Genomic DNA, 53236 nt, shown 5'->3' with positions numbered 1-53236 from the left:
TCGGCCGCCTCGGTCACCTTGTCTCTACGTCCCAGTCCGAACATCAGCCCTGCCCCTTCCCGCCGTCACCGGCGTTGTTCCGGTCGTCGTTGTCGTTGTTGTTGCCGTGTTCGCGGTCGAAGGCGGCGCGGCGGTCGGCCTCGGTCCGGTCGTCGAACCAGGACCCGTCGTAGCCCTCGCCGTACATGCGGCCGGGGTCGTCATCGGGCACGACCCGCAGCACCGGCCGTTCAGCGGCCCGCGCGGTCTCGGCTGCCTCGGTGGTGGCCTCCCACAGCTCGGTCACCTGACGGACCAGCCGGGCGGCTTCCACTTCCGAACCGAGCAGACCCGCCACCCCGAGCGCGTCGCGCGCCTGGCCGAGCGTCCCGGCCGCGTTGCCCAGCAGCCCGGCCGCCACCCCGAGCGTGTCCGCGCGCGTCACCCTGCTGCTCCCACCAGGTCACCGGCCGTGGCCGACCAGCCGCGCGGGCGAGCCCGGGGCAGTGCACCCGGGCGCAGTGCGCTGCAGACCTCCACGACGACCCCGCGTACGTTCCCCCGCCACGCGGAGTGAGCGCCCGCGCCGGTGTCCTCGCAGGTCGGCAAAGCCGGGTAGTCCGCAGGACCCGCCAGCCCCAGCAGGTGAGCCACCGTCTCGGCGTGGAACGGGTCGGGCACCTCCACGACCACCGAGCCCGACGAGAACCGGGTCACGGTGCCGATCCGGCAATCCCCGACCAGGTCCACCACGTACGCGGCAACCCGAAGCCCTGCCCCCACCGAGGGGGCGGCAGCGTCAGCCACCGCCACCCCGGCAGCCCGGGAGCTGTGCGCGCCCGGCATCAGGCCGCAGCCTTCGCAGCCGAGCCGCCCGCCGTCGCGTCGACCTGCTTGCCATCGATCGACGCGATGCCCTCGGCCTCCCACGAGACCGACAGGCCGTTGTTTCGCCGGTCCACCCGCGCGTTCGCCGTCAGGCCCTCGAACACGATCGGCCGGAACATCCCCGGCGCGGGCTCGGTCATCGCCGGGACCGCGACCTTCACCGTCTCCGTGGAGACCCGCCCCCAGGACTCGGTCTGGTACAGCACCTCCACACCCCACAGGGGCAGCCCCGTGGCCTCGTGCCGCGCCTGGTTCTCACCCGGCCGACGCTTCCCGTCCGCCGTCTCCACCCACTCCGGCATGGCCTCCACCACGCCCGTCGCCGCCATCTGCTGCCTGCTGCTGTCCACCGCAAACGTCGCCATCGCGATCACTCCTTGACTGTCCGTGTTGTTCACTGGCTTGAACCAGTGATTCCACTCTGACAGGCTCGAACCAGTTCCGTCAAGAGGTGGCTTGAACCAGTTCGCAAGGTGGTTTGAACCAGGGCCACTACAGTCGAGCTATGACCACGCAGAACCGCAAGGATCACGCCGATTACGCGGCGGCTAAGGAGATCGCCGCCCAGCTCCGCAGCGAGATCACCCAGGGCCGATATGGGCCGGGGGACCGACTCCCCTCACAGCGCAAGCTGGCCGAGCAGCACAACGCCGTGCGAGGCACGGTCGACCGCGCCATCCGCATCCTCGTCGAGGAAGGTCTCGCCATCACGGAGTGGGGGCGGGGGACGTTCGTCCGGCAACAGCCGCGATGGATGCGATTCGGCCGACGGCGCTACTCCCGCGCGATGCGCACGTTCAACGACCTCGGGCCGTTCGGCGCGGAGGCCGCAGCTCAGGGCAAGGAGCCGTTCGTCGACACCGCCGCCATCGACCGCATTCTCCCTCCGTCCGACGTCGCCGAACGCCTGGAGATCTCGCCGGACACGGAAGTCGTCCGCCGCGAAAACTGGTACTACGCGGACGCCGAGGCGCTGCAGCTCGGCGTGACCTTCTCCCCCTGGTCGATCGTCGAGGGAACCCCGGTCAGCCACTCCGCCGACATGGGCCCGGAGGGCATCTACGGCCAGTTCGAGCGCCAGGGCTATCCGATCACCTTCATCCGCGAGGAGATCACCGCACGGATGCCCAACCCCGATGAGTCGATCCGCCTTCAGATCCCGCCGGGCGTCCCCGTCATCGACCTGTGGCACACCGGGTACGACGACCAGCGCCGCCCGTTCGAGACAACCCACTTCGTGATGCGAGCCGACTACTCCGCGCTCGACTACGACATGCCTGTGGAGGATTGACCATGCCCGTCACCATCAGGCCCCGTCACGATGCCGACATCCCGGCTCTCGCCGCCGCACTCGTACGCGTGCACGCGCTGGACGGCTATCCCGTCGAAGGCGTAGCCGACCCCGAAGCATGGCTACGTCACCCCAACGAAATGCAGAGCTGGACCGCAGTCGACGACGGGACACCGATCGGGCAGATCACTCTTTCCCGCGCAGTTCCCGACGACGACGCCGCCCGCATCTGGCACGAGCAGACTGGCGGCGACGTTGAGCGCCTGGCGATCCCCGTCCGGCTCTTCGTCGACCCCGAACACCGAGGCAGCGGCGCGGGCCGACTTCTCATGGAAGCCGTAACCGACTTCGCCCGGATCCGAGGACTGGCCATCGCATTCGACGTGATGACCAAGGACCGTGCCGCAATCCGGCTCTACGAACGGCTCGGAGCTGAACGACTCGCGGACATCACGCACCACTTCGGCGATGGGCTCACCGAACCGGCGGCCGTCTACGTCATCGGCTAGCACTGCCGAATTGACCTCTAAGGAATCAAGGCGCGCCTGACGGCGCGCGGGCCGTCCGGCCGGCAGGGGCCCCGCGCTCCGGGGGCCCCGCGCTCCGGGCCGCGGGCGGCCCTGCGCGCACCCCACCGCGCACCCCTGACGGCCTACCGGCCCCGCACACGACGAAGGCGACCCCGACAGTCGAGGTCGCCTTTCGTTATGCCTCCGGCGGGCACCTGCTGGAGTCAAGAGGATCGAGGGACGGCGCCCCTGCCCTCCGTCGTCCGTTGACCCGGCGCACGACGCTGACAGCGAACCCCGCACGGCCGCAAGGCCCGGCCCACCGACCCGGCATCACCGCCGTCAGGCCGCTAGGGCCGGGCCTTGCACCCGCACGAGAACCGCCGTCCACGACGAGCCCCGCGCCAACGGACGACGGAGGACAGGGACACCGAGGCCGGACACATGGCAGGGTCACAGACCCGCGAGGCGAGTTGTGTAACAGAATCGCGGGACGTTACACGGAGGTTCCACACGAGGCCGCAAGACGCCGAAAAATGCTGCGGAACGTCGAGCGTCCCCGGAACGGCCTCAGCCCCGGTTTCCCGCGCTATTCCGCCGTTCGAGCCTTCGCCGGAAGACCGATCTCCCAGAATTCAATCGTCTGCAGCACCCAGAACACCGCGAACAGGAGCAGCAGCAGCGCCTCGACCGTGAACAGGGTCTGCGGCGGAAGCGCCCAGCCCGACGCCCGGAACCCGAAGTGCACCCCGAGGCCGACGATCAGCACCGCCAGCATCGCGACCGCGACGACCCGGTAGGTCCGGCGGTACCGATCCGGGCTCAGCCCGCGCGTTCGCTCGTCCGGTCCGCTCGTCACCGCGACGTCCCTGCCGTTCACCCAGGCGACGGCGATCAGGCACAGGAACAGCAGCACCGCCGCGACGTAGTGGGCCCAGCCCAGGAACGACGTCGGCCACGCCAGGTGCCAGCCCGCGACGACCGCCCAGACGGCCCAGGTCGCCCACAGGTCCCAGCCGTCGCGGCGCACCAGGTGGCGGCGGCGCGGCCAGGTGGCGAGCACGAGCACGGCGAGCCCGGCGATCAACAACGCCCCGACGTTGTTCGCCACGCGCTCGGGCACCTCGAGGCAGTACGGCTCGCCCGCGCACGCGTCGGGCCGGAGCGGAGTGGGTACCACCCCCGCCAGGAAGGCCATCATGCCGGCGAAGTTCAGCAGCACGTCCTCGCCGTCGCGGCCCTTGATGGCGATGAGGCAGAGGCCCACGACGACGGTCACCCCCACGAGGATGTTCTGTACCGGCGTGTAGAAGTAGGTACTGATCGAGGCGAGCCACCATTCCTCGCCGGGCCCGGCGGAGGCCCGGTCCGCCGAGATCTGCAAGGCCAGCGCCGCGAACAACGCCAGCACCATCGAAACGATCCCCACCCGCAGATAGCGGTACGTGAGGCTGACCCCCTGCGTCTGCGCCATGGGCCCAAGATGCCACATGTCGTAAAGAACCGACATTGGGAGGGCGGTCCGCGGCGGAACTTTCCTCCCCAAGCCAGGTTGCCCACGGACTGCCTGGCGAGAACGCGAAGCATCTCCCTGCCTCGGCCCGCCCGCGGCACCCGCGACGCGCTACTCGTTCGCCGGTGCCGTGAACCTCTCCTCGACGTCGCGCGTCAGGGCCCGGTGGTTCCGCAGCACGGCGCCCGTCCAGAGCACGGCGACCGCGCCGAACGTGAAGTCGCCCGCCAGCAGCAGGATCGCCGCCCCGAGTACGACCAGCGAAAGCCCTCCCAGCGTGACGCGCCACCTCGCGAACAGGTAGTAGGCGGCGAGCCGCGCGACGTCCTGGACACGAAAACTGAAGAGCGCCGAGATGACCATGGCGTTCATCGTCCAGAGCGCCAGGACCGCCCCGACCACGATCAGCATCCCCAGATACACCTCGGGCACGGCCGCGAGGATGCTCACGCCGTCGCCGGCCAGCGCGCCTCCGTCGCCGACGACACCGGCACCCAGCCCGCCGATGGCCACGAAGATCAGCCCCGGGATCGCCATGCGGAGTGCGTCCGCCCAGTTCAGGCGGTAGCCGCGGAGGAACGAGCGCGCCGGCGTCAGCGCGTCGGCGCGCTTCCGGTCACGCAGCGCGAACAGGCCGGCCGCGAACGCCGGCGCGAGCGGCGCCAGGCACAGCGCGAGAACGGGGGCGTTGCCCGGCGAACTCTCCAGGAACTGGATCGGCAACGCACCCGGCAGCGCCGCCACGATCATGAGCACGCCCGTGACGAGATACCAGTAGATGGCATTTGTCACGCGCGCGAGCGGCCCGGTGCCGAAATTCATCTCCGACGCCGGCCGCCGGTCCCCTTCCCCGGTCATGTCCCCCTGGTCCCATCCCCTCAGTCGCAACGTTCGTGCACGATAGCCCGATATGCCGACGGGAGACTCGGCGTTCGGGGGCACGTTATCGAGATGGAATCGCGCGTGACCGAACTGTCATCAATCCCGGCGACGACGCCGCCGCGACGGACGCGGATCACCTGTCCCGGGCGTCCGATCACCCGTCCCCGGCGTCCGGTCACGGCCCCGATCCCGTTCCGCGGACCCCGTCCTCCCGCAGGACGACGACCTCGGTCGGCGCGAGGACGAGCGCCTCACCCCGGACGATCCGCCGTCCCGTGAGGAGGTCGGTGCCCGACGCGTGCGCCGGGACGCGGACCTCGTCCGTCCCGTGGTTGAGCACGAACGACGAGCGCTCGCCGTCCCGTTCCCGGACCGCGAGCTCGACGTCCGGCCAGGCCGCGTACGGGCCCACGAGCTCATGCCGCTCGAGCACGTGGCGCACGACCCGGCCGACGCCGTCGTCGTCCAGTGCCGTCCCGACGTACCAGGCCTCACCGCCGGCGACACCGTCCGGGCGATGCCGGGTCACGGCGGGTGCGCCGGCGTAGAAGTCGGCCCCGTAGGTGCCGACGGTCTCGGCGCCGTCGGGCACGATCACCTCGAAGACGAGCGAACCGTCGACGACGACGGCATTCAGCTGACCCCCGCCCCCGGAACCGTCGGCCGGTCCTGTCCGGACGCTTCCCGGGCCGCCGGTCGCGACACGCTCGGACTCGTCGGCCCCGGGCAGACGCAGCGTGATCGGATTGACCACCCCCGGCTCGCCGGAGTCCGTCTCCTCCACGCGTATCCCGAAGACCCCGGCCAGCGGGCCGGGGACGTCCATGAGGAAGGCGTTGTCGTCCTCGTCGACCCGCCCGCTCCAGAACGTCGCCAGGACCGAACCCCCGCGCGACACCACCGCCTGGAGACGCGCGGCCACGTCCCCCTTCAGCAGGTGCAGCAGCGGCGCGACCACGACGTCGTACCCGGTCAGGTCCGCGGACTGCGGGACGACGTCGACCTGGGCGCCCGCCTGCCACAGCGCGCGGTAGTACGCGAGCACGACGGCCGGGTACTTCACGTGCCGGTTGAGCCCGTCGGTGATCTCGGCGGCCCACCACGAGTCCCAGTCGAACAGCAACGCGACGCGGGCGGGCGTACGCGCGCCGAGCACCGCGCCGCCGAGCTCCTCGAACTCCCGCCCCAGTTCGGCGACCTCGCGGAAGGCCCGGGTGTCGGTGCGGCCGGCGTGGTCGAGGACGGCGCCGTGGTATTTCTCGCACGCACCGCGCGACTGCCGCAGCTGGAAGTACAGGACGGCGTCGGCGCCGTGCGCCACCGCCTGCCAGGACCACAACCGCAGCACACCCGGCCGCTTGACCGGGTTCACGTCGCGGGAGGCCGTGATGGTCGGCGTCTGCTCCATGACCCAGAACGGCGCACCGTCCTTGAGACCCCGCATGAGGTCGTGCGCGAGCGCCATCCGGGCGTGCTCGCGTGGCCCGGGCGGGTAGTTGTCCCAGGACGCGAAGTCGAGGTCCGCCGCCCAGCGCTGGTAGTCGATGGGCCGGAACATCCCCATGAAGTTCGTGGTGACGGGCGTGCCCGGGTCGTGACGGCGGATCGCGGCCTTCTCGTCGCGGAAGTTACGGAGCATGGCATCGGACATGAACCGCAGGTAGTCGAGGGTGATGCCCTGGAACGCCGTGTGGTCCGGCCCGCGCCAGTGCTCCGACAGCGCGCTCGGCGGGACGATCTGCTCCCAGTCGCTGAACAGGTGCGACCAGAACATCGTGTTCCACGCCTCGTTCAGCCGGTCCAGCGTGCCGTACCGTTCGCGCAGCCAGCCGCGGAAACCGGCCGCACAGTTCTCGCAGTAGCAGGCGCCGCCGTACTCGTTGCCGACGTGCCAGGCCACCAGGCCGGGCGTGCCCGCGTACCGCTCGGCGATCCGGTCCGCCAGCGCCGCCGACATCCGCTGGAACACCGGCGACGACGGGCAGGCGTTGTGCCGCTGCCCGTACACGTGCCGCCGGCCCTCGAAGTCGGTGCGGTTCACCTCGGGGAACCGGTGGGAGAGCCACGGCGGCAGGGCGCCGGTGGCCGTCGCCAGGACGATGCGGGCGCCGGCCTCGATCGCGCGCCCGACGATCGCGTCGAGCCAGGAGAAGTCGTATGTGTCCTCGTCCGGCTGCAGGTGCGACCACGCGAACACGTTCAGCGTCACCGTGTCGATCGCGGCCTTGCCGAACGCGGCGTAGTCCTCCTCCCACACCTCGCGCGGCCACTGCTCGGGGTTGTAGTCGCCGCCGTACAGGATCTTGCCGGTGGCGGGGATGGTGGTGGCTGTGAGGGCGGTGGCTGCGATCCGGGCCGTCATGCGGGCGTCCTCCCGAGGATGCGGGCGTCGTCGAGCCAGGACGGCGTCTCGTCACGCACCACGTCGATCTCGACGAGGGTCACGCCGTGCCGCCCGAGCGTCAGGTCGAGGTCGACGCGCCCGGCGCCGTCGTGCCCGGACACGATGGGGGCCGACGCCGCGGTCCGCCGCGGCTCCGCGGTCTCGCGCAGCAGGTCGAGCTGCCGGGACGACGGCGAGGCCGGGCGTCCCATCTCACCCCAGGCGTGCCAGACGTTGCCGTGTTCGACGTCGACGTCGTGGCGCAGGAGGAAGGCGCGGGCGGGCGTCGTGGCGAGGCCGGCTGCCGATCCGGCGGCGGAGCCGGACGGCACGTCCGATGTGGCCGAGCCCGAGCCCGCCGTCGGACCCGAGTCCGCGCCCGTCGTCGTCGTCGGCGACGAGACCGACAGGACCGGGACACTGAGCCGCACCTCGTGACGGTCCGGCTCGTCCGGTGCGTCCGAGCCGCCCACCGGCTGCCACGCGAGGACGGTCACCCTGCCCGACGCCGGATCGCGGGTGACCAGGTGGTCCGCGCCGCGGGCCAGCACCTCGCCGCCCATGCGTGCCATGAAGGCGTACAGGTGATAGGTCGGCTTCTTGAGCTGGCGGTGGGTGAGCATGCCGAACCCGCCGTGGAGGATCGAGGTCGGGATGCCGACCTCCTCGAAGACGTCGCTGAACGTCCAGTAGGCGAACGAGTCGACGAGGTCGCCGCCGCCGGCGAGCACGGGTGCGAGGTAGGCGGCGTTGTAGGCGGTGTCGTGGACGGGGTTGTCGGGCCGGTAGGACGAGTTGAACTCCGAGACGTGCGCCGGCAGGTCCGCCAGCGGGGTGCCGGCGAGCAGTTCCTTGGGGCGGGCGAACTGGTCGAGCAGATTCCGCGGGGGCTTGAGCGTCTGGTAGACGCCGAACGGCACGTGCTCGGCAGGGCCGGTGGTGTAGGCGTGGAAGGACGTGAAGTCGATGGGCACGTCCCGGGACGTGACGAACTCGGCGAACGGCTCCCACCAGTCGTCGGCGCCGGGGGAGAGGACCGGTCCGCCGACCGGCAGGGACGCGTCCACGTCCTTGATCGCGCGTGCGGTCACCTCGTAGAGGCGGAAGTAGGCGTCCTGGTCCGCGTCCTTCCAGAACACGTCGAGGTTGGGCTCGTTCCACACCTCGATCGGCCAGGTGCGGACCTCGTCGAGGCCGTAGCGGTCGACGAGGTGCCGCAGTACCGCCCGCACCAGCCGGGCCCATTCGGCGTGGTCGCGGGGCGGGGTGATGTTGCCTCGCCACCAGAACACGGTGTCCGGGCCGGAGGCCAGCGCCTCGGGCATGAAGCCGAGCTCCAGGAACGGCTTGATGCCGAGGCTCAGATAGGCGTCGACCACCTGGTCGACATAGGTGAACGCATAGCGCGTGCCCCGGTGGCCCGCCACGTCGAAGGGGCGGTGGACGCCGGCGTCGTCGGACAGGAGGCCGTGCCCGCGGATGTACCGGAACCCGATCTCCCGTTGCACCAGGGCGAGGGAGTCCTGGTAGTCCTGGCGCAGCGCGAGATTGAAGCGTCCGGTCCCGACGCACGCCCGCCAGGCGTCACCGAGGGTGCCGATGGATCCGGCGGGCACGACAGTGCGGTTCATGGGTCTCCTTGATCGGTGCAGATGAGTTGTGGCGGCCTGTGCTCGTGCGGTCGGTCCGATGTCGTGTGATCGGTTCCCCGGGGAACCGACCTCGCGACATCGGACCGACCACACACCCGACCGCCCCGGCTGGGGATGGGTTACTCCGTCACGCCGGCCGCCGCGTTCGCGCGGTCGACGTACTCCTGCATCCCCGCGCCCTCGAGCTCCGAGACCCAGGTGTCCCAGTCGTCCATCGAGCGGTCACCGAGGATGAACTGCGCGGTGGCCTGGAACGTCATGTCCTGCAGCGTGGTCTGCTGCAGGCCCGCCTGCTCCTGCTCGATCTCGTCGTAGGCGACGGCGGGCGGGATCTCCAGCTCCTCCTTGACGGCGTTCATGTTGTCGATGTACTCGACCGCCTCGTCGCTGCGCATCGACATGTCGAGGTCCTCGGTCGAGCCGTGGGCCAGCGACCAGACGCCGTTGTAGTAGCCGAAGTCGCTGTTGAGCAGCTTCGGCGCGCCCGCGTTGAGCGCGCCCCAGGTGACGTCGTCGACGAGGACGCGCTTGTCGCCGTCCCGCTCGAACGTCTCGCCCTCGACTCCCCACTTGGCGAACTCCAGGCCCTCGTCCGAGTAGTACAGCCAGTCGACGAACTGCAGCATCGCGAGGAAGTGGTCGGACTCGGCGGCCTGCGCGGAGAACATCAGGCCGGACTCGCGGCGCGTGCCGCCGGCGATGTAGTCGCCGGCCGGGCCGCCCGGGACGGTGAGCAGAGCGATCTCGGCCGTGTCGTCGCCGATCTCCGCGAAGGCGTCGCGGTACTCCAGGATGACCTGGTCGTTGGAGCCGATCGCGGCGGCCTGACCGGACGCGAACTTCTGCTCGGCCTGGTCGTCCTCCTGCGTGAGTGCCTCGGGGTCGAGGAGGCCGTCGGCGACGAGACCGGCGAAGTAGCCCACCAGGTCTCGGTACTCGTCGGAGCCGCCCGCGTACTCGTACACGCCCTCGTCCTGGTTCCACTGCAGGCCCAGGCCGTAGCCCCAGCCCGCGACCGTGCCGAAGTTCGGGGCCGCGGCGGAGAGCGTCGCCTCGATCGGCCCGTTGATGGACCAGCGGTCCGTCATCGGGTAGTCGAGCTCGGGGTTCTCCTCCTGGATGATCTCCAGCTGCTCGGCGAACTCGTCCCAGGTGGCCGGGTGCTCGAGCCCGGCGTCGTCCCACAGGTCCTGCCGGATCGCGATCGTGTACGCGCCCGGGATCGTGACCTCGTGGATCCCCGGGATCATGTAGTACTTGCCGTCTTCCTGCTTCTGGGCGTCGATCTCCGCCTGCAGGCCCCACTCCTCGACCTTCTGCTGGAAGTTCGGCATGTACTGCACGTAGTCGGAGATCGGCAGGAGCGCCCCGCCGCTGACGAACTGCGACTCGTCGCCCGGGTACGTCACGGGCATGATCTCCGGGGCCTCGCCCGACGAGATCAGGACGGAGCGGCGCTGCTGCATGTCCTCCAGCGGCACGTTCTCGAAGTCGAACGTGACGTTCTGGTTCTCCTCCAGGTGCTGGAGGATCGGCCAGTCCTCCTGGAAGGGGTAGTTCGGGTGGTCGCGGTACAGCAGGCCGAACTGCAGCGGCTCGGTCGCCGTGAACGTCGTCCCGGCCTCGAAGTCCTCCATGTAGCCGATCTGCGACTCCATGTCGATCTCGCCGGCGGCGGCGCCGTCGTCGTCCGTGCCGCCCCCGCCGCACGCTGCGAGCGTGACGGTCAGGGCGGTCGCGGCGGACGCCGCGACGGCCTTGTTCCGTGTGATTCTCATTGTTCTCCTCCGGTGTTCTGAACCACGTCGTTCGTGACGCACCCGGTGGGTGACGCCGTCTGATGAATCGTTTTCGGTCGGGGAATCCGTGGTGTGCCGTGTCATGCTCGGGCGTTGGGTGTGGTGATCGATGCCCGACGACGGCGCCGGGCGGGCGGAGCCGCCCGGCGCGGCTCAGCCCTTGACCGAGCCGAGCATCACGCCGGTGACGAAGTACTTCTGGACGAACGGGTAGACCGCGATGATCGGGATGACGGTCAGCAGCATCGTCACGGCTTTGAGGTTCGATCCGATCTGGACCTCCTCCATGCCGGCTTCCCGCCCGGCGCCCGAGGCCCCGGCCAGGAGGTTGCGCAGGTACAACGTGACCGGCTGCAGCTCCGCGTCGCTCAGGTAGAGCATCGCGGGGAACCAGGAGTTCCAGAAGAAGACCGCGTAGAAGAGGATCATCGTCGCGATGACCGCCTTCGACAGCGGCAGCACGATCCGGAAGAAGATCCCGTAGGTCGTCATCCCGTCGATGGCCGCCGCTTCCTCGAGCTCGCTGGGGAAGTTCTCGAAGAACGCCTTCATCACCAGGAGGTTGAACGCGCTGATGGCGTTCGGGACGATGATCGCCCAGATCGTGTTCTTGAACCCGAGGTTCGTGATCAGCAGGTAGTTCGGGATCAGGCCGCCGTTGAAGAACATGGTGACCACGACCATCGCGATCACGATGCCGCGGCCCTTGAGGTGCTTCTTGGCCAGGGCGTAGGCCATCGTGGTGGTCAGCACCATCGCGATCGTCGTCCCGCCGACCGTCTGGATGATCGTGTTGCCGTACCCGGTCCAGAAGCGCTCCTGCTGCGCCAGCCACTCGAGGGTCGTCAGGTTGAAGCCGCGCGGCCAGAGGTTCACCTGCCCGGCCATGATGTAGCCCTGCGAGCTGAACGCCTTTGCCGCCAGGTTGATGAACGGGTACAGGGTGACCGCGCAGATGATCACGAGCACGCAGGCGTTCACGACGCGGAACACGGTATAGCTCGCCGTGTCCTTGACGGTCCGGGGAACCTCCCGGACGCGGGCGATGTCGGGGACGGTGTTGTCGGCGGTCACCACAGGGAAGCTCCAACCGTGCGCTTCGCGATCACGTTCGCGGAAAGGACCAGGGTCAGGCCGATGAGGGCCTCGAACAGGCCGATGGCGGCCGCGTAGGAGAACGACCCGCTGTTGATGCCCACGCGGTACAGGTAGGTCGCGATGACGTCCGCCGTCGGATAGGTCAGCGGGTTGTACAGCAGCAGGACCTTCTCGAAGCCGACGGCCATGAACGTGCCGATGTTCAGGATGAGCAGCACGACGATCGTCGGGCGGATGCCGGGCAGTGTGATGTGCCAGGTCTGCTGCCAGCGGTTGGCGCCGTCGATCCGGGCGGCCTCGTAGAGCTGGTCGTCGATCGTGGTGAGCGCGGCGAGATACAGGATGGTGCCGAAGCCGACCGTCTGCCAGATCTCCGAGGACACGTAGATCTGCCGGAACCACGCCGCTTCCTGCATGAAGGAGATCGGGTCGCCACCGAACCCCGAGATGATCTGGTTGACCGTGCCGTTGATCGCGGTGAGCTCGAAGACGAAGCCCGCCACGATGACCATCGACATGAAGTGCGGCAGGTAGGTGATGGTCTGCGTGATCTTCTTGAAGCGTCGCGACCGGAGCTCGTTGAGCATCAGCGCCAGCGCGATCGGCAGCGGGAACACGACGATCAGGGTCAGCGCGCCCAGGATCACCGTGTTGAAGAAGACCTCCCAGAACTTCGGGTCCTGGATGAACGCCTGGAAGTAGTAGAGCCCGACCCACTCGTCGCCGAACATCGAGCCGCCCGGCCGAAACCGCCGGAACGCCACGACGTTCCCCGCCATGGGCGTGTACCGGAAGATGAGCAGGTAGATGATCGGCAGGATCAGGAAGGTGTAGAGCCGCCAGTCCCTGCGCAGCGCGCGTGCCCACGTGTCCTTGTTCCGCAGTTGTTGCGGCGGGCGTGTGTCACCGCCGCGGACCGCGACCGGGGCGCCGGCCGGCGGGCCCTCTCCGCGGGCCGGCGGCGCGGCCTCGACCGTCCCCGTCTCTGGTGCCATCGATCCCTCCGGTCACCACGGTGTGACTCGCGCCCCTGGGAGGGCCGCAGCACCACGCCGTCGTGGATAACGTTTTTCGAAACTATCGGCATCTGCGCCGATAGCCAAGGCATTGGTCGGGACAGTAGGCGGACAGCGGTTGCCGAGTCAAGGGCCGGTGCGGCCTCTCCGGGTCACGATCCCGTATCGTTCCGCTAAGTTTCCGTCAGGAGTTGGTGTACGGTCGTCTCGAAAGTTGCGTGAGTTGATTTCGAGAGAGGTGCCGCCCGAGATGGCGCGAGCAGAGGCCGGGGCCGCCGCGAGGCCCGGGGCGGGTGGTCCCACGATCGCCACCATCGCCCGCGAGGTCGGGGTGTCCGTGCCGACCGTCTCCAAGGTGCTGAACGGGCGGGCCGACGTCGCCGCGGCCACCCGCGCCCGGGTCGAGGCGGCGCTCGAGAAGCACCAGTACCGGCGCCGCCGCGCGGTCTCCGCGCCGACGGCGGCGGGCCTGATCGATCTGGTCTTTCACCGGCTCGGGTCGGCCTGGTCGATGGAGATCATCCGCGGCGTCGAGGTCGCCGCCGCGGCACACCGCGTCAGCGTGATCCTGTCCGAGCTCGGCGGCGAGCACCGCCCCCCGCAGGACTGGCTCGACACGACCATGTCGCGCCCGCCCCTCGGCGTGCTGCTGGTCGCGGCCAACCTGACGGACGCGCAGCACCAGCAGCTCGACCGGCGCTCGATCCCCTACGTCGTGATCGACACCGACGGCGAACCGCCGCCGGACGTCCCGTCCGTGGGCTCCGACAACTGGAACGGCGGGCTGGTCGCCACGAGACACCTGCTGGGCCTGGGGCACCGCCGGATCGCGTGCATCTCCGGGCCGGGCGACATGCTGTGCAGCCGGGCGCGGATCGACGGGTTCCGGTCCGCGCACGAGGAGGCCGGCGTCGCCCACGACCCCTCGCTCGTGGTGAACGGGAACTTCTACGTGGAGGCGGGGTACGAGTACGGCCTGCGGATGCTCTCGGCGCCGGACCGTCCGACGGCGATCTTCGCCGGCTCCGACATGCAGGCGATCGGCGTGCTCCGGGCCGCGCACGAGCTGGGTCTGAGCGTGCCGCGCGACCTGTCCGTGGTGGGGTACGACGACCTCCCGCTCGCCTCATGGGTGTGGCCGCCCCTGACGACAGTGCGCCAGCCCCTCACGGAGATGGGCGCGGCGGCGACGCGGATGCTCTTCGAGATGACCGCGGGCCGTGCCCCGGCGGTCCCCCGCCTCAACCTCTCGACGGACCTGATCCTCAGGGAGTCGACGGCGCCGCCGCCGAGCGGGTGAAGTATGGTCACGTTCAGGTAACGGCTTTTCACCCGGCGCTCTGGTGGCCGCGAGTCCGATCTTCTGGGAAAGCGCTCTCGACGAGCTGATCGCATCGTTCCGATCACCGTATGTGGCGTCTTCTCAGTTGTTCCCGAAGTTGCCCAGCTGTCGATTTCTTGGTCTAGCATCCCGATTTGCGTGCCTCGAGCATGGGGTGTGCTGGATGACTTCTTGATCGAGGCGGGAGCCGACTTCATGCAGGTGCGTCGACAGCTCACGGGTGCGTGGGAGCGCACCCGCCATCGTGTTCGTCCGCAGGGGCTTACGCATCGGCCGGTGACGCACTAGTCGGGCTGGCGACGGCTGGCGTCAGTAAGGGGGCGACGAGCCTCGCCGAACGCGCTGGAGGTTCACTCGGGGCTTCCGATGCGATCATTCAGATCGGGTCATTCGCTATCGGACAGGCAACAGGAGAGTCGTAGGCATCAATGGTTGAAGGGCTGCAAGATTACCGTGACCCGATTTCGGCGCGCCGGTACCCGAGTTTTACATTCTGGGTATTCCGGGTTGCGGCCATGTTCGCATTCGCGATCCTCCTCGCAGGATTGACCGTCGTTCTGGTTCTGTCGGGGGTGATTGAGGATTCTTCTGCTGCAGGGTTCCTAGTCGCGTCGCTGATGACGGGATCTTCTCCTCTAGGCTTGTCTACAGCGATCTGGCTGATCAACCGATCCGGGATGTGGGCGAAGATCCCCCAGCGAATCCGGGGGCGATCATGGAGGATTGCAACTATATCTGTCCTCGTTTTGGTGTGTGGCTTGTCATTCTTCTTAGCCTTTAATTCCGGGGTCGCTGCAGCAGCCATTGGAGCCGTGGCGGTTATTTCGGCAGAACTGTTTGCGGGTGCGGCATTCTCTGGCATAGGACAGGTGTCTAAACCATCAGATCAATAAGCTGTTGGTGGCCGGTGTGATGGGTATACAGATCGCCGAGTCTTCCAATTGCTGGTAAGGGGCGGGGCGTGCTCGCCGATGAGAAGGGTTGATCGGCGGGCACAGGTGCGGCGGGAGGGGCTCGGATGACGGGAAGTGGAGTGCCGTTCATCGTCCTCGTGCTTGCGATATGGATTCCGATGTCCGCGCTCTTTGCATGGCTCGTTGTGGATGCTATAAGGCGGTGGAGGGACCCGTCGAAGTTTGTTGCCATCGATCGAACCCAGGTCGGTGAAGGTAGGGATAGATTGCGCCTTGGCGGCAGAATCGTGCTGCCTGTGTGTGCTACTGCATGGGGTGTTCTTGTCGCCGTCTGGGCCTTTATGATCGACAGGATCGCCCAGGGGTGGGTGAGCCCGACTTCTGGGCCGCCGTACGAGGAGGTGACAGTCGGAATCGCGTCAGTGTCGTTTGCGCTGTCGCTGATGGGCGCTCTACTAGCTTTCTCGATGGGAGCTCTTTCGCGTCCAAGGCTCCTCATTCCCCCCTTATCTGAGAAATGGCCCTAGTTACATGCGTGCGTCACGCGATCGGTCCAAGGGTGAGGATGTGGATGCAATGTATGCGGCAGCGATGGAGGCGTGGCGCCAATCGCGATGATTTTGCACCCTAATCCGCTGTGGCAGATCGCTGATCTTTCGATCCTCCGAATTTGAGAATGGCTCATCCATGAGGCTCCTCGATAGCCCTGGATTCCTGGTTGGCACATTTGTCTCTGGTCTATTTCTCGTTGCCGTGGGGTCTTACGTCCTGTTTCGGCTGACGATACGCCTTGCTGGGCGGGGCGAGGCGTACGATCTTGAGGAGCGGTCGACCCGCTACCGGGATGAGGTTGCTGAGGCTGCGGCACCACTCAGGACCGTGTTTCAGCTGGGGTTCGGCTCCGCTCTGGCCGGTGGATTCATGATCTGGGTTTCGGTCCTCGGTAGGCGGGCACTCGACAATGACCTCGGGAGCTGGTGGATTGCTGCAGTTGCATTTATGTGGCTGTGGGCTGTGATAGAACGCTGGTTCGCCTGGCCAGCGCTATTGTGCCTGAAGCGCGTGACGTGAAGGGCATATTTTTTTGCGCGTCGAGCGAAAAAGCGAGCGATCGGGAAGGGTGGCGACAATGAGCCCGACGACGAAACCAAGCCAGTTTCGTGTTCCTGGGATGTTTGTCTTTGCAATCCGTTGGATTGCATGCTGGACTCGTCTTATTCGGCGTAATTGAAGACTCTCCGACGGCAGGTTATGGCATGGCCATGGTTACTGCTGGAGCCTCTCCAATGGGGGTGTCAACCGCAGTTTGGCTGACGAATCGCTCCGGGCTCTGGCCCAAGGTCCCCGGGAGCCTCCGGAAGTGGGGTTGGCGGACGGCTTCGGCGACCGCCCTTGTGGTGTCCTGCGCACTGGTATTTCTCGTCGTGTCTCACGGAGGTGTCGCGTCAGTCGGGGGTCTCGTGCCAGTCGTTCTTGCTCTCGAGTTTTGCGTGGGAATGGCATTCTCTGGAATAGGTCAGCACTCGAAGACTGCCCAGGACGCAGGGGATGGCCAAACGCCGAGGGTCCCGTGAGTCGTATCTTCATCGACGGGGCCTCGGCCAGATCATGTCTGTAGGGATGTGGTGGTGGCCCTAACCGTCGACTATGCCCGGGCCCTGGCTCAGCTGCCGAGGGCGATGTCGGTGATGGTGTTCCATTGGTACATCTGGTTGTCGCGGTTGAGGCGGATGAGTTGGACCGAGTGGATGGGGATGGTGACGGGTTCGAGGTTGCGTAGTTCGGTGAGGCGTTCGCGCAGGGGTGGGGTGGGGGCGTCGGTGTTGGAGTAGGCGATGGAGACGTGTGGGCGGAACTCGGGGGTCTCGGGGATGGTGTTCCAGACGGTGCCGATCGCGTCGCGGATCGTGTCGCGCACGGCGTGGACTGCTGCCCAGGGCCGTACCAGCAGGCCGGTTGCTTCGTCGTCGCCTTCGATGGGGCCGAGGGTCATGTCGAAGGCCGGGACGTGGGAGAGTCGGCCGGTCGCTTCCTGGACGATGGCGTGGACGTCGGTGTCGGCGACTTCGTCGGTGAACCCGAGGCCCTGCATGGTCAGGTGGAGCCAGCGTTGCGGGATCGGGTCGAGGGCAGCGATGCCGTCGAGCCGGTCGTGCAGGTGGGCGACGAGGTCGTGCAGCGGCTTTGAGCTCTGGTTGTCGAAGGTGATGTGCCAGGTGTAGAAGGAACGTCCCTGGCGCCAGCCCGGCCGCCACCACCAGTGGTTCACCAGCCGTTCAAGCCGGCTGAACTCGGCCCACCGCTCCTGGAAGCTCGCCAGTTCCTGCGACGCCATTCATGCCCTCCGTCTGGTTGCGGGAACGGTCCGTGACCAGCTCACGGACGTCTCGGACCTCGGGTAGAGCCTGCCACGGCTGCGCGGCCTGGAGGAACTGCGCGGCGCGTTGTTGGGCCGGGAACGGCAGCACACCGGCGACTTCCACAGCTTCGCGGACCAGACTTGTTGCTCGGTCGATGTCCCGGAAGCCTGGCTGCAGAAATCCCGTGGCCAGGTCGAGCCGAGTCATGGCCCACGGCCCCGGCGTTTCGGTTCGGTCGAACATCGGCAACGCGATGTTGGCGTAGTGTTCCACCCTTGCCACGTCACCGACTGTCAGGAACGCCGTCGCCGCATTTCCTGCCGTGCGGGCACGGCAGTACATGCCCGTGGTGAGGCTTGGGGTGAGTGGCTCGGCTGCGCCGGGCTGGTCCTCGACGACCGTCCAGGCATGATCGACGGCTCGCTCGACGCCGTCGGTATCGCCCATCCGGGCGAGCGCACGCGCGACTCCGTTGACCGTCAGTCGGACCGTATGCACTCCGTCGGGAGCGCGATCCAGGCCGTCCTGCGCATAGGCCAGGGCATCGAAGATCCTGTCGTCGTAGTACTCCACGAGGCTCTGCGTGGCCCGAGCCCAGGAGACCACCTCCGGGTCTCCCACCGCCTCGGCCAGATCGAACGCCTCGGCGGCGTATGCCCGCGCGACGGGGACGCGTCCTTGGTCCAGCGCGATCGCGGCCTGGGCGCCGGAAAGCTGGGTAGCGACGGTGAACAAGCGAGTCCCAGTCGCCGGTTTGTGCGCACGCGTCAAGAGCGGATGAACGTAGCGTCGCAAGTCGTTCGCATGCGACGCGAGAACGTGCGTCGGACTCTTCTCGTCCTGATCGATGATCCAGCGCACCATGTCGGACAGGAACGCGAGTTTCGCCTGGTCAACGCTGGTCGAGGCCAGCCACCGGCGACGTTCCGCGATCTCCGCCAACTCGTCCCCTTCCAGAACAACCCCGGACGGCACAGGAGCACGTTGCGGGGGTTCCGGCGCGGAACGTCCCCTTGGCGTAGGGTAAAAGCCCAGGTCCGCGTCCTGCTGCACGCCGAGGACGGCGCGGAGTGCGTCGCGGTACTCGCGGCCTGGCCAGCGCGCGATACCGCGTTCGTACTTCGCGTACGTGCTCACCGTGAAACCTGAATGTGTGCCGGTGGTTTCCCACAGGTGCAGGTTCACCGCCTCCACGACCTCGGCTCGGCTCATCGGTTTTCCTGGCCTCGTCCGCGAGGGCGTGTGCAGCCGCGCCTGGCGCAACAACGTGTTCGGTGTCGGTTCCATGCCACCCCCCTCACCGGCTACGGCCAATTATTTCGCAGCCGAACCCGAACCCACCATCAATTCGGGCCTGACCGCCTAGATCGACACCCCGGCTTCCAGATCGACACACAGACCGACGTTCCCTACCGCCGCGCCCCACGGCGATGTTGGAACGCATGAACCACGCACAACCCGAACCCCGGAAACCGGCAGCCTCCCGCCGCCCAGTGAAGATCGTCTTCCTGGACATCGACGGCACGCTCTTGCCGGACGGCGGCGATCACGTGTCTGAGCCGACCCGCCGCGCGGTGGCGGCGGCGATCGGGCGGGGGATCCGGGTGGTGCCGTGCACCGGCCGGTCGACGCTGGGCGTGCTGCCGACCGCCGAACAGCTCGGACTCGGTACGGGCTCGATGTTCATCGCCTCCAACGGCGCGGTCACCGCCGAACTGACCAGTAAGCGGTCTCGTCCATTCCAGGTGGTGCGGCAGTGGCTGTTCGACCCGTGGCCCGCGCTCACCGTGGCCATGGCGGTAGAACCGCAGGTGGCCATGGCGGTCGAGCGGGTCGGGGTGGGCTGGCGGGTGAACAAGCCGTTCCCCGCGAGCCGCTTGCGCGGGCTGCAACACATCGTCGATGAGCGGGTGCTGTGGTCGCAGCACACCACCCGCGCCGTCGTGCACGCCCCCGGCATCGCCGCATACGCGCCGCAGATTGAAGGAACGGGATGTACGGCGACCCCGCACGGCTCGAACTGGATCGACCTCACCAAGCCAGGACTGTCCAAGGCGAGTGAGGCGGACGCGCTGCGGCGCCGGTGGGGCATCCACCCCGACGACACGGCCGCGATCGGCGACGGCATCAACGACCGCGCCCTGCTGGCCCAGGTGCGCCACGGGTTCGCCATGGGCGGCGCCCCGCAGGTCGTCAAGGACGCCGCGAACTACATCACCGGTACCCTCGACCACCACGGCGCAGCGGCCGCGCTGGACACCCTGACCCTGTCCACACGGCAGCCCGGGTCACAGGCGAGCGAGTCGACGCCGACCGAGGGGATGCCGACCGAGGGGATGCCAGCCGAGTCGACGCCGGCCGTGACGCGAGTGGTAGTGGCGGGTATGAGGGCGGCTGCCACGGAGACGGTGGCGCGATGAGCGTGTTCGACGGTGAAGAAGACCTCGCAGCCGAAGAGGCTGGCCGCCTCCACGACCCGGCCACACGTGAGCAGCCCCCGCGTCCGTGGCAGGTGGGCGACCGGGTCCGGGTGGTCGACGGTCCCCGGCTGCTGCTCGGCGCGACCGGGATGGTTCTGGAGGTCGATCTGCCGGGCGCCTGGAGTGTGCGGGTGCACATCGATCGGCGCGGGTTCGACCGGGCACGTCTGGCACCCCACGAACTCCGACCCGCAGACCAACCCACCGACCCGCCCGCAGACCAGGTGACGCCATGACGTGGATCCTGATCGGCTACGTCGTCCTGCTCATGGCTTTCCTGGCCGCGCGGTACGCATCGCGAGCACGGCGATAGGCGATCTCATCCCGCCCCCGTCGCGGGACGCCGAATCACCACCTGATCGCCGCCACCTTCACGCCGAACACCGCCACGACCGCCGTCGTACACCTCGAACAGATCGAACGGCTCGGGTACGGCACTGCCGAGGAGACCTGGAGGCCACAGAGACATGCCCCGCACCGCCGTCGCGGTCGGCTACGCCCGCGACGCGACGCAACACCGCCACGTGCAGGGTTACGCCGAAGCGCACGGCTACACGCTGACGCACGTGGTCCACGACCACCGCGACACCGCCACCATCAGCCAGATCGCCCAGCACGCCGCCGAGGCCCGCGCCGAAGTCGTCATCCTGCCCGGCGATGCACTCCTGTCGGCCGCGCGCAGTCGGCTGGAGAAGGAACTCGCCCAGGTGAGCGCTTCGTGCATCGTGCTCGGTGCCCCGAGCTCCCCGGCCCGCGGAGTGTTCGAACGCGTCATCTCACGCCGCGAACTCGACGCCGCCACCCGAAGCAAGCAAGTACAGCCGTTTCCTTAAACGCTTCGGTTCCCCGGGCCGGGTAGTTCGCCGCACCCCACCCCGCTAGGGTGTGGAAGTTCGTGGAAGCGCTCTCATCGAGGAGTCAGCGTGAAGACCAGACAGCAACGTGGCCGCCCAGCAGCCGCGGCCGTGGCGGCACTCGCCCTCACCGGCGTCGTGCTCTCGCCGGCCGCGGCGCAGGCCGAGGACGGTACCGAACTTCTGACCAACCCCTCCTTCGACGGCACCATGGATCCCTGGTGGGTCGCCGGCGGCGTCGAGTTCGCCGCGTCGGCGGACGGGACCATGTGCGGCGTCGTGCCCGGCGGCGGCAACCAGTGGGACGTCATCGTCGGGCAGAGCGGAGTCCCGGTCACCGCGGGGGACACCTTCACCATCAGCGTGACGGCCACCGCCTCCCCGGAGGCCACGGCCCGCGTGATGGTGCCGGACCCGGAGACCGAGTGGCCGCCGCTCTACTACGCGGACATCACCCTCCGCGCCGACGGCCAGACGTTCACCGAGGCCTTCGACATCGCGGCCGACGCCGAGAGCGAGGTGCAGCTCCAGCTCGGCGGTAACGCCGAGGACTTCGAGCTGTGCCTGGACGAGGTCTCCCTGCTCACCGGCGGCGAGGTCGAGGAGTACGAGCCCGACACCGGCCCGCGCGTGCGCGTGAACCAGGTCGGCTACCTGCCGGACGGCCCGAAGAACGCCACGCTCGTGACGGACGCGACGACCGCCGTCGGCTGGGAGCTGCGGGATGACGCCGGGACCGCCGTCGCCTCGGGCGAGACGACGCCGGAGGGCACCGACCCGTCGGCGGGACTGAACGTGCACACGATCGACTTCTCCGACGTCGACGCCACCGGCACGGGCTTCGTGCTCGCCGCCGACGGCGAGGAGTCGTACCCGTTCGAGATCGGCTCCGCGATTTACGACCAGCTGCGCGCCGATTCCCTCGGCATCTACTACACCCAGCGCTCCGGGTACGAGATCGTGCCGGTGGAGGTCGACGGCGAGCAGCTCAAGACCGAGTACGCGCGTCCCGCCGGGCACGTCTCCGAGTTCGGCGGCGACGACGTCAACCAGGGCGACATGGACGTCCCCTGCCTGCCGCCGGAGGGCGCCGTCGACCACAACGGCAACGCACAGTACGGCGCGAACGACCACTACGGCGAGAACGGCTGGATCTGCCCCGACGGCTACACCGTCGACGGCACCGGGGGTTGGTACGACGCCGGCGACCACGGCAAGTACGTCGTGAACTCCGGCATCTCCGTGTACCAGCTGCTGTCCACCTACGAGCGCACCCTGCACGCGGACGTCGTCTCCGACGGCGCGCTCGGCGACTCCACGCTCGTCATCCCCGAGCGGGACAACGGCGTGCCGGACGTCCTCGACGAGGTGCGGCACAACCTCGACTGGATGCTCAACATGCAGGTTCCTGACGGCGTCCGCATGACCATCGACGGCGAGGAGTACGACGCCGGCGGCCTGGCGCACCACAAGCTGCACGACATCGCCTGGACCGGCCTGAACCTCCTCCCCGACGAGGACCCGATGCCGCGGTACGTGCACCGGCCCTCGACGGCGGCGACCCTCAACCTGGCCGCCGCCGCGGCCCAGGGCGCCCGCCTGTACGCCGACTACGACCCGGCGTACGCGGACGAGCTGCTCGACGCCGCGCGCCGGGCCTGGGACGCGGCCTCCGCGCACCCGGACATCATCGCGCCGGACACGAACAGCGTCGATCCCAACCCCGGTGGTGGCCCCTACAACGACGGCAGCGTGGGCGACGAGTTCTACTGGGCCGCCGCGCAGCTCTTCCTCACCACGGGGGAGACCGAGTTCGCCGACGCCGTCCTGTCCTCGCCGTACCACGTGGGCGGCGCCGAGGGGGACATCTGGCGAGCCACCGGCTTCGACTGGGGCTTCACCGCGGCGGCCGCCCGGCTCGACCTGGCGACCGTGCCGAACGACCTGCCCGGCCGGGACGCCGTCGTCGACTCCGTGATCGAGGGGGCGGACCGGCACGTCGCCACGCAGCAGGCCGAGCCGTTCGGCCACGCCTACCACCCGGGCGACTACGACTGGGGCTCGAACCACCAGGTCATCAACAACGCGGTGATCATCGCGACCGCGTACGACCTGACGGGCGAGGAGCAGTACCGGGACGCGGCGCTCGAGACGCTCGACTACATCCTGGGGCGCAACGCGCTGAACAACTCCTACGTCAAGGGTTACGGGACCTACTTCAGCCAGAACATGCACAACCGGTGGATGGCGTCGGCCGACCGGCTGCCGCCGCATCCGGACGGCATGCTGTCGGGCGGCCCGAACTCGGCCATCCAGGACCCGGTCGCGCAGGAGAACCTGCAGGGCTGCGCCCCGCAGTTCTGCTACATCGACCACATCGACTCGTGGGCGACCAACGAGATGACGATCAACTGGAACGCGCCGCTCAGCTGGCTCTCCTCGTGGGCCGACGACATGGCCGACGCCGGCGATGACCCGGTGCCCGAGTGCCTGGCGGACATCGACGTCGTGCACTCGTGGGACGGCGGGTTCCTCGTCAACGTCACCGTCACCGCCGGTACGGAGGCCATCGATGGCTGGGCGGTGGACATGCGGCTGGAACCGGCCGCCGTGGCGCACGGCTGGAACGCGAAGTTCAGCACGTCCGGCTCCGTCACCACCGCGGCCGACGCGGGCTGGAACGGAAGCCTGGCCGCGGGCGGCAGCACGACGTTCGGCTTCATCGGAAGCGGCACGCCGCCGGAGTGGATCGCGCGCGGATGTTCGGTCGCGTGAGGTCGGTCGTGTGAGGTCGGCCGCCTGAGAGCTGCCGCCTGGGATCGACGGAGAGGGCCCGCCTGCCGCTGGGCAGGCGGGCCCTCTCCGTGGGCACTATCTCGGGGCACTATCTCGGCAAGATTCAGCCAAGAGGTCGCCAAGATGTCTTGACGGCATGAACGGGGCATGGTGGACTTCACCCCGGAAAGTGAACGTACACTTTCCGGGTTTCCGCGGTCCTCCTCCGCGTCGTCGGTCACGATCGCCGTACCGCAGGGGCGAGCGTCCGCGCACGTATCCAAGGAGGTCGTTGTCAATGGCGAGAACGAGACCAGGGATGAGGCGTATGGCCGGTCTGGGGGCGCTGAGCGTGTTGCTCTCCTCGACGCTTGCCGCCGTCGGAACCGCTCAGGCGGCAGAAGCCGAGGCGGCAGAGGCTGCGGGAGGCAGCGTGACGGCAGCGGACTTCCCGCCGAACCCGATCGAGAAGCCAGGCTGGCGGCTCGACCGGAACGACGAGTTCAACGGGAGCCTCGACTCGAGCCTGTGGATCACGAACTACCTCGAGTCGCGGACCCCGGAATGGCGCTCCCGGGCCCGCTACACCTTCCGGAACGACGCGCTCGTCCTGCGGATCGACGACGACCAGCCGACGTACTACAGCGACAACCCGATGAAGGTCTCCAGCATCCAGACCGGACAGCGGACGCACCTCCACAAGGACGACCGTTTCGACCACTCGATCCCGACGGACATGAAGTACACCCCCAAGTACGGGTACTTCGAGATCCGTGCGAGGAGCAACGCCCGCAGCGGGTTCCACACGGCGTTCTGGATGATCGGCCGCCAGGACACCTGGGAGCAGCGCGGCGAGCTCGACATCATGGAGCACGCCGGCATCCACGGGCGCAGCAACTTCAACTACAACCTGTTTCCCTGGTCGGACCCGAACCTGAGCCGGGACACCAGCAGCGTCGGTGTCGGGTTCGACATGACGACCGAGATGCACATCTACGCCGTCGAGTGGACTCCGACGCAGCTCAAGCTGTTCGTCGACAACGTCCACGTGCGCACCATCAATCAGTCCCTGGACTACCCCGCCGTGTTCCTCCTCGGCGCGTACGAGAACGCCGGCTGGACCGGCAGCGTCGACCCCAGCGACCCGCGGCCGAAGGAGTTCGTCGTCGACTACTTCCGCGCCTACACGAGCGACGACGGCGGAGGCGGGGACGACCCCCTCGTGAGCGGTGCCACCTACAAGATCAGGAACGTGGCCACCGGGCAGTACCTGGACTCGGAGGCCGACGGCGCGCTCACGCTGGGGGCTCCCCACTCCTACGACGACCAGGACTGGATCGCCACGCAGGACTCCACCGGAGCCTGGGTGCTCGACAACGCCAGGTCCGGCCGCGGCAACCTCGACACCCAGCCGGACGGCGAGGTCATCTGGAACTCCGGCTTCGTCGCCGACGACTCGCGGTGGAGCCTCGAGGAAGCCTCCGGCGGCTTCCGGCTGAACAATCAGCTCGGCGGCCGGGACTACCTGTACGCGTCGAACGGTCGGCCAGTGTGGAACACCGGATCGACCAGTGGCAGCACGGTCTGGGCGTTCGAGCGCCAGTGACCGGCCCGCCGGGACGGGTCGCGCCTGCCGGACGGCGGGCAGGCGCGACCTTTCCGGCGGTTTCGGTTCCCGAGCGGCCGGCCGCTCGACAACACCCGGCCGCTCCCGGGGTTCAGAAGATGGTGCGGCCCTGTTCGTCAGGGATTCCTGACTTCCGGTAGAAGTACGTGTTGATCTGGTCGCGCCACTCGATCGCGCTGCGTCGCTGCTCCGCGAGGCGTTCGGACACACGGCCCGCGAGGCGCGCCGCGTCGTCGTCGGACATCGCGTCGCCGGACAACGAGCCGAGTACCCGCTCCCACGCGGCGACGAACTCCTCCACGCGCTCCACGCCCTCGAAGTGCGTGTCGTAGATGTGCTGGATCACGGTCTTCCCGGAGCGCAGCACGTGCGTGTACGGGACGTGGTGGAAGAACAGGAGCAACTCGTCGGGGCAGGTCTCGAGCGATTCGTAGACCGAGGCCCAGGGCTCCGGGTACAGCCCCGCGTACCCGGTGCCCGTCGCCACCGTGCGGTCCACGCCGATGCCGTCGCGGTCCGCGAAGTGGTAAGTGCCCCACGGCGTGTACTCGTAGCCGTCGACGTCCGGGCCGTAGTGGTGGCCGGGCCGCACCATGAACCCGACACCGAGGGGCGACGTGTACCGTTCGTACGTCTCCCACGACTCGTCGAGGATCGTGTGCAGGGCGTCGACGACGTCGGCCGGTGCTCCGGGGAACGTCAGCGAGATCCACTCGTCGAGCAGGCCGACGGCGTCCGCGGCGGGGTCCCAGGTCAGCCGCCCGTAGGCGTAGAGATTGGCCTGCGCGAACGGGTGACCGGTCCAGAACTCGTCGTCGCCGACATTGGACACGGCCACGATGCCGCCGGAGGGCGCCACGATCCCGGCCACCGACGTCGGCGAGGGGATACGGCTCGCGCTGTCAGCGTCACCGTCGCTGTCCGGACCGGTGAAGTCGAAGTCCAGGATCTCGCTCCACTGGCGGCCGAGGTAGACCGCGTGCTTCTGCTGGCCCGTGTACTCCTGCGTGACCTGGAGCTCCAGGGCGACCCGGGTGCGCGGCATCGCCGCGAGCACCGGAGACGCCGGCTCGCGCACCTGGAAGTCCATCGGGCCGTACTTGACCTGCACGATCACGTTCTCGGCGAACCGGCCGTCCAGCGGCGCGAAGTGGTCGTGCGCCGCCCGTGCCCGGTCGGTGGAGCGGTCGCGCCAGTCCTGGCGGTGGTCGTAGACGAAGGCGCGCCAGTGCACCAGACCGCCGTGCGGGGCGACGGCCTCGGCGAGCATGTTCGCGCCGTCGGCGTGGTCGCGTCCGTAGGCGAACGGCCCGGGCTGCCCCTCGGAATCGGCCTTGACCACGAACCCGCCGAAGTCGGGGATCTGGGCCCAGACGCGGTCGGCGGCGTCGCGCCACCAGTCGGCCACCGCCGGGTCGAGGGGGTCGGACGTGTCGAGCCCGCCCAGCGTCATCGGCGCCGCGAAGGACACCGACAGGTGCACCCGGATACCCCACGGCCGGAACGCCGCGGCGATCCGGGCCACGTGCGGCAGGTCGTCCGTGAGCAGCCGGGCCTCGCGGGCGTGCACGTTGACGTTGTTGATCGCCACCCGGTTGATGCCTGTGGACGCGAGCAGGCGCGCGTACGCCTCGACGCGCGACAGGTCCGCGCGCACCGCGCCGTCGTCGTAGAAGATCGAGCCGCCCGCGTATCCGCGCTCGACCTGCCCCATCACCGCGTGGACGGCGACGTTGTCCCAGTGGTCGAGCATCCGCATCGCGGTGGCGGGCGCGTGCCGCTCGACGAGATCCGGCCCGCTGAACGCGGCCTCCCCGAGTCGCACGACATGAAAGAACCCGTACAGCAGCCCCCGGTCGCAGGCAGCCTCGACGACGACGCTCCCGTCGTCCCGCGACAGGCGGAACGACTCGTCGGCCTCCGGCTCGCCCGCCGCCTCCGGCTCACCGACCACGCCATCCCGCGTGATGGGAACGCATCCACCACGCAGGATGGCGTTGTCGTCGGTCGTGGCGTGGTCGCCGGGGGCCGGGGCGGCGGCCGGCTGCGGGCCGGCGTCGTCCTCGATGATGGTCAGGACGAGGTCGGCGTCGGCCACGCCCGAGCCCGACTCCAGGCGGCTGAACGAGCCGCCGTGGGCCGCGGTGGCCGCCGCGACCTCGGCGGCCACGGTGCCGACCAGCGCGCCGTCGCCGCGGATCGCCACCCTGCGGCGGCCGATCGCCGCGAACGCGGCGTCGGGGAGCCAGGCGGCATGCGGCCGGGCCGGGGCCGCGCCGGCCGGGGGCGACCCGGTGCGTGGCCCGGAGGCATGTGGATCGGGCCGCCGGGCGTCGTCGGGCGAACCGCTGGAGGCGTCGTCGGGGATGCTGTCCGAACTGCTGCGGGGGGTGGAGTTCACCAGTCGTGGACCGTTCCGTCGAGGGTGCGGTTGATGGGCAGGTACGCGGGTGTGTACTCGAAGCGTGCCGCGAGATCCTCGTCCAGGTCCACCCCGAGACCAGGGTTCACCCCCGGGTGCAGCAGCCCGTCGGTGAAGGTGTACGACGTGCGGAACACCTCCAGCGTCGTGTCGCTGTGCTTCATGTACTCCTGGATGCCGAAGTTGTGGATGGCCAGGTCCAGGTGGAGGGCAGCGGCCATGCCGACGGGCGAGACGTCCGTGGGCCCGTGCATCCCCGAGCGGATGCCGTACAGGCCCGCGAAGTCGAGCAGCTTCTTCATGTGCGTGATGCCGCCGGTGTGGGTCACGGCCGAGCGCACGTAGTCGATGAGCCGCTCCGTGATCAGGGTCTGGTAGTCGAAGGCGGTGTTGAACACCTCGCCGATGGCGATCGGCGTCGTGGAGTGCTGCCGGATCAGGCGCAGGGCGTCCTGGTCCTCGCCGGGCGTGGCGTCCTCCAGCCAGAACAGGCGGTACGGCTCGAGGTCGCGCGCCAGCCGGGCGGCCTCGATCGGACGCATCCGGTGGTGGCCGTCGTGCAGGAGCGGCAGGTCCGGGCCGAACTCGTGGCGCACCGCCTCGAAGACGCCCGGGATGTGCCGCAGGTACGCCGCGGTGTCCCACTGCTCCTCGACAGGCATGGTCCGGCCTGCGACGACGTTCCGCTTGGCCGGCTCGTAGTCGTACCGCTGCCCGGGGCGCTGGTCGCCGGCGACGCCGTACACCTGGCCCAGGCCCGGCACGCCCGTCTGGACGCGGATCGCGCGAAAGCCCAGGTCGAGATGGTTCCGGATGGAGTCGAACAGCGCCTCGGTCGTGGTGCCGGACGCGTGGCCGTAGGCAAGCGCGCCGGCGCGGGAGGCGCCGCCCAGGAGCTGGTAGAGCGGCTGCCCGGCGACCTTCGCCTTGATGTCCCAGAGGGCGACGTCGACGGCGGCGATGGCGGCCATGGTGATCGGGCCGCGCCGCCAGTAGGCGCCCCGGTACAGGTACTGCCAGGTGTCCTCGATGTTCGCGGGGTCCCGGCCGATCAGCAGCGGGACGACGTGGTCGGTGAGGTAGGCGGCGACGGCCAGCTCGCGGCCGTTGACGGTCGCGTCGCCGAGGCCGACGACGCCGTCCGACGTCGTGATCTTGAGTGTGACGAAGTTGCGGCCGGGGGAGGTGAGGACCACCTCGGCGGATTCGATCTGGGACATGCGGAAACGTTCTCCTAGCTGGTGAGAGCGATCGGTCGGATGTCGAGAAGTCGGTCCGTTGTCGAGCGGTCGGCTCCTCGAGCGACCGACCACACGACATCCGGCCGACGGCGGATGGCTCCGGTCAGGCGGCCGGGGCCGGGTAGGCCTTCTTCGGGAGGTGGTAGGCGAGGTCGGCAGCGGTGTCGACCGCTTCGTCGAGGTCGAGGCGGTGCTCGACGACGAGCCGCGCCAGGTAGCCGGCGTCGATCCGGCGGGCCAGGTCGTGGCGGGCGGGGATCGAGCAGAACGCACGGGTGTCGTCCACGAAGCCGGACATGTTCGAGAACCCGGCCGTGCCCGTCGCCGCCTCACGGAATCGGCGCATCGCGTCCGGCTCGTCGAGGAACCACCACGGCGCGCCCAGCCGCAGCGCCGGATACACCCCGGCCAGCGGCGCCAGCTCGCGCGAGAAGGTGTCCTCGTCCACGGTGAACGCGATCATCCGGAAGTTCTCGGCATGGCCGAACGCCTCCAGCACGGGCCGCAGGCCGTTCGTGTACTCGGTGACGACCGGGATGTCGTACCCCTTGTCCGGACCGAACGTCGCGTGTCGCTGCGTGTCGTGGTTCCGCAGCACGCCCGGGTGCAGCTGCATGACCAGCCCGTCCTCGCACGACATCGCGGCCATCTGGAACAGCATGTGCGCGGAGAACGCGGCGGCCTCGGCGGCGGTGACGCCGTCGCCGGCGAGCGCGCGGGCGAAGAGGTCCGTGGCGACGTCGTCGGGCAGCGGCGTCGTGTCCGCGCTGAAGTGGCCGTGGTCCGTCGCACTGGCACCGGCCGCGACGAACGCGCGCCGGCGCTCGCGGAGCGCCGCCAGGTAGCCGGCGTAGTCGCCGATCTCGATGCCCGACGCCGCGGCCAGGCGCCCGACGTCGTCCCGCCAGGCGGGCTGGTCCAGGTGCAGCAGCGGGTCCGGCCGGAAGGTGGGCACGACGCGCGGCGACGAGGCGCGAGCGCTGTCGTCGGTCACTCCCTGAGTGATCGGCAGTTCGAACTGCCGATCACTCAAGGAACGACCGACCCCGGAGCTTGCCGCCTCCGCGGCTCCGGCCCTTGCCGCGGCGAACTCGGGGAGGGCGCCGAGCTCCGTGGCGAGGCTCCGGTGCTGCTCCAGGTCGCTCCATGCCGGGTCGGTCGTGGCGAGCGTCTCGATGCGGAACTCGTCGAGCAGGGCGCGCGGGCGGAAGCCGGGCTCCGCGAGGCGCGCGGCGATCCGGTCGTAGATCGCGTCGGCGGTCTCGGCCGACGGGCGCTGCGTCACCCCGAAGATCTCGACGAGCTCGTGCTCCAGCCAGTACCGCGTCGGCGTTCCGCGGAAGTGCTTCCAGCCCGCGCAGAACCGGCGCCAGATCGCGCGGGGATCGGTCTCGAGCCCGGGCGTTCCCGCCGGTCCGACGCCCAGCGCGGGCAGCGGCGTGCCCTGGGACACGAGCATCCGCGTGAGGTAGTGGTCGGGGACGACGAGCAACTGCGCGGGGTCGGGGAACGGCTCGTCGTCGGCGAAGGCGGCGACGTCCACGTGCCCGTGCATCGACACGATCGGGAGGTCACGGGTGGTCTCGTAGATCTCGCGGGCGACGGGTCGGGTGGTCGGGTCGGCGGGGAGCGCGCGATCCGGGTGCAGGGTCCATTCGGTCATGCCGGGCCTCCTGGGCATCGTTGCCGTGCGAACGTTTGCATCCTACCCGAGCGCGGTCGGGCGGTGGTCGGGTGGGATGTGCGGTTGCGCGGTGGCGGTGGGTTGTGCAAACGTTCGCGTAACAGATCTGGCCACGAGGAGGTGCCATGGCAACGGTGCACGACGTCGCCCGGGACGCCGGTGTCTCCATCTCGACGGTCTCGCGCTCCTTCGATCCGCGCAGCAAGATCTCGCCGGCCACCCGTGCGCGCGTCCTGGCGACCGCCGAGCGGCTCGGCTACCGGCCCCATCCCGTGGCGCGCGGCCTGCGTACGGGGCGCACGCATGCCGTCGGGCTGCTCGTCCCGGACCTGGGGAACCCGTTCTTCGCCGCCATCACCAAGGCCGTGCAGGCCCGCGCCCGCGCCGAGGGCTACGAGGTGTTCGTCGCCGACTCCGACGAGGACGCCGACGTCGAACCCGAGCTCATCCGCGCGCTCGCCACACGCACCGACGGCCTGCTCGTCGCGTCGCCGCGCGCGGACGCCGCCACGCTCCGCGAGGCCCTGGACGGCGTGACCGCCGTACTGCTCAACCGGGAGCTGCCGCCGGCCACGACCGACATCGTTCCGGGGATTCCCGCCGTGACCCTCGACGACGCCGACGGCGTCGCGCAGGTCCTCGGTCACCTGAGCTCCCTCGGCCATCGGACGGCGGGCATCGCCGCCGGCCCGACGGCGTCCTGGTCGAGCGTGCGCCGGGTCGAAGGGCTGCACGCCGCGGCCGAGCGCTGGGGTGTCCGGCTCATGGAGCTGGGCGAGTTCCGGCCGCACTTCGCGGGCGGCACCCAGGCGGCCGATCACGCGCTGGCCGGCGGAGTGACCGCCGTCGTCGTCTTCAACGATCTCATGGCCCTCGGCGTGCTGGACCGGCTGCGGCAGCGCGGGGTCGACGTCCCCGGGGAGATGTCCGTCGTCGGATACGACGACGTCCCCCTCGCGACGCTGGTCACGCCCGCCCTGACGACGGTGCGGGTGCCCCTGGACCGCCTGGGCCGGCGTGCCGTCGACCTGCTGCTGGCGCGACTCTCGGGGACGGCGGCGACGAGCGCGCAGCTCCCCGTGGAACTGGTGATCCGCGGCTCGGCGGGACCGGCGCCAGCGAGGAAGTCGCCCGCGTAGCCCGTGAGGTTCTTCCCGGAACGGGCCGGACGCGGGAACGGCCGCGTGGCGCGCCGGGATCGCATGCTGTCGGCGCCTGACATCCGTGACAGGCCGCCATCGACGACGGAGGAGGAACACCATGACTGACAGGCTCCGCAGGGATGCACTTCCCGAGGGCGTGGCCGCACCGGTGAACCCGGAACGGGTCGGGATCGTGCACCTGGGCATCGGCGCGTTCCACCGCGCCCACCAGGCCGTGTACACGGAACGCGCGATGTCCGCGACGGGCGATCTCGGCTGGGGCATCCTCGGGGTCACCCAGCGCTCGGCCACGGTCCGCGACCAGCTCCGCCCGCAGGGCGGGGTGTACGGGGTGCTGACGGCCGGCGCGACGGCGTCCTCGCACGGGCTCGTCGTCGGCGACGACCTGCGGCTGGATCTCGTGGGCGCGGTGGTCGACGTCGCCTACCCCGCCGAGGAGACCGCGCGGGTGCTCGCCGCCGTCGCCGCGCCGACCACGCACGTCGTCACCCTGACCATCACCGAGAAGGGCTACGCCCGGCTGCCCGGCGGCGGCCTCGACGTCGGCCGGGTGCGTGCTGATCTCGACGCGCTCGCGGCCGAGTCGTCGATGCCGGGGGCCTCGCCCGCACCGGCGTCGTCGGCCATCGGGTTGCTCGTGCGCGGGCTGGCCGCGCGGCATCGCGCCGGCGACGCGCCCCTGACCGTGCTGACCTGCGACAACATGGTCGACAACGGGCATGTCCTGGAGCGGCTCGTGCGCGAGGCCGTCGATGCCGCGCTGCCCGGCTCCGAGGGCGACGACCTGCGCGCCTACCTGGACTCCCGCGTGGCGTTCCCGTGCTCGATGGTCGACCGTATCGCCCCAGCCACGACCCCCGGCCAGCGTGACGCCGTGGAACGGGCGCTCGGGGTCCGCGACGAGGGGCTCGTCGTGGGCGAGCCCTTCGCGCAGTGGGTGGTCGAGGACCGGTTCGCGGGACCACGACCCGCCTGGGAGCACGCCGGGGCCACCCTGACGTCCGACGTCGCGCCGTACGAGCAGGCGAAGCTGCGCCTCCTGAACGGGACGCACTCCCTGATCGCCTACGCGGGAGCACTCGCGGGCCACGCCACGATCGCCGAGGCCGTGGCGGACCCGCACATCGCGGGCCATGCCCGCACCTATCTCTTCGAGGACGCCCTGCCCACGCTCAGCCCGCCGGACGGCGCCGACCTGCGCGCATACGGCGAGGAGATCCTCCGCCGCTTCGCGAACCCGCACACCGGGCACACCACCATCCAGGTGGCGATGGACGGTACCCAGAAGATCCCGTTCCGCTGGGGCGGCGTCCTGGCGGACCGCCTCGAGGCCGGCCGGGTCCCGCAGGGGGTGTCGTTCGCCCTGGCGTCGTGGGCGCGGTTCGTCCACCGCCGCACGCTGGCGGCGCGCGGCCAGGGCGCCGACGTGCCCGGCGGCTCGTGCGACGGCGTGGACGACCCGCGGGCCGAGGAACTGGCCGCGCTGGTGGGTGGCTCGGACATGGCGACGTCGGGTGCGGGCGCCGCCGGGGCGCCGGCACCCGAGGAGGTGCGCAGGCTGATCGAGCTGCCGGGCCTCCTCCCGGCCACGAACGAGGCCCTGGTGGAGGCCGTCCTGGAGGCGGCGGCGGACCGGTAGGGGTGGCCGCGCAGAGGGCTCGGCCGTGGTCCCCGGCGGATCCGCCCGCCCTCCGGCGGGCAGGCCACCGTACGGAAAGCCCATTCCGAATCCCGTCACCCCTGGGTAGGGTCGTACCGAATCGAATCGAACGGGTAGTCGACGACGACAGGGAGCACCCGCATGAGAACCACGATTCTGGGCACCGGCGCCATCGCCGGCCAGCACGCCCGCGCGATCCGCGAGCTCGCCGCACACGGCATCACCGCGCAGGTCACGCACGCCGTGGACATCGACGCCGACCGCGCGGCACGGTTCGCCGCCGAGCACGACGTCCCGCGACACGGGACGTCCCTGGCCGAGGCCCTGCCGGAGACGGACGTCCTGCACGTCTGCACCCCGCCCGGCGCCCACCTGGACGCCACGCTCGCGGCGCTCGCGGCCGGGGTGCATGTGATCGTCGAGAAGCCGGCGGTCCTCTCCCTCGCCGAGCTGGACCGGATCGCCGTGGCCGAGAGGTCCGCGGCGCCGGCCAGGTCCGGCCCGGGCACGGCGCGGTTCACGCAGGTCGTGCAGCACCGGTTCGGTGCCGGCGCCCTGCGGCTGCGCCGACTGCTCGACGACGGCGCGCTCGGCCGCCCGCTCGTCGCGACCTGCGACACCCTGTGGTTCCGCCCGCCCGCCTACTTCGACGTCCCCTGGCGTGGCCGCTGGGACACCGAGGGCGGCGGCCCCACCATGGGGCACGGCATCCACCAGTTCGACCTGCTGCTCGCGATCTTCGGCCCGTGGACCGAGGTCACGGCGATGGCGGGCCGCCTGGCCCGGGAGGTCGACACCGAGGACGTCTCGATGGCGATCGTGAGGTTCGCGAACGGCGCGATGGCGAGCGTCACCAACAGCCTGCTCTCCCCGCGCGAGACCTCCGGCCTGCGGTTCGACACCGAGCGGGCCACCGTCGAGCTGTCCCACCTGTACGGGTACTCCGACGAGAACTGGACCTTCACCCCTGCCAGGGGCCAGGACGAGGCCGCGCGGCTCTGGATCCCGGAGCCCGATGCCCTACCGAGCGGGCACACCGCCCAGTTCGTCCCGACGTATCAGGCGTTCGCGACGGGTGAGACCCCGCCCGTGACGGTGGACGACGCACGCGGCACCCTCGAGCTGGCCGCCGCGATCTACCGGTCCGCGTTCACGGGCGCGCCGGTCCGCGCCGGGCAGATCGGCCCGGACGACCCGTTCCACGAGTCGATGCGCGGCACCGGGCCGGAGTGGGCGCCGGTCAAGGACGTTCCGGCCGGGATCGAGGAGGTCGTCCGATGAGCGAGTCGGTGAGGGCGCCCGAGGACGCGCCGCGCGAGGTCGGTCCGGGACTGCGCCTCGACGACGACGGGACCGCATTGAGCTGCGATCTCTTCACCTATGTCTACCGGCCGAGCGACGTGCAGTACGAGTCGCCGCGCCCGTACTTCCACCCGATCCGGACGGCCGGCGGTCGCGAGGTGAGCGCCTACCGGCCCTGGGATCACGTGTGGCACAAGGGTATGGCGTGGTCGCTGCCGAACGTCGGGCCGTGGAACTTCTGGGGCGGGCCCACCTATGTGCGCGAGCAGGGCTATCGGAACCTGACCAACGACGGCACGCAGGAGCACGAGCGGTTCGCGAGCGTCTGGACCGACGGCGAGGCCGCCGGGTTCCGTGAGGACCTGGCCTGGCGCACCACGCCGGCCGGGTGGGAGCCGCCCGGACCCGACGGCTCGTACGGTCCGGGCGGTCCGGTCGCCGGCGCGCCAGGCGACGTCGTCGTGCGTGAGCGGCGGTCCGTCCGGGCGGCCGGGCGCGACGACGCGTGGGTGCTCACCTGGCGCTCGGAGATGACGAACGTGACCGACGGCCCGCTCGACATCGGCAGCCCCACCACCAACGGCCGCGAGAACGCCGGGTACGGCGGGCTGTTCTGGCGCGGGCCGCGGTCCTTCACCGCGGGGGTGGTGCTGGCCCCCGGATTCACCGGCGACGCCGAGGAGGTGCGCGGCGAACGGTTCGAGTGGCTGGGCGTCGTCGGCCGGCACGACGGCGCCGCACCCGGGCCCGATGGCGGTTCGGCCGCGTCGACGGTGCTCATGGTGGACCCCGGGACCAACCCCGGCGGCATGCCGCAGTGGTTCGTGCGGTCGTCGCCGTTCTGCTGCATCTGCCCCGCGCCGTTCTTCAGCGCGGAGGTGCCGTTCGGCGCGGGTGAGACGCTGACGTTCGAGTACGCGGTCGTGGTGGCCGACGGCGAGTCGGACGCGACCCGCGCGGACCACCTGGCAGGTCTGGGCCGCGGCGAGCTGGGGTCGTTGGCCACGGTCTGACCAGACATCCCTGAGGCGTCGAGCAGCTCGGCCGCGTGGTCGGTCGGATGTCGGCTGTGGGCGGTCGGATGTCGAATGGTCGGTCCCCCGAGGGGCCGACCATTCGACAAGACGTCGATCACGCGACAACTCGCCGACCGCACGGCGTCGGATCGGCCGCATCGACCCACCGCACCTGGAGGCGATCGACATGGTAGAGCAGTCAGTGACCTTTCCTGGCGGGACGTCCGTCTCGCACCTTCGTGTGTACGACTGGCCCGCGCCCGACGCGCCGGGCGGGTCCGGCACGCCGCACTTTCACACCACCTCGACCGAGGCGTACGTGGTGGTCGGTGGCCGCGGGCGCGTGGAGACGCTCGGTCCGCAGGGCTGGGCGTCGCACGGCCTCGTGCCCGGACGGATCGTCTGGTTCTCGCCGGGTGTGATCCACCGCGCGATCAACGACGGCGGGCTCGAGGTGCTGGTCCTGATGTCGAACGCCGGGCTGCCGGAGGCCGGCGACGCCGTCTTCACCTTTCCGCCGGAGGTCCTCGCCTCCCAGGACGCGTACGCCCGGGCGGCGGCACTCCCGGCGCCATCCCCTCGCACCGACGACGCTCCTCCCGCTGAGCATGGCCGGCTTCGAGTCGACGACGCGTCCGTCGCCGAGCGTGACCCGCTTCGGGGCGACGACGCGCTGCCGCCAGGTGGCCGGCCACCGGGTGCGCCGTCGTCGGGCACGTCGTCGGACACACCGTTGAACCCGCTCGACGACATGGCCCAGGACCCGGCCGTCGCCGCTGCCGCGCTCGCCCGGCGCGACCTGGCGCTCGAGGGCTACCGCGCACTGCGCGCCGCGGTCCGGGACGACGGGCCGACGGCGCTGGAGCCGCTCTGGGCCGCGGCGGCGCGCCTGGTCGCGGGGCGGACCGCGGGGTGGCGCGAGGTGTGGACGGCATCGGTGGGCCGCGCGCTCCGGGAGACCGACGCCGCGCTCGCGGCGCTGGCGGAGGCGGACCCGGCGACACTGACACGCGGTGCCGTGGCCTCGATCGACGCGTCTCCCGGCCCACGCCGGTACGGCATGTGCGGACGCCTGCGGGTCTTCCCCTCCGGGCAGTAGCACGCGCGGACCAGCGAACTGCCGCACCGCACGGCCGCGCTGTGCCGTCGCAGCGTTCCGTCGCAGCGTGCTGTCGCTGCGAGCGGGCGCGTCGTCCGACCGGGCACCGCACGCCCGCACACTGTCCGAATGTGTCCGTTCGGACGCCCGCGACGGTCGGCGGTCACCACGATGGTGACGCCAACCATCCACCGTCACGGAGCAGTGACGTCACGAAGGAGTGACATGGCCAACGTCAGTCGTCGTACGGTCCTTGGCTCGGCCCTCGCCGCCGGAGCGGCCGCAGTGGTCGGCCCGGAGATCGCCACCGCGGCGCCCGCGGGACCATCCGTGCCCCTCACCGGCCACGACCCGATCGAGGTCCGGTGGCTCGACCGCGCCGCACCCGCCGCGCTCGCCGCCGGCGTCACCTGGGGCGTCCCCTGGCCTCGCGGGGCCCTCCCGGGGGACCAGCGATTCGCCCTCACCACGGACTCGGGCACCGCCGTCCCCGTGCAGACGTGGCCCACCGCCTGGTGGCCGGACGGCACCGTGAAGTGGACCGCCCACGCGGTCGGCGGGGACGTCCCGCAGGCCGACGCCTTCCGGCTCGCCCCCGGAAGCCCCGCCACGGGCACGCACCGGATCACGGTCAGGGAGCGTCCCGGCCTCGTGACCGTGGACACCGGAGTCATTCAGGTGGCGTTCGGCGGCCACGGGAACAAGGTCGTCCGGTCGGTGCGGCGCGGCCACCAGATCATCGCCCACTCGGGCCGGCTCGTCGCCTCCCGCCAGGACCGGCCGGACACGGACGGTACCTCGCCCGCGCGGCACGAGTCCTTCACCGGATCCGTCGACCGCGTCGAGGTGGAGCAGGACGGCCCGGTGCGCGCCGTCATCAAGGTCACCGGCAAGCACCGGCACGGGAACCGGGAGTGGCTGCCGTTCGTCCTGCGCTTCTCCCTGTTCGCCGGGTCCGACGGGATCCGGCTCGTCCACACCTTCTTCTGGGACGGCGACGAGGACCGGGACTTCCTCACCGGCCTCGGCGTGCGCTTCACCGTCCCCATGCGCGGCGAGCTGTACGACCGGCACATCCGGCTCGGGGACAGCGGCGGCGGCGTCCTGTCCGAGGCGGTGCGGGGCATCACCGGCCTGCGCCGCGACCCGGGCCACGCCGTCCGGCAGGCGCAGATCGCGGGCCGCGCACTGCCCGACCCCAGCACGTGGGACCAGCGCGTCACCTCCCGCCTGCACTGGATCCCGGCATGGGGCGACTACAGCCTCAGCCAGCTCACCGCGAACGGGTACGAGATCCGCAAGCGCACCGGGCAGGGACACACGTGGATCCGGTCCGACGGCGGGCAGCGCGCCGCGGGCCTCGGGTACGTCGGCACGCCGTCGGGCGGCCTGGCCTTCGGCATGCGGAACTTCTGGCAGCTCCACCCCACCGAGCTGGAGATCACCGGTGCCGCCGGCGACGACGCCGAGACCACCGTCTGGATGTGGTCCCCCCGCGCCGAGGCGATGGACCTGCGCTTCTACCACGACGGCATGGGCCAGGACACCTACCCCGAGCAGCTCGACGCCCTCGAGATCACCTACGAGGACTACGAGCCCGGCTTCGGCACGCCCTACGGCGTGGGCCGGACCACCGAGCTGATGTTCTGGGCGCTCGCGGCCACGCCGGACGCGGCGCGTTTCGCCGAGCTGGCCGCCGCGACCGCGGCCCCGCCGCTGCTCGCGAGCAGCCCGGAGCACAACCACGAGGCGGGCGTCTTCGGTTCCTGGGCTCCCGTGGACCGGTCCACCCCGGCGAAGGCACAGATCGAGGACCGCCTCGAGGCCATCCACCGATACCACCGGGAGCAGGTGGAACAGCGGTCCTGGTACGGGTTCTGGGACTACGGCGACGTCATGCACTCCTACGACCGTGACCGGCACCAGTGGCGGTACGACGTCGGGGGTTACGCCTGGGACAACTCCGAGTTGTCGCCGGATCTGTGGCTCTGGTACCACTACCTGCGCACCGGCGACGCCACCGCCTTCCGGTTCGCGGAGGCGATGACCCGGCACACCAGCGAGGTGGATCAGTACCATCTCGGGCAGTGGAAGGGCCTGGGCACCCGGCACGGCGTGCTGCACTGGGCGGACAGCGCCAAGCAGGTCCGGATCAGCAACGCGAACTACCGGCGCTTCTACTACTTCCTCACCGGCGACGAGCGGACCGGCGACATCCTGCACGAGCTGATCGACTCCGACCGGACGTACCTGGTGCTCAACGCCACCCGCAAGATCGACGGGTCCACCGGTCCGTACGATCCCGATCCCGCGGCGCTGCCGATGAGCAAGACCACGGACTGGAGCGCCGTCGCCGGGGCCTGGCTCACCGAGTGGGAACGGGGCGGCGACCCGCGAGCGCGTGAGCGGCTGCTCGCCAGCGCGAGATCGATCGCGGCACTGCCCAACGGCTGGGCGCAGGCAGGCGGGACGTACAACCTCCGGACGGCGAGGTTCAACCCCGAGACGGAGCCGACCGTCAGCGTCGGCAGCCTCAGCTCGGTGTTCGGGCTCATCGAGGTGATGACCGAGTTCCTGGAGCTCGTGGACGAACCCGAGGTCGAGGCCAAGTGGGTCCAGTTCTGCCGGCTCTACAACTCGCCTCGCGAGGACCAGATCGCCGAGACTGGCTTCTCCTGGGGCAACCAGAACCTGCGCCAGGCGTACTCCCGGGCCACCGCGTACGCGGCGCACAAGCTGGACGACGACGCCCTGGGTGCCCGCGCCTGGCAGGAGCTGCGCACCGGCCACGCGGGATACCCGGACGACCACGAGTGGGCGTCGCGGCGTGTCGAGCCACCGTTCGTGCTCCGGGCGATCGACGAGGCGGACTTCTCGTCGAACGCGAGCTCGCAGTACGGCCTCGCGGCCGTCCAGTGCCTCGCGCTGGTCGGGGAGCACCTGTGATCAGAGCGACGGCGGGACCCGGCTGACGAGCCCCGCCGCCGTCCGCTCACAGCAGGTCAGGCGGCGGGCGGGTGGTGCCCGTCCGTCGCGTGAGCGACGGGGACCACGTCGACGGCTCCGTCCGCCCACAGCACCCGGACGGAGCCGTCGTGCACGACGACGCGCGCGACGGACGCCGGATCCTCCGGCAAGGGCTCGCCGGTCAGCACCACCAGAGCCGCCGCCACCTCACCGGGGTCCGACGGCGTGCCGTCCGCCAGCCAGGGCGTGACGGACGCCCGGCCGAGCGGGTCGGCGCCGGTGCGCTCGACAGTTCCCGCTCGGTCCAGTCCCCGCAGAGCCACGACCAGGGACGACAACCCGTCGGCGCGGGTCACCCGGGCCCTGCCCGCGGCGGTCTCGGACGCGAGGGCCGCCGCGTCGTCGTCGGCCAGCGGCCATCCGCCCAGCCGTACCGTCCAGGGCCCCGGGTCCCGCGGCCAGGCGGCGTCGTGGTCCGGTCCGTCGGCCGGGCCCGACGCCGCCGGGCCGGCCTCCTCCCACCACGCGAGCCGGACCTCGTGGCGTCCGCGTACCACGCTCGCCGTGACGAGCCACGGGCCGTGGCGCAGTCCGGCAAAGCCGGCCGCGTCGCCCGCGTTGCTCGTCCCGCCGAGGTCGTCCCCGCCGGGCAGGTCGAGCCAGTGCACCCGTGACCGGGAGACGGCCACGTGATCGGTCAGGTGCACCGGAACGACCGCATCGCGGTGCGACGGGCGGCCGGCGGCGTCCAGCAGCGCGACGTGGCTCTCGGCGGGCCACGCGACGGCCTCCGCCGCGAGCTGCGGGGACGTCGCCGTGGAGTAGCCCAGGCGGCGGTAGAACGGGTCGTCGGCACGAGGCCCGGTCGAGCCCTCACGAAGCCGGTCCGACCCATGGTTCAGCACACGCACCAGGCCGTCGCCGGTCGTGGCGGAGACCAGCCACCCCGGGGCACGCAGCAGCACGACGTCGTCGCGCGTCCAGGGGCCGGGGAGTTCCGCCGGGGAGCTCCAGACCGGATCCTCGGCGGGGAGAAGCAGGCCGAGAAACGCCTTGCTCGCCCAGTAGGGCGACGCGGCGCCGGAGTAGAGCTGGCGGATGCGGTCGTAGCGCCCGTGCCAGCCGACGGGAAGCAGCCCGTCGTCGTCCACCGCGCCCGCGGACGTGAAGTGATCCAGGACCGCCGCCGTCAGGGCGCGGGTCTGCCCGGGGCGCAGCGGTGTGGCATCCGCGAGGGCGCCCGCCCAGAACGGTGCCAGTGTCGCGAAACGGTAGGTGGCCGAGCGTCCCTGGAGGAGCGGGGCGCCGTCGGGCCCGACGAGGTGCTGTGCCTGGCCCAGGTAGGCGCGCAGGCGCTCCGCGTGCCGGCGCTCCAGCGGCCGGCCGGCGATCCGTGCGTGCAGCACGGGATAGAAGTGCCAGGCCCAGCCGGCGTACCAGTCGAACGAACGCAGGGAACCGTCGCGGCCCGTGCCGTCGGAGTACCAGCCGTCCCCGACGTACAGGCGTTCCGCGAGTTCGTGGTTGCGGTCCAGGTCGGCCTGGTCCCACGGCCCGCCGACGGACCGGAGGAACTCCTCGATCACGTTCTGGAACCACAGCCAGTTGTTGCCGTAGCCGTCGGTGCCGACGACGCCCGCGAGCCAGTCCACGGTGCGCTCCCGGGTGCCCGCGTCGAGACGGTCCCACAGCCACGGCCGGGTCTCGGACAGCCCGGCGGCGACCGACGCCGCTTCGACGACCGCCTGCCGCCGCTCCGCGATCGTGGGCCACCGCTCCGCCCCGCGCGGGTCCGTGCCGTGCGCCAGACCGGTGGCGAACCGCTCGAGCAGGCCGTGGGGGTCCGCGCCGTCCTCGCCCCGCACCCGGAACGCCGCGAGCAGGAAGGTGCGTGCGTATCCCTCCAGCCCGTCGGACCACCGGCCGGACGCGCTGACCGGGCCCGGGAGCGACACCAGTGCGCGCCCGGGCGAGGAGAACGACTCCGTTGCGGCCAGCAGGTCGTCGGCCAGGTCCAGCCACCGGTCGCGTGTCCAGCGCCGGGCGGGGCCGAGGGGTGAGGAGGGCGCTTGCGTGCGCCGGGTCTGCGTCGTCACCCCGGGAGTCTGCCCCGCGACGCCGTCACGTCCTGTCCGTTCGGACAAAACCGTGCACACCTCGCTACAGTTCGGGACGTCGACGGAGACGGAGGACGACGATGCATCTGCCCCGGGCGCGCCAGGAGTTCCTGCTGCGGGAGGTCGAACTGCGCGGGAGCGTGCGCTCCGCGGAGGCCGCGGCGCGACTGGGCGTCTCCGAGGTGACGATCCGGCGCGACATCATCGAGCTCGACCGGGCGGGAAAGCTGGCGCGGGTGCACGGAGGTGCGGTGGCACGCCGCTCGGCCCGTGGTCCCGAGGCGGCCCGGGCGATCGTGGGCGTGATGGTGCCGAGCACCACGCACCACTTCCCGCCGCTGATCCGGGGGATGGAGGCGCTCGCGCCCGAGTTGCGGGTGCGGCTCGTGCTCGGCGTCTCGCACTACCACCCCGAGGTGGAGCAGGCCCAGGTGGAGCGCCTCGTCGCCCTCGGGGCGGCGGGCCTGGCCATCGCTCCGACCACGCACCGGCGCCACGCCGCGGACGTGGTGGCGTGGGCGACCTCGATCCCGATCCCGGTGGTGCTCGTCGAGCGGAGCCTGGACGGCGTGGCCAGGGCCCGCGAGCTCGACGTGGTCCGCACCGATCACGTGTACGGGGCCGCGCTGGGAGTGGAACACCTGGCGGGTCTCGGCCACGAGCGCATCGGCCTTGCGGTGTACGACCGGACGCCGACCGCGCCGTCGGTCCGTGAGGGATTCGCACGTGCCGCGCAGAGCCTGGGCCTGCGGTCCGGCCCCGACGCCGTGCTGCCCAAGGGTGAGGACGACCCCGCGTCGCTGACGGACGTGCTCGCACGGTTCCTCGACGAATGCCGGGAGTCCGGGACGGACGCGGTGCTGGCACACACGGACTATCACGCGGCCCGCCTCGTCGAGACAGCCCTCGACCGGGGGTGGCGGATCCCGGAGGACCTGGCCGTCGTGGCGTACGACGACGAGAACGCCGAGCTCGCGGCGATCCCCCTCACCGCCGTGACGCCGCCCCGGCTCGAGGTCGGACGCGAGGCCCTGCAGCTCCTCGTGGATCGGGTGAACGACCCGGATCCCGTGTCGCGCCCCACCCGCCACCTGGACCTCCTGCCCCGGCTCACGATCCGCGCCTCCTGCGGGGCGCACCCGCGAGGCGAGGCGCACACATGAGGCGAGGCGCCCCGCCGGAGGCCGCGCCGTCGTGCTCGGTGGCTGCGCGCCCACCGGCCGCAGGCCGTGGCCGACCTCGGCCGGGAGGTTCCCGGCCGACCCGAGGCGAGCGGAGTCCCGCCGGTGATCCGGCCACTGAATGTTTCTGTCCGTTTCCGTCCGGAGCGACCCGCTCGTCGTGCACCATCGTGCGCGAGATGCCGGGTGCGCCGACCGCATCCCGGGCAGGGCGGGACGAGCAAGGAGGCTCAGGATGAGAAGGCAGACGGGCACCGCCGCGGTGCTGGCGGTAGTCGCGCTCGCGGCAGCGGGCTGCGGCGGGAGCGGGCAGGGCGGTGAGGGTGAGGACGTCGTCCTCGACTTCGCCTGGTGGGGCGACGAGACGCGCGCGGAACGCTACGAGCAGGCGGTCGCCCTCTTCGAGGAGCAGAACCCGGGGGTCGACGTGCGGACGAGCTACGCGTCGTTCTCCGACTACTGGACGGCGCGGAACACCGAGGCGGCAGGTGGGGCTCTGCCGGACGTGATCCAGATGGACGTCGCCTATCTCGCGGAGTACTCGCTGAACGGGCAGGTCGCTCCGCTCGACGAGCACCTGGGCGAGACCATCGACGTCTCCGAGATCCCCGAGTCGCTGCTGCCGTCGGTCCAGGTGGACGGGCAGACGACGGCGATCCCGACCAGTACCAACACGCTCGGCACGCTCTACAACGCCGACACGATGGACGCGCTGGGCCTCGACATCCCCGAGGACGGCCCGCTGAGCTGGGACGACTACGACGCGCTGCTGACCGACATCGCCGAGGCCGGGGCCGAGGAGGCGGAACCGGTCTACGGCGCCTCCAACTACACGACCGTCTTCTGGCTGTTCCAGATCTGGCTCGCCCAGCAGGGCAAGGCCCTGTTCGACGGCGAGGGCGGCCTGGGCTTCGACGAGGCCGACCTCGCGGAGTGGTGGGGCCGGGCGGAGCCGCTCTACGAATCGGGCGCGTTCGTCCCGCAGCAGCAGCTGGACCAGATCGAGGGCGCGGACGCGATCGGCCTCGGCGTCACCGCGAGCGAGACGAGCTGGGACAACTTCCTGGTGCGGTTCAGCGAGGGCGCCGGGGGCGCCGAGATGGTGATGGTCCCGCCGCCGGCCGACGACCCCGACGAGCGCGGTCTGTTCCTCAAGGCCTCGCTCATGCTCTCCATGGCGTCGAACACGGACCACCCGGAGGAGGCGGCGTCGTTCATCGACTTCATCGTCAACGACCCGGAGGTCGGGGAGATCTTCGGCATGTCGCGTGGTGTCCCGGCGTCGTCGGCCGCCCTGGAGGGGTGGGAGGCGGAGGGCCTGGACGCCCAGATCCTGGAGTACGAGCAGTCGGTCCAGGACTACGTGTCTCCCGCCCCGCCGCCCGCCGTCGGCTTCGGCACGATGGAGGCGGAGTTCGCGCGGATCGCCGAGGAGATCGGGCACGGTGCGGTCACCGTCGACGAGGGCGTGGACCAGTGGTTCGAGCTCGCCGAGGCCGCGATGGCCGGCTGACGCTCGCCGAGGCCGCGATGGCCGGCTGACGACCCTCCGGAGGCCCGGGCGCGGCCCGGGCTTCCGATCCGTCACGAATTCGTGACCTATTCGGAACGTTCCGAGGGCTGGACAGCGCTTCCCGCGCGTGTTGTATCGTTTCATTCGTGTGGTCCGCACCATGGCGGACCCGCCCATGTGCGAGACGGACCGCGGTCGATGCAGACGGCGGGAGAGCAAGGAGGCTCCGATGAGAATTGCGCGCAAGGCTTCGGGCGTGGTCGCGGGCGCCGCGGCAGCGGCGCTCGCTCTGACCGCTTGTTCCGGTGGCAGCGGGGAGGCGGGGGCGGGTGACGCCCTCGACACCGAGGAGGAGATCACCCTCAACCTCGCCTGGTGGGGAGACGACACCCGCGCTGCTCTCTACGAGGAGGCCGTGGAGCTCTTCGAGGAGGAATACCCGAACATCGACGTCACCACCACCTTCGTGGCGTGGGACGACTACTGGACGGCGCGGAACACCGAGGCGGCGTCGGGCACGCTGCCGGACGTCATGCAGATGGACCTGTCCTACCTGCGCCAGTACGGCAACAACGGCCAGCTCCTCGACCTCAGCGAGGCGTTCGACGTGAACCTCGACGTCTCCGGCCTCGAGGAGGAACTGCTCGCCGCCGGCACCGTCGAGGGCGCCCAGCTCGGCATCCCCACCAGCACCAACACGCTCGCGCTCTTCTACAACGCGGACGTGCTGGAGCGGATCGGCATGGAGCCGCCCGCGGAGGGGTACACCTGGGACGACCTCAACGACTGGATCGTCGAGGCCACCGAGAAGGGCGCGGGCGAGGACCCGGTGGTCTTCGGCGGCTTCGACTACGTGGGTACCCTCTGGTTCTTCATGCAGCGGCTCATCCAGCAGGGGATCGAACCGTTCACCGAGGACGGGCAGCTCAACTTCTCCGAGGAGGACGCCGCGGCGTTCCTGGAGAGCACCGCCGAACTGCGCGACTCGGACGCCGTCTACCCCATCGAGCGGACCAAGCAGATCGAGCCGCTGACCGGCTTCATGGTCAGCGAGCAGGCCGCCGAGATGACCTGGGACAACTTCATGGCCGGCTACGTGGCCGAGACGGGGGAGAACATCGAGATCCTCCCCATGCCGTCCGGCGACAACGGGCCGCAGCAGTTCTGGAAGCCGTCCATGCTGCTCTCGGCGTCGGCGAACACGGACCAGCCCGCGGCCGCCGCGACGCTGATCGACTTCCTCATCAACGAGCCCGCCGTCGGCGAGATCTTCGGCACCTCGAAGGGCGTGCCGGCCACGGCCGCCCAGCGCGACGCGATGGCGCTCGAGCCGGGATCCGTCGACGAGGAGGTCACCCAGTACGAGGAGGACGTCGCCGACCTGGTCACCGAATCCGCACCGCTCCCCGTCGAGGGCTTCGGCGCCATCGAGGCCGAGTGGAAGCGCCTGCACGAGGAACTGCTCTACGAGAACGTGACCGTGGACGAGTTCGTCGAGCAGTGGTTCGCGTTCGCGGCCGACACCATGCCCGCGGCCGAGTGACCCGCCACACCTGAACGCAAGACGGCGTTCCGCCCCGCGCGCCGGCTCGCCGGCCGGCGCGCGGGGCCGGGACACCGCCCTACGGAGGTCGATCCATGCCCACCACCACCGCGGTGCCCGGCGGCGCGCCGCCCCCGCCCAGCGCGCAACAGCTCGCCCGGGGCGAGGGGGACGCACCGGCCCCGGGCCGCTCCGTCCGGCGCTACCGCCCCGAGGACACCCGGGCCGGGTACGCGTTCGTGTCGCCCTGGCTCCTCGGGTTCGTCGCCCTGACGGCCTTCCCGATGCTGGCGTCGCTGTACCTGGCGTTCACCGACTACAACCTGTTCCGCGCGCCGGAGTTCGTCGGCCTGGACAACTTCGCCGACCTGTTCACCGACCCGCGGTTCCTGCAGTCGTGCCAGGTCACGGCCGTGTACGTGTTCGTCGGCACGCCGATCAAGCTGGCCGCCTCCCTGGGCGCGGCGCTGCTGCTCAACACGAAGCACCGCGGCCAGGGCGTGTACCGGTCGATCTTCTACCTGCCGTCGCTGATCGGGGCGAGCGTCTCGATCGCGATCATCTGGCGGGCCATGTTCATCGACGACGGCGTGGTCGACCAGATCCAGCAGCTCGTCGGACTCCCCGCGGGCGGCTGGGTCGGCAACCCCGACATGACCATGCCGATGATGATCCTGCTGGCGGTGTGGACCTTCGGCGCGCCGACGGTGATCTTCCTGGCGGGTCTCAAGCAGGTCCCCACCGAGCTCTACGAGGCGGCCGAGGTCGACGGCGCGGGACCGGTGCGCCGGTTCTGGAGCATCACGGTGCCGATGCTGTCCCCGGTGGTGTTCTTCAACCTGCTGATGGAGACCATCAGCGCCTTCCAGGTGTTCAGCTCGGCGTTCATCATCTCCGGCGGCACCGGCGGGCCGGCCGGCTCGACCCTGTTCTACACGCTCTACCTCTACCTGCGCGGGTTCCAGGACTTCCGGATGGGCTACGCCTCGGCGATGGCCTGGGTGCTCGTCATCGTGGTCGGCATCATCACCGCGGTGCTCTTCCGCACGTCCCGCAGCTGGGTGCACTACACGGGAGATGTCCGATGAAGGCCACACGACGACTGCGCTCCCTGGTGTTCCACGCCGCGGCGGTGGCCGCGTCGATCGTGGTCCTGTACCCGGCCGTGTGGATGGTGATGTCGTCCTTCAAGCCGGGCAACCAGATCATCGGCAACACCAGCATCCTGCCCGAGACCTGGACCCTGGAGAACTACGTCACCGCGTTCGGCGGGATCGGCGGGGTGCCGTTCACCTCGTTCGTGTGGAACTCCGTCGTGCTCGCCGTGCTCTCCGTGGTCGGGACCGTGGCCTCCTCGGCCGTGGCCGCCTACGCCTTCGCCCGGGTCTCGTTCCCTGGCCGGAACGTCATGTTCGCCGTCATGATCGGCACGCTCCTGCTGCCGTTCCACGTGGTGATCATCCCGCAGTACATCATGTTCAACTCCGCGGGCCTGGTGAACACGTACGTGCCGCTGCTGGCCGGGAAGTTCCTGGCCTCCGAGGCGTTCTTCGTGTTCCTCATGGTGCAGTTCATCCGCGGTATCCCGCGCGAGCTCGACGAGGCCGCGCGGATCGACGGCTGCGGCCACGGGCGCACCTTCGGCCTGGTGATCCTGCCGCTGATGCGTCCCGCCATCATCACGACGTCGATCTTCATGTTCATCTGGTCGTGGAACGACTTCCTGGGCCCGCTGCTGTACCTCAAGGACCCCGACCTGTTCCCGCTGCCCATCGCCCTGCGCCAGTACGTCGACCAGACCTCGGTCTCCGACTACGGCGCCCAGATGGCGATGGCGGTGCTCGCCCTGGTCCCCGTCGCGCTGTTCTTCATCATCTTCCAGCGCTACCTCATCCAGGGCGTCGCCACCCAGGGGCTGAAGGGATGAGTCGCACGACGACGCCGACGACGGCGGCGCGCCGTGCCGCCCGACGCGCGGCCCGGACGCGGGACACGGAGTCGCGCGGAGCGTTCGGGCTCTTCGCCGAGACGTTGCTGGTGGGCGTCCTGGTGATCGCGGCGAGCGTGCCGGTGGTGACGCTCCCGGCCGCCCTCGCGGCCGGTGTCGCGCACCTGCGGCGGTACCTCGCGGGACTGCCCGCGAGCGGCCGGACGTTCGTCCGCGACTGGCTCGCCGCCGTGCGCGACCTGTGGGGCCTCGGCCTCATGGTGCTCGCGCTGGCCGCGGTGCTGGCGGCGAACGTGCGGGTCGCGGCCTCGGGCGCGCTCCCGGGCGGCGACGCGGTCGTGGGGGCGACGACGGCGGCCGGGGCGATCGCGGCGGTGATCCTGCTCCGCACGGCCGGCGCGTGGTCGGGCCCGGAGGGCCTGACCACCTGCGGGAGCCCCACGGCGGCGTCCGACGGCGGTCGGCGGGCCGGGGCCGACCGCGCCACCGGCTCCGGCGGGGCGGGTCGCGACGGCGGGCCCGGCCTCCGGACGCCGCTCCGGCGGGCCTGGGCCGGGACCCGGGACGACCTGACCGGCTCGGCGCTGCTGCTCGTCGCGCTCGGACTGTGCGGGGTACTCGTCTGGATGCTGGCCCCGCTCGTGCTCGTCGTCGGCGGGCTGCTCAGCCTGGCTATCACCGCCGTCGAATCCCGTCACCACACCGGATCCGGCGCAGCCGGTCCGGCTCCGTCCACCTGAGGTTCCCGGCCGGCGCATGAACTTGCCGCGTATCGCGCGGGAAGGGGCGTCGGGAGCCTCGTTCCAGGGCCGGGAGCCTCGTGCCGGTTCCCGCAGTTCGACACCGATCCCGACAGGCAAGATCCCGACAGGCAAGGAGTACAACGATGTCTTCCTCGTCCATCAGGGCAGGAGCGGCCGCCGCGGCCGGACTCGCCCTCACGCTCACCGGGGCGGCCCTGCCCGCCCAGGCGGGCCCGCCGGCCGACGCGGGGCTGTCCGCCCCGGCGTCGTCGAACCAGGCGTCGTCGAACCCGGCGTCGTCGCACGCGACGTGGCCGGATCGCCCAGGCCGGCCGGGGCACGGTGCCGCGCTCGAGGACCTGGACCGCGGCCTGGTCGCGGCCGCGACCAGCGAGGGCGTGTTCCTCAGCTGGCGGCTGCTCGGGACCGAGGTCACCGGCACCACCGCCACCGGCATGGCCGGCCCTCGCTTCGCCGTCTACCGTGACGGCCGGCGCATCGCCACGGTCACCGACTCGACGAACTACATCGACACCGACGGCGACGCGGACAGCCGGTACAAGGTCCGCCCGCTCGGCGGCGGCCGCGACGGCGACGCCCGGTCTTCCGGGCGCGGCCCCTCCGGCACCGTCCGCCCCTGGACCGACGACTTCCTGGACATCCCGCTGAACAGGCCGGCCGACGGCGACACGCCGGCCGGCGAGGAGTACACCTACCGCGCCAACGACGCGTCGGTCGCGGACCTGGACGGCGACGGGACCTACGAGATCGTCGTGAAGTGGGACCCGTCCAACTCGAAGGACGTGTCCCAGAAGGGCTACACCGGCAACCAGATCCTGGACGCCTACACCCTCGACGGCACCCAGCTCTGGCGCATCGACCTCGGCGTCAACATCCGATCCGGTGCGCACTACACCCAGTTCCCGGTCTACGACTTCGACGGCGACGGGACCGCCGAGCTCATGGTGAAGACCGCACCCGGGACGAAGGTCACGCGGTACCGGAACGGCCGCCCGGGACCGTCGTCGTACATCCACATCCCCTGGGACGACCGGCGCGAGGGCGTGCGGAACACCGACGACTACCGCTTCTCCGCGGACGACTACTACGAGTACCTGGTGGACGTGCTCGCCGGCTGGTCGGAGCGCGAGGAGGTGACGAGCGGTCAGTGGCCCGCCACGCTGGAGGAGGCGTGGGGCATCGAGCCGCGGTGGGAGTACCCGCTGTCGGACGCCGACGCGCGAGCCGCGGCGGACCACTTCATCGACGTCTACGCGCCGGCCCGTTCGGGCCGCAACGAGCTGCGGCAGTTCGAGGGCTTCGTCATCACCGGCCCGGAGTACCTCACGGTGTTCGACGGCGCCACCGGGCGCGACCTGCAGACCATCGACTACAAGCCCGGCCGGGGCGATGACGGCCTCCTGTGGGGCGACTACGCGATGAGCCGGATCGAGCCGGGCAACCGGGTGGACCGGTTCCTGGCGGGCGTGGCCCACCTGGGCGGCCCGGAGGAGAACGCGAGCGCGATCTTCGCGCGCGGCTACTACACGCGCTCCACGATCGTCGCGTACGACTGGGACGGCAGGCGGCTGCACGAGCGGTGGTTCGCCGACTCGGGGCACGCGCCGATGTCGAACCCGTTCAACGACGGCCCGCACGGCGTCGAGGGGACGTCCGAGGAGTGGGGGACGCTGACCACACAGGGCTTCCACTCGCTGTCGGCGGCCGACGTCGACGGCGACGGGCGGCACGAGATCGTCTACGGCTCCGCGACGCTGGACGACGACGGATCGCTGCTGTACTCGTCCTACGACACGATGCCGGAGGGCTCGGCGGACCCCGGCGCACAGGCGAAGCTCGGCCACGGTGACGCGATGGCCGTGACCGACATCGACCCCTCGCGGCCAGGCCTCGAGATCTGGACGTGCCACGAGGGCGGCGCCTGGGCCCCGTACGGCCAGGCGATGCGCGACGCCGCGACCGGCGAGGTGCTGTTCGGCGCCTTCTCCGGGCGGGACACGGGGCGGTCGATGATCGGCGACGTCTACCCGGACGTCCCGGGCATCGAAGTCTGGGCGTCGATGCCGGACGGGACGCTCGGGTCGGGGACGCTGTCCGCCACCGGTGAGACGGTCTCGCCGGACACGATGGGGACCAACGCCTCCGTGCGCTGGGCCGGCGACGGCTCCACGCAGATCCTGAACGGCGGCAACGACGTCACGCCGGCGATCGTGGACCGGCAGCGCGGCACGCTGCGGACCCTGGACGGGACGCTGACCAACAACGGCACCAAGGGCAACGCGGCGCTGATCGCGGACGTGCTGGGCGACTGGCGCGAGGAGGTCCTGGTGCGGACGGAGGACTCGTCGGCGCTCCGGCTGTACCTGTCCACAGAGGTCTCGGACATCAAGCTGCACACGCTCATGCACGACCCGCAGTACCGGGTCGAGGTGGCGCGCCAGCAGACCACCTACAACCAGCCCTCGTACACGAGCTTCTACCTGGCCACGGACACGGACTGGAGCACGGTCCCGCTGCCCCCGAACGCCAGGGGCTGACCCGGCAGCGGGCCGGGTGGGCTGCCGAGCTCGCCCGGCCCGCCACGCCGCCCGGCGCCGGCCCCGCCATGGCGGAAGGCCGGCGCCGACCACGCCGCTCTGAGCGATGGTAACGTCACCATCGCTCAGAGTGGCGTGGTCGCGCGAGCGTCATGGCGTGGTCGTGGCGGGTCGTGGGGCGTCATCGCGGGCGTTGATCTGAAACCTTTCCGACGGGATCCATTCATGCGACGACGCACTTCCCCGAGCGGGTTCGACACCGCCGGGATCCGGCCCTGGAACGCCGGCATCGACGGCCTCGCGTTCGGCGGGGACTACAACCCGGAGCAGTGGCCCGACGACGTCCGCCTCGAGGACATCGAGCTCATGCGCGAGGCGGGCGTGAACATCGTCAGCCTGGCGATCTTCGCGTGGGCCACCGTCGAGCCGCGCGAGGGAGAGTTCGACTGGGCCTGGCTGGACACCACCATGGACCGCCTGCACGCGGCGGGCATCAGGGTCGCCCTGGCGACGGCCACCGCGGCGGCGCCGCCCTGGCTCACCCGCAAGCACCCCGAGATCCTGCCGCAGCGTTCCGACGGCACCGTGCTGCACCAGGGCTCCCGCCAGACCTACTCGATCCACCACCCGGTCTTCCGCGACTACGCCGTCGGCATGGCCGAGCGGGTCGCGCGTCGCTACGCCGACCACCCGGCGCTCGCGCTGTGGCACGTCGACAACGAGATCGGCTGCCACAACCCCCGCGACTGGTCCCCTGCCGCGGCGGACGCCTTCCGGGACTGGCTGCGCGAGCGCTACGGCGACCTCGACGACCTGAACGAGGCGTGGGGGACGGCGTTCTGGTCCCAGCGCTACGGGTCGTTCGACGACGTGCTCCCGCCCCGGGACACCACTGCCTTCGGGAACCCCACCCAGCTGCTCGACTTCGATCGCTTCAACTCCGACGCGCTCCTCGACTACTACCGCGACCTGCGCGACACCCTCCGCGAGATCACCCCGCACGTGCCGACCACCACCAACCTCATGGCCGGCAGCCACAAGGAGATGGACTACTTCTCCTGGGCGGACGACCTCGACGTCGTCGCGAACGACAACTACACCCTGGCCGCCGACCCCGACCGGCACCTCCTGCTCTCCCTCAGCGCCGACCTGTCCCGCGGGATCGCGGGCGGGGACCCGTGGATCCTCATGGAGCACTCCACGAGCGCCGTGAACTGGCAGTCGCGCAACCGCGCGAAGCAGCCGGGCGAGATGCTGCGCAACTCGCTCGCGCACGTCGCGCGCGGTTCCGATGCCGTGATGTTCTTCCAGTGGCGCGCGAGCAAGGCGGGCGCGGAGAAGTACCACAGCGCGCTCGTGCCGCACGCGGGGACCGACTCCGACCTGTGGCGGGACGTCGTCGCACTGGGCGGGGCGGTCAAGGCGCTCGGGGAGGTGCGCGGCTCCCGCGTCGTGGCGCGGACGGCGCTCGTCCTGGACTGGCCCGCCTGGTGGGCCTGCGAGCAGGACGTGCACCCCACTCAGGTGCAGTACCCCGACCAGGTCCTCGCCTGGTACAAGGCGCTGTGGCGGCTCGGCGTGACGGTGGACGTCGTGCCGCCGTCGCGGGATCTGGACGGCTACGACCTGGTCGTGGTGCCGACCCTGTACCTCGTGTCCGACGCCGACGCCGCCCGGGTGCGCGCCGCCGCCGAGCGCGGGGCGACCGTGCTCATCA

At 70.6% G+C, this 53236-nt stretch carries 38 protein-coding genes (1 of these 38 cut by a window edge); 22 read left to right on the top strand and 16 right to left on the bottom strand.

The window, feature by feature from the left end; all coding sequences use genetic code 11:
* Positions 1 to 43: 43 nt before the first annotated feature.
* The 3 genes from IIE03_RS24080 to IIE03_RS24070 form a co-directional block, all read right to left on the bottom strand.
* Positions 44 to 424, bottom strand: coding sequence for a hypothetical protein (locus IIE03_RS24080; protein ID WP_192865314.1), 381 nt, complete (start codon positions 422 to 424; stop codon positions 44 to 46).
* Positions 421 to 696, bottom strand: a complete 276-nt coding sequence (locus IIE03_RS24075; RefSeq protein ID WP_192865313.1) for a hypothetical protein — start codon at positions 694 to 696, stop codon at positions 421 to 423. Before IIE03_RS24075 ends, IIE03_RS24080 begins: the two co-directional genes overlap by 4 nt.
* Positions 697 to 824: 128 nt before the next feature.
* Positions 825 to 1232 carry a hypothetical protein gene (locus IIE03_RS24070; RefSeq protein ID WP_192865312.1) on the bottom strand — a complete coding sequence of 136 codons (408 nt, stop codon included), beginning with the start codon at positions 1230 to 1232 and terminating at the stop codon, positions 825 to 827.
* A gap of 140 nt (positions 1233 to 1372) precedes the next feature.
* Here IIE03_RS24070 and IIE03_RS24065 point away from each other — a divergent pair, with 140 nt between their 5' ends.
* Positions 1373 to 2158, top strand: a complete 786-nt coding sequence (locus IIE03_RS24065; protein ID WP_192865311.1) for a GntR family transcriptional regulator — start codon at positions 1373 to 1375, stop codon at positions 2156 to 2158.
* Positions 2159 to 2160: 2 nt separating this feature from the next.
* Positions 2161 to 2667 carry a GNAT family N-acetyltransferase gene (locus IIE03_RS24060; protein ID WP_192865310.1) on the top strand — a complete coding sequence of 169 codons (507 nt, stop codon included), beginning with the start codon at positions 2161 to 2163 and terminating at the stop codon, positions 2665 to 2667.
* 589 nt (positions 2668 to 3256) lie between these two features.
* Here IIE03_RS24060 and IIE03_RS24055 read toward each other — a convergent pair.
* The 7 genes from IIE03_RS24055 to IIE03_RS24025 form a co-directional block, all read right to left on the bottom strand.
* Entirely contained in the window at positions 3257 to 4141 is an 885-nt protein-coding gene (locus IIE03_RS24055; protein ID WP_192865309.1) for a hypothetical protein, read from the bottom strand.
* 150 nt (positions 4142 to 4291) lie between these two features.
* Complete coding sequence (locus IIE03_RS24050; protein WP_192865308.1) at positions 4292 to 5038, bottom strand: glycosyltransferase; 747 nt, start codon at positions 5036 to 5038, stop codon at positions 4292 to 4294.
* A gap of 199 nt (positions 5039 to 5237) precedes the next feature.
* A complete protein-coding gene (locus IIE03_RS24045) occupies positions 5238 to 7424 on the bottom strand; it encodes a beta-galactosidase (protein ID WP_192865307.1) in 2187 nt (728 codons plus the stop codon).
* Positions 7421 to 9076, bottom strand: a complete 1656-nt coding sequence (locus IIE03_RS24040) for a GH39 family glycosyl hydrolase (protein WP_192865306.1) — start codon at positions 9074 to 9076, stop codon at positions 7421 to 7423. Before IIE03_RS24040 ends, IIE03_RS24045 begins: the two co-directional genes overlap by 4 nt.
* A 140-nt stretch (positions 9077 to 9216) precedes the next feature.
* The gene (locus IIE03_RS24035; RefSeq protein ID WP_192865305.1) at positions 9217 to 10875 is read right to left on the bottom strand and encodes an ABC transporter substrate-binding protein; all 1659 of its coding nucleotides are present in this window, start codon (positions 10873 to 10875) and stop codon (positions 9217 to 9219) included.
* A 174-nt stretch (positions 10876 to 11049) separates the two neighbouring features.
* Positions 11050 to 11973 carry a carbohydrate ABC transporter permease gene (locus IIE03_RS24030; protein WP_192865304.1) on the bottom strand — a complete coding sequence of 308 codons (924 nt, stop codon included), beginning with the start codon at positions 11971 to 11973 and terminating at the stop codon, positions 11050 to 11052.
* Positions 11967 to 12989, bottom strand: coding sequence for an ABC transporter permease (locus IIE03_RS24025; protein WP_192865303.1), 1023 nt, complete (start codon positions 12987 to 12989; stop codon positions 11967 to 11969). Before IIE03_RS24025 ends, IIE03_RS24030 begins: the two co-directional genes overlap by 7 nt.
* 271 nt (positions 12990 to 13260) lie before the next feature.
* On the opposite strand from IIE03_RS24025, the gene IIE03_RS24020 reads away from it, so the two are divergent.
* Complete coding sequence (locus tag IIE03_RS24020) at positions 13261 to 14310, top strand: LacI family DNA-binding transcriptional regulator (protein ID WP_192865302.1); 1050 nt, start codon at positions 13261 to 13263, stop codon at positions 14308 to 14310.
* Positions 14311 to 16929: 2619 nt separating this feature from the next.
* Here IIE03_RS24020 and IIE03_RS24015 read toward each other — a convergent pair.
* Together IIE03_RS24015 and IIE03_RS24010 are read right to left on the bottom strand one after the other, a co-directional pair.
* Complete coding sequence (locus tag IIE03_RS24015) at positions 16930 to 17601, bottom strand: 2'-5' RNA ligase family protein (RefSeq protein ID WP_192865301.1); 672 nt, start codon at positions 17599 to 17601, stop codon at positions 16930 to 16932.
* Entirely contained in the window at positions 17543 to 18838 is a 1296-nt protein-coding gene (locus IIE03_RS24010) for an XRE family transcriptional regulator (RefSeq protein ID WP_192865300.1), read from the bottom strand. Before IIE03_RS24010 ends, IIE03_RS24015 begins: the two co-directional genes overlap by 59 nt.
* A gap of 230 nt (positions 18839 to 19068) precedes the next feature.
* On the opposite strand from IIE03_RS24010, the gene IIE03_RS24005 reads away from it, so the two are divergent.
* The 5 genes from IIE03_RS24005 (at position 19069) to IIE03_RS23985 (ending at position 25341) form a co-directional block, all read left to right on the top strand.
* Positions 19069 to 20046 (top strand): HAD family hydrolase, encoded by a 978-nt coding sequence (locus IIE03_RS24005; protein ID WP_193107595.1) that lies wholly within the window; start codon positions 19069 to 19071, stop codon positions 20044 to 20046.
* The gene (locus tag IIE03_RS24000) at positions 20043 to 20342 is read left to right on the top strand and encodes a KOW motif-containing protein (protein ID WP_192865298.1); all 300 of its coding nucleotides are present in this window, start codon (positions 20043 to 20045) and stop codon (positions 20340 to 20342) included. Before IIE03_RS24005 ends, IIE03_RS24000 begins: the two co-directional genes overlap by 4 nt.
* 231 nt (positions 20343 to 20573) lie before the next feature.
* Positions 20574 to 20939, top strand: a complete 366-nt coding sequence (locus tag IIE03_RS23995) for a hypothetical protein (RefSeq protein ID WP_192865297.1) — start codon at positions 20574 to 20576, stop codon at positions 20937 to 20939.
* A 90-nt stretch (positions 20940 to 21029) separates the two neighbouring features.
* Positions 21030 to 23735 carry a glycoside hydrolase family 9 protein gene (locus tag IIE03_RS23990; protein WP_192865296.1) on the top strand — a complete coding sequence of 902 codons (2706 nt, stop codon included), beginning with the start codon at positions 21030 to 21032 and terminating at the stop codon, positions 23733 to 23735.
* 328 nt (positions 23736 to 24063) lie between these two features.
* Complete coding sequence (locus IIE03_RS23985) at positions 24064 to 25341, top strand: family 16 glycosylhydrolase (RefSeq protein ID WP_192865295.1); 1278 nt, start codon at positions 24064 to 24066, stop codon at positions 25339 to 25341.
* Positions 25342 to 25453: 112 nt separating this feature from the next.
* On the opposite strand, the gene IIE03_RS23980 is transcribed toward IIE03_RS23985, so the two are convergent.
* From IIE03_RS23980 to IIE03_RS26230, 3 genes are all read right to left on the bottom strand, one after another.
* A complete protein-coding gene (locus IIE03_RS23980) occupies positions 25454 to 27568 on the bottom strand; it encodes an alpha-glucuronidase (protein WP_408632870.1) in 2115 nt (704 codons plus the stop codon).
* Between the two features lie 191 nt (positions 27569 to 27759).
* A complete protein-coding gene (gene manD / locus IIE03_RS23975) occupies positions 27760 to 29004 on the bottom strand; it encodes a D-mannonate dehydratase ManD (protein WP_192865294.1) in 1245 nt (414 codons plus the stop codon).
* A 124-nt stretch (positions 29005 to 29128) separates the two neighbouring features.
* Positions 29129 to 30688: a glucuronate isomerase gene (locus tag IIE03_RS26230; protein ID WP_225998243.1), complete on the bottom strand. Its 1560-nt coding sequence runs from the start codon at positions 30686 to 30688 to the stop codon at positions 29129 to 29131.
* Positions 30689 to 30834: 146 nt separating this feature from the next.
* Between IIE03_RS26230 and IIE03_RS23960 the strand changes: the two genes are divergently transcribed.
* From IIE03_RS23960 to IIE03_RS23935, 6 genes are all read left to right on the top strand, one after another.
* Positions 30835 to 31848, top strand: a complete 1014-nt coding sequence (locus IIE03_RS23960) for a LacI family DNA-binding transcriptional regulator (protein ID WP_192865293.1) — start codon at positions 30835 to 30837, stop codon at positions 31846 to 31848.
* A 121-nt stretch (positions 31849 to 31969) separates the two neighbouring features.
* Positions 31970 to 33511 (top strand): mannitol dehydrogenase family protein, encoded by a 1542-nt coding sequence (locus IIE03_RS23955; protein WP_192865292.1) that lies wholly within the window; start codon positions 31970 to 31972, stop codon positions 33509 to 33511.
* Positions 33512 to 33673: 162 nt separating this feature from the next.
* Positions 33674 to 34813 (top strand): Gfo/Idh/MocA family protein, encoded by a 1140-nt coding sequence (locus IIE03_RS23950; protein WP_192865291.1) that lies wholly within the window; start codon positions 33674 to 33676, stop codon positions 34811 to 34813.
* A complete protein-coding gene (locus IIE03_RS23945) occupies positions 34810 to 35847 on the top strand; it encodes a DUF6807 domain-containing protein (protein ID WP_192865290.1) in 1038 nt (345 codons plus the stop codon). Before IIE03_RS23950 ends, IIE03_RS23945 begins: the two co-directional genes overlap by 4 nt.
* A gap of 190 nt (positions 35848 to 36037) precedes the next feature.
* A complete protein-coding gene (locus tag IIE03_RS23940) occupies positions 36038 to 36949 on the top strand; it encodes a cupin domain-containing protein (protein WP_192865289.1) in 912 nt (303 codons plus the stop codon).
* 225 nt (positions 36950 to 37174) lie between these two features.
* The gene (locus IIE03_RS23935) at positions 37175 to 39895 is read left to right on the top strand and encodes an exo-rhamnogalacturonan lyase family protein (protein ID WP_192865288.1); all 2721 of its coding nucleotides are present in this window, start codon (positions 37175 to 37177) and stop codon (positions 39893 to 39895) included.
* Between the two features lie 56 nt (positions 39896 to 39951).
* Here IIE03_RS23935 and IIE03_RS23930 read toward each other — a convergent pair whose 3' ends face one another.
* Positions 39952 to 42012: a DUF2264 domain-containing protein gene (locus IIE03_RS23930; RefSeq protein ID WP_192865287.1), complete on the bottom strand. Its 2061-nt coding sequence runs from the start codon at positions 42010 to 42012 to the stop codon at positions 39952 to 39954.
* A gap of 101 nt (positions 42013 to 42113) precedes the next feature.
* Here IIE03_RS23930 and IIE03_RS23925 point away from each other — a divergent pair, with 101 nt between their 5' ends.
* The 8 genes from IIE03_RS23925 to IIE03_RS23890 all read left to right on the top strand — a co-directional run.
* Positions 42114 to 43196 carry a substrate-binding domain-containing protein gene (locus tag IIE03_RS23925; RefSeq protein ID WP_192865286.1) on the top strand — a complete coding sequence of 361 codons (1083 nt, stop codon included), beginning with the start codon at positions 42114 to 42116 and terminating at the stop codon, positions 43194 to 43196.
* Between the two features lie 253 nt (positions 43197 to 43449).
* Positions 43450 to 44727, top strand: a complete 1278-nt coding sequence (locus tag IIE03_RS23920; RefSeq protein ID WP_192865285.1) for an ABC transporter substrate-binding protein — start codon at positions 43450 to 43452, stop codon at positions 44725 to 44727.
* A 229-nt stretch (positions 44728 to 44956) separates the two neighbouring features.
* Positions 44957 to 46270 (top strand): ABC transporter substrate-binding protein, encoded by a 1314-nt coding sequence (locus IIE03_RS23915; RefSeq protein WP_192865284.1) that lies wholly within the window; start codon positions 44957 to 44959, stop codon positions 46268 to 46270.
* Between the two features lie 95 nt (positions 46271 to 46365).
* Positions 46366 to 47358: a carbohydrate ABC transporter permease gene (locus tag IIE03_RS23910; protein WP_192865283.1), complete on the top strand. Its 993-nt coding sequence runs from the start codon at positions 46366 to 46368 to the stop codon at positions 47356 to 47358.
* Positions 47355 to 48197, top strand: coding sequence for a carbohydrate ABC transporter permease (locus tag IIE03_RS23905; RefSeq protein ID WP_192865282.1), 843 nt, complete (start codon positions 47355 to 47357; stop codon positions 48195 to 48197). Before IIE03_RS23910 ends, IIE03_RS23905 begins: the two co-directional genes overlap by 4 nt.
* Positions 48194 to 48958 (top strand): hypothetical protein, encoded by a 765-nt coding sequence (locus tag IIE03_RS23900; protein WP_192865281.1) that lies wholly within the window; start codon positions 48194 to 48196, stop codon positions 48956 to 48958. Before IIE03_RS23905 ends, IIE03_RS23900 begins: the two co-directional genes overlap by 4 nt.
* A 146-nt stretch (positions 48959 to 49104) precedes the next feature.
* Positions 49105 to 51519: a rhamnogalacturonan lyase gene (locus tag IIE03_RS23895; protein ID WP_192865280.1), complete on the top strand. Its 2415-nt coding sequence runs from the start codon at positions 49105 to 49107 to the stop codon at positions 51517 to 51519.
* 225 nt (positions 51520 to 51744) lie between these two features.
* Positions 51745 to 53236, top strand: the 5' portion of a protein-coding gene (locus IIE03_RS23890; protein WP_192865279.1) for a beta-galactosidase. 752 nt of this gene lie beyond the right edge of the window; only the first 1492 of its 2244 coding nucleotides appear in the window; its start codon is at positions 51745 to 51747; its stop codon lies beyond the right edge, outside the window.

Origin of the sequence: Myceligenerans pegani, assembly GCF_014892515.1 — a bacterium.
GTDB lineage: Bacteria > Actinomycetota > Actinomycetes > Actinomycetales > Cellulomonadaceae > Myceligenerans > Myceligenerans pegani.
This window is presented reverse-complemented; position numbering and strand designations above follow the sequence as displayed.

What these genes read in the sequence shown, in the direction of transcription:
- IIE03_RS24070 (WP_192865312.1), bottom strand. Translation starts at nt 1,232, where the DNA reads ATGGCGACGTTTGCGGTGGACAGCAGCAGGCAGCAGATGGCGGCGACG.
- IIE03_RS24065 (WP_192865311.1), top strand. Translation starts at nt 1,373, where the DNA reads ATGACCACGCAGAACCGCAAGGATCACGCCGATTACGCGGCGGCTAAG.
- IIE03_RS24060 (WP_192865310.1), top strand. Translation starts at nt 2,161, where the DNA reads ATGCCCGTCACCATCAGGCCCCGTCACGATGCCGACATCCCGGCTCTC.
- IIE03_RS24055 (WP_192865309.1), bottom strand. Translation starts at nt 4,141, where the DNA reads ATGGCGCAGACGCAGGGGGTCAGCCTCACGTACCGCTATCTGCGGGTG.
- IIE03_RS24050 (WP_192865308.1), bottom strand. Translation starts at nt 5,038, where the DNA reads ATGACCGGGGAAGGGGACCGGCGGCCGGCGTCGGAGATGAATTTCGGC.
- IIE03_RS24045 (WP_192865307.1), bottom strand. Translation starts at nt 7,424, where the DNA reads ATGACGGCCCGGATCGCAGCCACCGCCCTCACAGCCACCACCATCCCC.
- IIE03_RS24040 (WP_192865306.1), bottom strand. Translation starts at nt 9,076, where the DNA reads ATGAACCGCACTGTCGTGCCCGCCGGATCCATCGGCACCCTCGGTGAC.
- IIE03_RS24035 (WP_192865305.1), bottom strand. Translation starts at nt 10,875, where the DNA reads ATGAGAATCACACGGAACAAGGCCGTCGCGGCGTCCGCCGCGACCGCC.
- IIE03_RS24025 (WP_192865303.1), bottom strand. Translation starts at nt 12,989, where the DNA reads ATGGCACCAGAGACGGGGACGGTCGAGGCCGCGCCGCCGGCCCGCGGA.
- IIE03_RS24020 (WP_192865302.1), top strand. Translation starts at nt 13,261, where the DNA reads ATGGCGCGAGCAGAGGCCGGGGCCGCCGCGAGGCCCGGGGCGGGTGGT.
- IIE03_RS24015 (WP_192865301.1), bottom strand. Translation starts at nt 17,601, where the DNA reads ATGGCGTCGCAGGAACTGGCGAGCTTCCAGGAGCGGTGGGCCGAGTTC.
- IIE03_RS24010 (WP_192865300.1), bottom strand. Translation starts at nt 18,838, where the DNA reads ATGAGCCGAGCCGAGGTCGTGGAGGCGGTGAACCTGCACCTGTGGGAA.
- IIE03_RS24005 (WP_193107595.1), top strand. Translation starts at nt 19,069, where the DNA reads ATGAACCACGCACAACCCGAACCCCGGAAACCGGCAGCCTCCCGCCGC.
- IIE03_RS24000 (WP_192865298.1), top strand. Translation starts at nt 20,043, where the DNA reads ATGAGCGTGTTCGACGGTGAAGAAGACCTCGCAGCCGAAGAGGCTGGC.
- IIE03_RS23995 (WP_192865297.1), top strand. Translation starts at nt 20,574, where the DNA reads ATGCCCCGCACCGCCGTCGCGGTCGGCTACGCCCGCGACGCGACGCAA.
- IIE03_RS23985 (WP_192865295.1), top strand. Translation starts at nt 24,064, where the DNA reads ATGGCCGGTCTGGGGGCGCTGAGCGTGTTGCTCTCCTCGACGCTTGCC.
- manD (WP_192865294.1), bottom strand. Translation starts at nt 29,004, where the DNA reads ATGTCCCAGATCGAATCCGCCGAGGTGGTCCTCACCTCCCCCGGCCGC.
- IIE03_RS26230 (WP_225998243.1), bottom strand. Translation starts at nt 30,688, where the DNA reads ATGACCGAATGGACCCTGCACCCGGATCGCGCGCTCCCCGCCGACCCG.
- IIE03_RS23960 (WP_192865293.1), top strand. Translation starts at nt 30,835, where the DNA reads ATGGCAACGGTGCACGACGTCGCCCGGGACGCCGGTGTCTCCATCTCG.
- IIE03_RS23955 (WP_192865292.1), top strand. Translation starts at nt 31,970, where the DNA reads ATGACTGACAGGCTCCGCAGGGATGCACTTCCCGAGGGCGTGGCCGCA.
- IIE03_RS23950 (WP_192865291.1), top strand. Translation starts at nt 33,674, where the DNA reads ATGAGAACCACGATTCTGGGCACCGGCGCCATCGCCGGCCAGCACGCC.
- IIE03_RS23945 (WP_192865290.1), top strand. Translation starts at nt 34,810, where the DNA reads ATGAGCGAGTCGGTGAGGGCGCCCGAGGACGCGCCGCGCGAGGTCGGT.
- IIE03_RS23940 (WP_192865289.1), top strand. Translation starts at nt 36,038, where the DNA reads ATGGTAGAGCAGTCAGTGACCTTTCCTGGCGGGACGTCCGTCTCGCAC.
- IIE03_RS23935 (WP_192865288.1), top strand. Translation starts at nt 37,175, where the DNA reads ATGGCCAACGTCAGTCGTCGTACGGTCCTTGGCTCGGCCCTCGCCGCC.
- IIE03_RS23925 (WP_192865286.1), top strand. Translation starts at nt 42,114, where the DNA reads ATGCATCTGCCCCGGGCGCGCCAGGAGTTCCTGCTGCGGGAGGTCGAA.
- IIE03_RS23920 (WP_192865285.1), top strand. Translation starts at nt 43,450, where the DNA reads ATGAGAAGGCAGACGGGCACCGCCGCGGTGCTGGCGGTAGTCGCGCTC.
- IIE03_RS23915 (WP_192865284.1), top strand. Translation starts at nt 44,957, where the DNA reads ATGAGAATTGCGCGCAAGGCTTCGGGCGTGGTCGCGGGCGCCGCGGCA.
- IIE03_RS23910 (WP_192865283.1), top strand. Translation starts at nt 46,366, where the DNA reads ATGCCCACCACCACCGCGGTGCCCGGCGGCGCGCCGCCCCCGCCCAGC.
- IIE03_RS23905 (WP_192865282.1), top strand. Translation starts at nt 47,355, where the DNA reads ATGAAGGCCACACGACGACTGCGCTCCCTGGTGTTCCACGCCGCGGCG.
- IIE03_RS23900 (WP_192865281.1), top strand. Translation starts at nt 48,194, where the DNA reads ATGAGTCGCACGACGACGCCGACGACGGCGGCGCGCCGTGCCGCCCGA.
- IIE03_RS23895 (WP_192865280.1), top strand. Translation starts at nt 49,105, where the DNA reads ATGTCTTCCTCGTCCATCAGGGCAGGAGCGGCCGCCGCGGCCGGACTC.